The 56,823-nt window shown below is 71.6% G+C and carries 50 protein-coding genes and 2 tRNA genes (1 of these 52 only partly in view); 23 read left to right on the top strand and 29 right to left on the bottom strand.

Annotated features, from left to right (window positions below):
- Positions 1-820: the 3' portion of an FG-GAP-like repeat-containing protein gene (locus ACIPXM_RS29425; RefSeq protein WP_401661595.1), read on the top strand. It extends 908 nt beyond the left edge of the window; only the last 820 of its 1,728 coding nucleotides appear in the window; its start codon lies off the left edge, out of view; the stop codon is at positions 818-820.
- 87 nt (positions 821-907) lie between these two features.
- Here the strand turns inward: ACIPXM_RS29425 and pepN (ACIPXM_RS29420) are convergent, their stop codons facing one another.
- The 3 genes from pepN (ACIPXM_RS29420) to ACIPXM_RS29410 form a co-directional block, all read right to left on the bottom strand.
- Positions 908-3,487: an aminopeptidase N gene (gene pepN, locus ACIPXM_RS29420; protein ID WP_401661592.1), complete on the bottom strand. Its 2,580-nt coding sequence runs from the start codon at positions 3,485-3,487 to the stop codon at positions 908-910.
- A 144-nt stretch (positions 3,488-3,631) separates the two neighbouring features.
- A complete protein-coding gene (locus ACIPXM_RS29415; RefSeq protein ID WP_401661589.1) occupies positions 3,632-4,657 on the bottom strand; it encodes an aspartate-semialdehyde dehydrogenase in 1,026 nt (341 codons plus the stop codon).
- 168 nt (positions 4,658-4,825) lie between these two features.
- The gene (locus tag ACIPXM_RS29410; protein ID WP_401661586.1) at positions 4,826-5,377 is read right to left on the bottom strand and encodes a CGNR zinc finger domain-containing protein; all 552 of its coding nucleotides are present in this window, start codon (positions 5,375-5,377) and stop codon (positions 4,826-4,828) included.
- Positions 5,378-5,514: 137 nt separating this feature from the next.
- On the opposite strand from ACIPXM_RS29410, the gene ACIPXM_RS29405 reads away from it, so the two are divergent.
- Together ACIPXM_RS29405 and ACIPXM_RS29400 are read left to right on the top strand one after the other, a co-directional pair.
- Positions 5,515-5,982, top strand: coding sequence for an NUDIX hydrolase (locus ACIPXM_RS29405; RefSeq protein ID WP_401661584.1), 468 nt, complete (start codon positions 5,515-5,517; stop codon positions 5,980-5,982).
- 91 nt (positions 5,983-6,073) lie between these two features.
- Positions 6,074-7,291, top strand: a complete 1,218-nt coding sequence (locus ACIPXM_RS29400) for a serine hydrolase domain-containing protein (protein ID WP_401661581.1) — start codon at positions 6,074-6,076, stop codon at positions 7,289-7,291.
- 4 nt (positions 7,292-7,295) lie between these two features.
- Here ACIPXM_RS29400 and ACIPXM_RS29395 read toward each other — a convergent pair whose 3' ends face one another.
- Both ACIPXM_RS29395 and pepN (ACIPXM_RS29390) read right to left on the bottom strand, forming a co-directional pair.
- The gene (locus ACIPXM_RS29395) at positions 7,296-8,126 is read right to left on the bottom strand and encodes a hypothetical protein (RefSeq protein ID WP_401661579.1); all 831 of its coding nucleotides are present in this window, start codon (positions 8,124-8,126) and stop codon (positions 7,296-7,298) included.
- A gap of 202 nt (positions 8,127-8,328) precedes the next feature.
- Positions 8,329-10,917 (bottom strand): aminopeptidase N, encoded by a 2,589-nt coding sequence (gene pepN / locus ACIPXM_RS29390; protein WP_401661576.1) that lies wholly within the window; start codon positions 10,915-10,917, stop codon positions 8,329-8,331.
- Between the two features lie 156 nt (positions 10,918-11,073).
- On the opposite strand from pepN (ACIPXM_RS29390), the gene ACIPXM_RS29385 reads away from it, so the two are divergent.
- Positions 11,074-11,709, top strand: coding sequence for a DsbA family protein (locus tag ACIPXM_RS29385; RefSeq protein WP_401661573.1), 636 nt, complete (start codon positions 11,074-11,076; stop codon positions 11,707-11,709).
- Positions 11,710-11,882: 173 nt separating this feature from the next.
- Here the strand turns inward: ACIPXM_RS29385 and ACIPXM_RS29380 are convergent, their stop codons facing one another.
- The 3 genes from ACIPXM_RS29380 to ACIPXM_RS29370 all read right to left on the bottom strand — a co-directional run bounded on the left by ACIPXM_RS29380 (position 11,883) and on the right by ACIPXM_RS29370 (position 15,709).
- Positions 11,883-12,527: a superoxide dismutase gene (locus ACIPXM_RS29380; protein ID WP_401661570.1), complete on the bottom strand. Its 645-nt coding sequence runs from the start codon at positions 12,525-12,527 to the stop codon at positions 11,883-11,885.
- Between the two features lie 196 nt (positions 12,528-12,723).
- Positions 12,724-14,148 carry an amino acid permease gene (locus ACIPXM_RS29375; RefSeq protein ID WP_401661567.1) on the bottom strand — a complete coding sequence of 475 codons (1,425 nt, stop codon included), beginning with the start codon at positions 14,146-14,148 and terminating at the stop codon, positions 12,724-12,726.
- Positions 14,149-14,263: 115 nt separating this feature from the next.
- Positions 14,264-15,709 (bottom strand): amino acid permease, encoded by a 1,446-nt coding sequence (locus ACIPXM_RS29370; RefSeq protein WP_401661564.1) that lies wholly within the window; start codon positions 15,707-15,709, stop codon positions 14,264-14,266.
- A 275-nt stretch (positions 15,710-15,984) separates the two neighbouring features.
- Between ACIPXM_RS29370 and ACIPXM_RS29365 the strand changes: the two genes are divergently transcribed.
- Positions 15,985-16,587 (top strand): biotin transporter BioY, encoded by a 603-nt coding sequence (locus ACIPXM_RS29365; RefSeq protein ID WP_401661561.1) that lies wholly within the window; start codon positions 15,985-15,987, stop codon positions 16,585-16,587.
- Positions 16,588-16,703: 116 nt separating this feature from the next.
- On the opposite strand, the gene ACIPXM_RS29360 is transcribed toward ACIPXM_RS29365, so the two are convergent.
- Positions 16,704-18,173 carry an amino acid permease gene (locus ACIPXM_RS29360; RefSeq protein WP_401661559.1) on the bottom strand — a complete coding sequence of 490 codons (1,470 nt, stop codon included), beginning with the start codon at positions 18,171-18,173 and terminating at the stop codon, positions 16,704-16,706.
- A 206-nt stretch (positions 18,174-18,379) separates the two neighbouring features.
- Between ACIPXM_RS29360 and ACIPXM_RS29355 the strand changes: the two genes are divergently transcribed.
- Positions 18,380-18,874, top strand: a complete 495-nt coding sequence (locus tag ACIPXM_RS29355) for a ribose-5-phosphate isomerase (protein ID WP_401661556.1) — start codon at positions 18,380-18,382, stop codon at positions 18,872-18,874.
- Positions 18,874-19,692 (top strand): Fpg/Nei family DNA glycosylase, encoded by an 819-nt coding sequence (locus tag ACIPXM_RS29350; RefSeq protein ID WP_401661553.1) that lies wholly within the window; start codon positions 18,874-18,876, stop codon positions 19,690-19,692. The genes ACIPXM_RS29355 and ACIPXM_RS29350 overlap by 1 nt, the downstream gene beginning before the upstream one ends.
- A 91-nt stretch (positions 19,693-19,783) precedes the next feature.
- Here the strand turns inward: ACIPXM_RS29350 and ACIPXM_RS29345 are convergent, their stop codons facing one another.
- Entirely contained in the window at positions 19,784-21,013 is a 1,230-nt protein-coding gene (locus ACIPXM_RS29345) for a GNAT family N-acetyltransferase (protein WP_401661551.1), read from the bottom strand.
- Between the two features lie 108 nt (positions 21,014-21,121).
- On the opposite strand from ACIPXM_RS29345, the gene ACIPXM_RS29340 reads away from it, so the two are divergent.
- The 5 genes from ACIPXM_RS29340 (at position 21,122) to ACIPXM_RS29320 (ending at position 26,572) form a co-directional block, all read left to right on the top strand.
- Complete coding sequence (locus ACIPXM_RS29340; RefSeq protein ID WP_401661549.1) at positions 21,122-22,267, top strand: PP2C family protein-serine/threonine phosphatase; 1,146 nt, start codon at positions 21,122-21,124, stop codon at positions 22,265-22,267.
- Between the two features lie 153 nt (positions 22,268-22,420).
- A complete protein-coding gene (locus ACIPXM_RS29335; RefSeq protein ID WP_401661546.1) occupies positions 22,421-23,221 on the top strand; it encodes an ABC transporter ATP-binding protein in 801 nt (266 codons plus the stop codon).
- Positions 23,221-25,698 carry an FtsX-like permease family protein gene (locus tag ACIPXM_RS29330; protein WP_401661543.1) on the top strand — a complete coding sequence of 826 codons (2,478 nt, stop codon included), beginning with the start codon at positions 23,221-23,223 and terminating at the stop codon, positions 25,696-25,698. Before ACIPXM_RS29335 ends, ACIPXM_RS29330 begins: the two co-directional genes overlap by 1 nt.
- Positions 25,699-25,735: 37 nt before the next feature.
- Positions 25,736-26,218 (top strand): HD domain-containing protein, encoded by a 483-nt coding sequence (locus tag ACIPXM_RS29325; protein WP_401661540.1) that lies wholly within the window; start codon positions 25,736-25,738, stop codon positions 26,216-26,218.
- Positions 26,219-26,377: 159 nt separating this feature from the next.
- Complete coding sequence (locus ACIPXM_RS29320) at positions 26,378-26,572, top strand: hypothetical protein (RefSeq protein WP_401661537.1); 195 nt, start codon at positions 26,378-26,380, stop codon at positions 26,570-26,572.
- A gap of 278 nt (positions 26,573-26,850) precedes the next feature.
- Here the strand turns inward: ACIPXM_RS29320 and ACIPXM_RS29315 are convergent, their stop codons facing one another.
- The 5 genes from ACIPXM_RS29315 to ACIPXM_RS29295 form a co-directional block, all read right to left on the bottom strand.
- Positions 26,851-27,192 (bottom strand): hypothetical protein, encoded by a 342-nt coding sequence (locus ACIPXM_RS29315; RefSeq protein ID WP_401661534.1) that lies wholly within the window; start codon positions 27,190-27,192, stop codon positions 26,851-26,853.
- 555 nt (positions 27,193-27,747) lie between these two features.
- Entirely contained in the window at positions 27,748-27,915 is a 168-nt protein-coding gene (locus tag ACIPXM_RS29310) for a hypothetical protein (protein ID WP_401661531.1), read from the bottom strand.
- Between the two features lie 249 nt (positions 27,916-28,164).
- On the bottom strand, positions 28,165-28,770 hold the full coding sequence (locus ACIPXM_RS29305; protein WP_401661529.1) for a peptidase: 606 nt from the start codon (positions 28,768-28,770) through the stop codon (positions 28,165-28,167).
- Entirely contained in the window at positions 28,763-29,755 is a 993-nt protein-coding gene (locus tag ACIPXM_RS29300) for a threonine/serine dehydratase (protein ID WP_401661526.1), read from the bottom strand. Before ACIPXM_RS29300 ends, ACIPXM_RS29305 begins: the two co-directional genes overlap by 8 nt.
- Positions 29,752-30,702, bottom strand: coding sequence for a D-alanine--D-alanine ligase (locus ACIPXM_RS29295; protein ID WP_401661523.1), 951 nt, complete (start codon positions 30,700-30,702; stop codon positions 29,752-29,754). The genes ACIPXM_RS29300 and ACIPXM_RS29295 overlap by 4 nt, the downstream gene beginning before the upstream one ends.
- 119 nt (positions 30,703-30,821) lie before the next feature.
- On the opposite strand from ACIPXM_RS29295, the gene murF reads away from it, so the two are divergent.
- Complete coding sequence (gene murF / locus ACIPXM_RS29290) at positions 30,822-32,213, top strand: UDP-N-acetylmuramoyl-tripeptide--D-alanyl-D-alanine ligase (protein WP_401661520.1); 1,392 nt, start codon at positions 30,822-30,824, stop codon at positions 32,211-32,213.
- Between the two features lie 6 nt (positions 32,214-32,219).
- On the opposite strand, the gene murC is transcribed toward murF, so the two are convergent.
- The 3 genes from murC to ACIPXM_RS29275 all read right to left on the bottom strand — a co-directional run bounded on the left by murC (position 32,220) and on the right by ACIPXM_RS29275 (position 34,140).
- Positions 32,220-33,635 (bottom strand): UDP-N-acetylmuramate--L-alanine ligase, encoded by a 1,416-nt coding sequence (murC, locus tag ACIPXM_RS29285; protein ID WP_401661517.1) that lies wholly within the window; start codon positions 33,633-33,635, stop codon positions 32,220-32,222.
- Between the two features lie 128 nt (positions 33,636-33,763).
- Positions 33,764-33,970: a hypothetical protein gene (locus tag ACIPXM_RS29280; protein WP_401661515.1), complete on the bottom strand. Its 207-nt coding sequence runs from the start codon at positions 33,968-33,970 to the stop codon at positions 33,764-33,766.
- On the bottom strand, positions 33,967-34,140 hold the full coding sequence (locus ACIPXM_RS29275) for a hypothetical protein (RefSeq protein ID WP_401661512.1): 174 nt from the start codon (positions 34,138-34,140) through the stop codon (positions 33,967-33,969). Before ACIPXM_RS29275 ends, ACIPXM_RS29280 begins: the two co-directional genes overlap by 4 nt.
- Before the next feature lie 233 nt (positions 34,141-34,373).
- On the opposite strand from ACIPXM_RS29275, the gene ACIPXM_RS29270 reads away from it, so the two are divergent.
- Entirely contained in the window at positions 34,374-35,612 is a 1,239-nt protein-coding gene (locus ACIPXM_RS29270; RefSeq protein WP_401661509.1) for a helix-turn-helix domain-containing protein, read from the top strand.
- Between the two features lie 17 nt (positions 35,613-35,629).
- Positions 35,630-36,103, top strand: a complete 474-nt coding sequence (locus ACIPXM_RS29265) for a hypothetical protein (RefSeq protein ID WP_401661507.1) — start codon at positions 35,630-35,632, stop codon at positions 36,101-36,103.
- A gap of 823 nt (positions 36,104-36,926) precedes the next feature.
- On the opposite strand, the gene ACIPXM_RS29260 is transcribed toward ACIPXM_RS29265, so the two are convergent.
- The 6 genes from ACIPXM_RS29260 to ACIPXM_RS29235 all read right to left on the bottom strand — a co-directional run bounded on the left by ACIPXM_RS29260 (position 36,927) and on the right by ACIPXM_RS29235 (position 41,589).
- On the bottom strand, positions 36,927-37,571 hold the full coding sequence (locus ACIPXM_RS29260) for a hypothetical protein (protein WP_401661504.1): 645 nt from the start codon (positions 37,569-37,571) through the stop codon (positions 36,927-36,929).
- On the bottom strand, positions 37,568-38,629 hold the full coding sequence (locus ACIPXM_RS29255; RefSeq protein WP_401661502.1) for an HNH endonuclease: 1,062 nt from the start codon (positions 38,627-38,629) through the stop codon (positions 37,568-37,570). Before ACIPXM_RS29255 ends, ACIPXM_RS29260 begins: the two co-directional genes overlap by 4 nt.
- Before the next feature lie 72 nt (positions 38,630-38,701).
- Positions 38,702-38,938, bottom strand: coding sequence for a helix-turn-helix domain-containing protein (locus tag ACIPXM_RS29250; RefSeq protein ID WP_401661499.1), 237 nt, complete (start codon positions 38,936-38,938; stop codon positions 38,702-38,704).
- Positions 38,939-39,073: 135 nt separating this feature from the next.
- Positions 39,074-39,781, bottom strand: a complete 708-nt coding sequence (locus tag ACIPXM_RS29245) for a helicase associated domain-containing protein (protein WP_401661496.1) — start codon at positions 39,779-39,781, stop codon at positions 39,074-39,076.
- A gap of 114 nt (positions 39,782-39,895) precedes the next feature.
- Positions 39,896-41,350 (bottom strand): tyrosine-type recombinase/integrase, encoded by a 1,455-nt coding sequence (locus tag ACIPXM_RS29240; protein WP_401661494.1) that lies wholly within the window; start codon positions 41,348-41,350, stop codon positions 39,896-39,898.
- A gap of 165 nt (positions 41,351-41,515) precedes the next feature.
- A tRNA-Gly gene (locus ACIPXM_RS29235) sits at positions 41,516-41,589 on the bottom strand.
- Between the two features lie 130 nt (positions 41,590-41,719).
- On the opposite strand from ACIPXM_RS29235, the gene ACIPXM_RS29230 reads away from it, so the two are divergent.
- The 6 genes from ACIPXM_RS29230 (at position 41,720) to ACIPXM_RS29205 (ending at position 46,844) form a co-directional block, all read left to right on the top strand.
- Positions 41,720-41,796: transfer RNA gene (locus ACIPXM_RS29230), tRNA-Pro, on the top strand.
- A gap of 147 nt (positions 41,797-41,943) precedes the next feature.
- Positions 41,944-43,320 (top strand): trigger factor, encoded by a 1,377-nt coding sequence (tig, locus tag ACIPXM_RS29225; protein WP_401661492.1) that lies wholly within the window; start codon positions 41,944-41,946, stop codon positions 43,318-43,320.
- Between the two features lie 272 nt (positions 43,321-43,592).
- Positions 43,593-44,210 (top strand): ATP-dependent Clp protease proteolytic subunit, encoded by a 618-nt coding sequence (locus ACIPXM_RS29220; RefSeq protein WP_401661490.1) that lies wholly within the window; start codon positions 43,593-43,595, stop codon positions 44,208-44,210.
- A gap of 64 nt (positions 44,211-44,274) precedes the next feature.
- On the top strand, positions 44,275-44,937 hold the full coding sequence (locus tag ACIPXM_RS29215) for an ATP-dependent Clp protease proteolytic subunit (RefSeq protein ID WP_401661487.1): 663 nt from the start codon (positions 44,275-44,277) through the stop codon (positions 44,935-44,937).
- Between the two features lie 156 nt (positions 44,938-45,093).
- Complete coding sequence (gene clpX / locus ACIPXM_RS29210; protein ID WP_401661484.1) at positions 45,094-46,377, top strand: ATP-dependent Clp protease ATP-binding subunit ClpX; 1,284 nt, start codon at positions 45,094-45,096, stop codon at positions 46,375-46,377.
- Between the two features lie 194 nt (positions 46,378-46,571).
- Complete coding sequence (locus tag ACIPXM_RS29205) at positions 46,572-46,844, top strand: hypothetical protein (RefSeq protein ID WP_401661482.1); 273 nt, start codon at positions 46,572-46,574, stop codon at positions 46,842-46,844.
- Positions 46,845-46,899: 55 nt separating this feature from the next.
- Here ACIPXM_RS29205 and ACIPXM_RS29200 read toward each other — a convergent pair whose 3' ends face one another.
- On the bottom strand, positions 46,900-47,877 hold the full coding sequence (locus ACIPXM_RS29200; protein ID WP_401661479.1) for a hypothetical protein: 978 nt from the start codon (positions 47,875-47,877) through the stop codon (positions 46,900-46,902).
- 138 nt (positions 47,878-48,015) lie between these two features.
- Between ACIPXM_RS29200 and ACIPXM_RS29195 the strand changes: the two genes are divergently transcribed.
- Positions 48,016-50,637, top strand: a complete 2,622-nt coding sequence (locus ACIPXM_RS29195; RefSeq protein ID WP_401661476.1) for a valine--tRNA ligase — start codon at positions 48,016-48,018, stop codon at positions 50,635-50,637.
- Positions 50,638-50,711: 74 nt separating this feature from the next.
- Here ACIPXM_RS29195 and ACIPXM_RS29190 read toward each other — a convergent pair whose 3' ends face one another.
- The 4 genes from ACIPXM_RS29190 to ACIPXM_RS29175 all read right to left on the bottom strand — a co-directional run bounded on the left by ACIPXM_RS29190 (position 50,712) and on the right by ACIPXM_RS29175 (position 55,473).
- On the bottom strand, positions 50,712-52,064 hold the full coding sequence (locus tag ACIPXM_RS29190) for a glycosyltransferase family 2 protein (RefSeq protein ID WP_401661473.1): 1,353 nt from the start codon (positions 52,062-52,064) through the stop codon (positions 50,712-50,714).
- 153 nt (positions 52,065-52,217) lie between these two features.
- Positions 52,218-53,378, bottom strand: coding sequence for a non-hydrolyzing UDP-N-acetylglucosamine 2-epimerase (gene wecB / locus ACIPXM_RS29185; protein ID WP_401661471.1), 1,161 nt, complete (start codon positions 53,376-53,378; stop codon positions 52,218-52,220).
- A 155-nt stretch (positions 53,379-53,533) separates the two neighbouring features.
- Positions 53,534-54,241, bottom strand: coding sequence for a response regulator transcription factor (locus ACIPXM_RS29180; RefSeq protein WP_401661468.1), 708 nt, complete (start codon positions 54,239-54,241; stop codon positions 53,534-53,536).
- Positions 54,238-55,473 carry an ATP-binding protein gene (locus tag ACIPXM_RS29175; protein WP_401661465.1) on the bottom strand — a complete coding sequence of 412 codons (1,236 nt, stop codon included), beginning with the start codon at positions 55,471-55,473 and terminating at the stop codon, positions 54,238-54,240. The genes ACIPXM_RS29180 and ACIPXM_RS29175 overlap by 4 nt, the downstream gene beginning before the upstream one ends.
- A 102-nt stretch (positions 55,474-55,575) precedes the next feature.
- Here ACIPXM_RS29175 and ACIPXM_RS29170 point away from each other — a divergent pair, with 102 nt between their 5' ends.
- A complete protein-coding gene (locus ACIPXM_RS29170; RefSeq protein WP_401661462.1) occupies positions 55,576-56,733 on the top strand; it encodes a sensor histidine kinase in 1,158 nt (385 codons plus the stop codon).
- Positions 56,734-56,823 lie beyond the last annotated feature (90 nt).

Genomic DNA, 56,823 nt, shown 5'->3' with positions numbered 1-56,823 from the left:
CGCCGCCGCCCAGCCCGTGCTCACGCCCGGCGACCTCACCGGTGACGGCCGCCCCGACCTCCTCGCCGTGAAGGACGACGGCGACCTCCGGCTCTACCCGGGCACCGGCGGCGGATCCCTCGGCGCGATGCGCCGGATCGGCACCGGCGTGACCGGCGCCGCCGTCAGCCACCGCGGCGACTGGACCGGCGACGGCCGCGAGGACGTCATCGCCCGGATCGGCGACGACCTGTGGGTCTACCCGAACACCGGCGGCGGCGAGCTCGGCGCCCGGCTCCCGATGGGCGGCCGCCCCACCGGCTGGTCGAACGGCGGCGCCCTCCCGCTGGCCGCCGGGGACGTCGACGGCGACAAGCTGCCCGACGTCCTGGCCCGCAGCACCACCGGCCTGTGGCTGCACCGCGGCGGCCCGGCCGTCGACGGCCGCCCCACCTTCGCCGCGAAGGCCGCCGTCAGGATCGGCGGACCCGAATGGGCCGGGTACGACGTGATCCTGCCCGGCGACGTCGACGGCGACGGCAAGGCCGACGTCTGGGCCCGCGACCGGAGCACCGGCGAGATCCGGCCGTACCTGAGCCAGGGCGCCGCCCAGCTCGCCGCCGCGCCCGCCGCGCTCACCGGCGGCCCCTGGAACGTCGCCGACCGGCGCCTGGCCGTCGCGGCGGGCGATGTGACCGGGGACGGCCTGCCGGACCTGTGGACCACCCGTACCGTCGGCACCGCCGAGAACCTGGAGCTGCTGCCGGGCACCGCGACCGGCCTCGGCGCCCCGGCGACCGTCGGCACCGGCGGCTGGCAGTGGCTCACCCACCTCGGCTGACCCGCTGACCCGCCGACCCGCCGCCCCCGCGGCAGCGCGAAGGGCCCCGGACGGCGAACCGTCCGGGGCCCCTCACCATTCAGCAGGTCAGACGGCCGCGGCCGCGTCCGCCGCCCGCGCCTTCAGGGCGCGCTCGACGCCCGCGCGGGACTCCGTCACCATGCGGCGCAGCGCCGGGGACGGGTCGGCCGCCGTGAGCCACGCGTCGGTGGCGTCCAGGGTGGCCTGCGAGACCTGGAGGGTCGGGTAGAGGCCCACCACGATCTGCTGCACGATCTCGTGGCTGCGGGTCTCCGAGACACCCTTGATCGCCGCGAAGTAGCGCTCGGTGTACGGCGCGATCAGCTCACGCTGGTCGGCCTGCACGAAGCCCACGATCACGGCCTCCTGCACGGCGTTCGCCAGCGTGTCGCCCTCGACGACCGTCGCCCACGCCTCGGCCTTCGCGGCCTCGGTCGGCCGCGCGGCGCGGGCCGTGGCCGCGTGCCGCTCGCCCGCCGCCGTCGCGTCCCGGGTCAGCTCCGCCGCGATCTCCGGCTCGTCGAACCGGCCGGTCGCCGCGAGGCGCTGCACGAACGCCCAGCGCAGCTCGGCGTCGACGGCCAGACCGTCGATCACCTCGGAGCCGTCCAGGAGCGCGGCCAGCACATCGAGCTCGGCCGCCTCGCGCGCGGTCGCCGAGAACGCCCGCGCCCACGCCAGCTGGTGGTCGCCGCCCGGCGCCGCCGCCCGCAGCTGGGCCTGCGCGAACGCGCCCCAGCGGGCCTGGCCCTCGGCACGCCACTCCGGCGCCGCGTACAGCTCCAGGGCGGCCTTGACCTGGCCCTGCAGCGACTGCACCACGCCGATGTCGGACTCCTTGGTGATGCCGGAGAGCACCAGGTCCAGGTAGTCGCGGGTGGCCAGCTCGCCGTCGCGGGTCATGTCCCAGGCCGAGGCCCAGCACAGCGCGCGCGGCAGCGACTCGGCGAAGTCACCGAGGTGCGCGGTCACGTTCCGCAGCGACACCTCGTCCAGGCGGACCTTCGCGTACGACAGGTCGTCGTCGTTCAGGAGCACCACGGCCGGGCGCTGCTTGCCCACCAGCTGCGGCACCTCGGTGCGCCCGGCGGCCTCGATGTCCAGCTCCAGGCGCTCGCCGCGGACCAGCTTGCCGTCCGCGTCGAGGTCGTAGAAGCCGATCGCGATCCGGTGCGGACGCAGCACGGCCTCGCCCTTGGCGCCGGCCGGGAGCGCCGGGGCCTCCTGGCGGACGGTGAAGGCGGTGATCGAGCCGTTCTCGTCGGTCTCGATCTCGGGCCGCAGGATGTTGATGCCCGCGGTCTCCAGCCACGCCTTCGACCATGCCTTCAGGTCGCGCCCGGAGGTCTCCTCCAGGGCGCCGAGCAGGTCGGCGAGGCGGGTGTTGCCGAACGCGTGGCGCTTGAAGTACGCCTGCACGCCGTTGAAGAACTCGTCCTGGCCGACGTAGGCGACGAGCTGCTTCAGGACCGAGGCGCCCTTGGCGTAGGTGATGCCGTCGAAGTTGACGAGCACGTCCTCGAGATCGTTGATCTCGGCCATGATCGGGTGGGTCGACGGCAGCTGGTCCTGGCGGTAGGCCCAGGTCTTCTCCGCGTTGGCGAAGGTCGTCCAGGCGTTGGGCCAGCGGGTGCCCTCGACGGACGCCTGGCAGGCGACCGAGGTGAAGGTGGCGAACGACTCGTTCAGCCACAGGTCGTTCCACCACTCCATGGTGACGAGGTCGCCGAACCACATGTGGGCGAGCTCGTGCAGGATGGTCTCGGCGCGCCGCTCGTAGGCGGCGTCGGTGACCTTGGAGCGGAAGACGTACTGGTCACGGATGGTCACCGCGCCCGCGTTCTCCATCGCGCCCGCGTTGAACTCCGGCACGAAGAGCTGGTCGTACTTCGCGAACGGGTAGTCGTACGCGAACTTCTCCTGGAACCAGCCGAAGCCCTGCCGGGTCACGTCGAAGATGTGCTCCGCGTCGAGGTGCTCCGCGAGCGACGGGCGGCAGTAGATGCCGAGCGGGACGACCTGGCCGTCCTTGCCCTCGTACGTCGAGTGCACCGCGTGGTACGGGCCGACGATCAGGGCGGTGATGTACGAGGAGATCCGCGGCGTCGGCTCGAACGCCCAGACGCCGTCCTTGGGCTCCGGGGTCGGCGAGTTGGAGATCACGCTCCAGCCCTCGGGCGCCTTCACGGTGAACTGGAAGGTGGCCTTCAGGTCGGGCTGCTCGAAGGAGGCGAAGACGCGGCGGGCGTCCGGCACCTCGAACTGGGTGTAGAGGTACGCCTGCCCGTCGACCGGGTCGACGAAGCGGTGCAGGCCCTCGCCCGTGTTGGTGTAGGCGCAGTCCGCGACGACCTTCAGTTCGTTCTGGCCCTCCTTGAGGTGCGGCAGCGCGATCCGGGAGTCCCGGAACACGGCGGCCACGTCGAGGGCGTGCCCGTTGAGCACCGCCTCGTGCACGGCGGGGGCGACGAGATCGATGAAGGTCCCGGCCCCGGCCTCGGCGGAATCGAAGCGGACGGTGGTGACGGACCGGTAGGTGCCGCCCTCCTGCGCACCGGTGAGGTCCAGTTCGACCTCGTACGCGTCCACGGACAGCAGCTTCGCCCGCCGCTGTGCCTCTTCACGGGTCAGGTTCGTACCAGGCACCCGGTCAACTCCTCGGTTTCGTGACGTTTGGGCCATCCTTCCACGGGGCGTGTCGGCGGCGCACGGCACATTTCCCAGGGCGAACAAGCGAAAGGGCGGCCTCCCGGAAACGGAAGGCCGCCCTCGGCGCGTACGGGACGGGTGTCAGCCCCGCTGCCCGGCCAGCTCGGCCGCGACCAGCTCCGCGATCTGCACGGCGTTCAGGGCCGCGCCCTTGCGCAGGTTGTCGTTGGAGAGGAACAGCGCGAGGCCGTTCTCGACGGTCTCGTCGACCCGGATCCGGCCCACGTACGAGGCGTCCTTGCCGGCCGCCTGCAGCGGGGTCGGGATCTCGGACAGCTCGACGCCCTCGGCGTCCTTCAGCAGCTCGTAGGCGCGCTCGACGCTGATCGGGCGGTCGAAGCGGGCGTTGACCTGCAGCGAGTGGCCGGAGAAGACCGGGACGCGGACGCAGGTGCCGGACACCTTGAGCTCCGGGATCTCCAGGATCTTGCGGGACTCGTTGCGGAGCTTCTGCTCCTCGTCGGTCTCGAAGGTGCCGTCGTCGACGATCGAACCGGCGAGCGGGACGACGTTGAAGGCGATCGGGCGCTTGTAGACGCCGGGCTCGGGGAACTCGACGGCGTCGCCGTCGAACGCCAGCTGGTCGGCCTTCTCGGCCACCGCGCACGCCTGGGTGCGCAGCTCGGCGACGCCCGCGACGCCCGAACCGGAGACGGCCTGGTAGGTGGTGGCGATGAGCGCGGTGAGCCCGGCCTCCTGGTGGAGCGGCTTCAGCACCGGCATGGCGGCCATGGTGGTGCAGTTCGGGTTGGCGATGATGCCCTTGGGGCGGTCCTTGATCGCGTGCGGGTTGACCTCGGACACCACGAGCGGGACCTCGGGGTCACGGCGCCAGGCGGAGGAGTTGTCGATCACGACGGCGCCCTGCGAGGCGACCTTCTCGGCGAGCGCCTTGGAGGTGGTGCCACCGGCCGAGAACAGCACGATGTCGAGCCCGGTGTAGTCGGCGGTCGACGCGTCCTCGACGGTGACGTCGTCGAGCACGGTGCCCGCGGAGCGGGCGGAGGCGAACAGCCGCAGCTCGTCCACCGGGAAGTTCCGCTCGGCCAGGATCTTCCGCATGACTGTGCCGACCTGACCGGTGGCTCCGACGATTCCGACCTTCACGTGGACTCCTCCGAGAGTGTGTGCGGGTGCTGCCTGTGCTCCATCATGCGAGGTTAGGGGCCTGCCGTGTCCAATCCGTATCTCTCCTTGAGAGCGTCGGAGCGCACGGTGACGGCCCCGCGACGGCCCGCGATGGGCGGCGACGGGGGCTGTGCGAAGCGGTGGAGGTCAGCGTTCCCTGGTACGGGCGTAGTGCCGGGACGCCTTGGCGCGGTTGCCGCACAGGGCCATCGAGCACCAGCGGCGGGTGCCGTTGCGCGAGGTGTCGAAGAAATGCAGGAGGCACGCCTCGTGGGCGCAGGCCCTGATCCGGTCGGGGGCGGTGCGCAGCAGGTCCAGATGGTCCCGCGCGGCGCTCCAGCCGGGCCCCCAGGCCAGGTCGGCGAACTCGGACACCTCGCCGGGGCCCGCAGGGGTGAGGGTGGCCCGGATCCGCCCGTGCCCGAGCACCGCGTCCACCCGGGCGGCGCCCGCCGGGTCGCCGGGCGCGTCGACGAGCGCGGCGAGCGCGTCGCGGGCGGTGAGGGTGTGCCGCAGGGTCGCCGGGTCGGCGGCGAACCGGTCGTCGAGCCCGGTGGAGGCGAGCCAGACGGCGAGTCCTCCGGTGTCGGTGAGCAGGTCCTGGAGCTCGCCGTCCGCCCGCCACCGGGTGTTGAGCAGGTCGAGCGAGACGGGCTCGCCGATGAGCGGCCGGGGGTCGACGGCGGTCGCGACGGTCATGGCGGGCGGCCTCTCTCTCGGACCGGAGGTCTAACCCTTGAAGTGTACGTGAGAGGTTGTCCGGCCTGCTGCTGCCTGCGGTCCTGGGCCGCCCACGAGTTCCGGACAGGGCTGAGACCACGGCCTAACCTCGGTCCATGAAGACCGAGTTGCGGGTGGCGGCCTACGCCGTATGTGTCCGGGACGAGCGCATACTGCTCGCCCGCTGGGTCGCAAGGGACGGGGCGAAGCGGTGGACGCTGCCCGGCGGCGGGATGGATCACGGCGAGGAGCCGGTCGAGACCGTCGTACGGGAGGTCGAGGAGGAGACCGGGTACCGCGCCGAGCCCGTCGCGCTGCTCGGCATCGACTCCATCCGGCGCTCGTGGCTGCGCCGGCTGGGCGGGCCCGGGGACTTCCAGGGGCTGCGGATCCTGTACGAGGCACGGGTCGTCGGCGGTGAGCTGCGCAACGAGACCGGGGGGTCGACCGACCTCGCGGCCTGGCATCCGCTGGACGCCGTGACCGCGCTCGACCGGGTCGAGCTCGTCGACATCGGGCTCCAGCTGTGGCGGGACCGGCCGCCGTTGGGCCGTTCGTCGCTCACCGATCCGGCGAACGGCTGAAAACGGCTCAACCGTCGTGGGGCCGCTCAACCCGTCGGGCGCCACTCGCGGTCCCCTCCCGTGACCGCAGCAAACGATCAGGGGAGTACGCATGTCAGCCGCACCCGCCCGAACCGTCCGCACCCGGCGCACCCGCCGTACCGTCGTCGCCGCCACCGCGCTCGTCGCGGCCCTCGCCGTCGCCGTCACCCCGGCCGTCGCCGCCACCGCCACCGCGGCCCCCACCGCCGCACGCCCGCACGCCGCCACCCAGCAGGCCCTCGACGCGGCCGTCGCCGCCGGTGTCCCCGGGGCCGTCGCCCAGGCCCGCGACGGCAAGCGGAGCTGGACCGGCACCGCGGGCGAGCGCGGCGGGCAGGACCGGTTCCGGGTCGGCTCCATCACCAAGACCTTCACGGCCACCGTCCTGCTCCAGCTCCAGGCCGAGGGCCGGATCGACCTCGACGACCCGGTCGAGAAGTACCTGCCGGGCGTCGTCCGGGGCCACGGCCACGACGGCCGCGCGATCACCGTCCGCCAGCTCCTCAACCACACCAGCGGCATCTACAGCTACACCTCCGATCCCTCCTTCCAGGAGCGGGTGTTCGGCCCGGGCTTCCTCCAGCACCGCTACGACACCTGGACCTCGCGCGACCTGGTCGCCGTCGCCATGGCCCACGAGCCCGACTTCGCCCCCGGCACCTCCTGGAACTACTCGAACACCAACTTCGTGCTCGCCGGCATGGTCATCGAGAAGGTCACCGGACGCCCCTACGCCAAGGCGGTCGAGAACCGGATCCTCAAGCCGCTCGGGCTGCGCGCCACCAGCGTCCCCGGCACCCGGCCGACGATGCCGCGCCCGCACTCGCCCGCGTACTCCAAGCTCTCCCGCGAGACGACCGACGGTCCCTCCTACGACGTCACCGAGCTCAACCCCAGCATCGCGGGGGCGGCGGGCGAGATGATCTCCGACGCCAACGATCTGCAGACCTTCTACCGCGCCCTGCTCAAGGGCCGGCTGCTGCCGGCCGAGGAGATGCGGGAGATGACGGACACCGTCGCCGTCACGCCGGAACTCGGTTACGGGCTCGGGCTGATGCGGCAGAAGCTGAGCTGCGGCAAGGAGGTCTGGGGGCACGGCGGCGGCATCCACGGGTCCAACTCCGAGGCCCAGGCCACCCGGGACGGTGCGCACACCTTCGCCGCCAACGTCAACGCCGACTGGACGGGCGGCACCCAGTCCCTGATCGAGGCGGAGTTCTGCGGTACGGCTCCGAAGGCCGCCGCGAAGTCGGCTCCGGGGGGCGCGGCGCGGCTCGCCGCGCGCTGACGCGTCAGCGGGGCAGGACGACGACGTAGGCGGCCGGCTGCCGGTCCCCGGCCGCCATCAGGGCCGTACGGACCACGGTCGCCTGCTGGTCCATCGACTCGCGCAGCTTGCGCGGGGTGAGGTGCACGACCGTGATGCCGAGCCGCTCCAGGTGCTCGCGCTTGCGCGTGTACTCCGTCCACAGCGCGTCGTCGTCCTGCCGCGGCGCCCGGGTGTCCAGCTCGACCGCGACCGACTGGTCCGGCCAGAAGGCGTCGACGCCGCCCAGGTGCGGGCCGCCCGGGAGCCGCAGGTCCACGTTCCACAGCGGGTCCGGCAGCGCGAACTCGCGCACCATCGCGTACAGCCGGTCCTCGGCGATGGACCGGCCCTCGGCGAGCAGCGAGTCCACCGCGTCCACCACGTGCGGCCGGGTGAGCAGCCGGGCCCGGTTCAACTCCCGTACCACCGCGCCCGGTTCGCAGTGACCGCCGCTGACCGCCTCGGTGAGCAGGCGGCGGACCACGCCCGCGTCGTCGAGCGCGGAGACGGCGTCGGCGAGCGCCCGGGGGACCGGGGCGACCGGCAGCGCGTCGATCTCGACCGGGTGCGGCGGCTCGACCGCCCGCACCACCCGGATCTGGTGGGTGGAGCGCAGCCGCCGGGTGCGCGCCACCAGGACGTCGATCCGCTCGATCATCCCGGGCGGCGGGGCGGCGGCGAACCGGTAGAGGGAGAGCGCGGCGAGCCCGGTGATCATCGCCTCGGTGCGGGCGTAGCGGATGGCCTCCTGGAACCGGTCGAAGCCGGTGCGGGGGAGGGGGGAGAGCGGAGCGTCGGGGGTGTTGTGGTTCATGCCGACGGTCTTCCGCCGTCCGGAGCGGGATTAACCGCTGTTACACGTCCGTCGACATATGGGGACAACTCCGGGCTAAAGTACGCGCGTTCGACTGCCGATGTAGGGCGGCCCCCGGCCCCGGCGGAATTCCGCCGCGACCGGGGGCCGCCCCGCTGCCTTCCCACGCCCGTACGGGTACGGGCCCGGGTCCGGGTACGGGCTACGCCGACGCGGCCCGCCCGGCCCGCGCGTCGCACTCCTGCGCCCGCAGCGCCCGCGCCAGGTCGTCCCGCGCCTCCAGGACAAGGCGCCGCAGCGCCGGGGCCGCGTCCGCGTGCCCGGCCAGCCAGGCGTCGGTCGCGGCCAGCGTCTCCGGACGGTCCTGAAGACCCGGGAAGAGACCGCGCACCACGTCCATGCCGATCTGGATCGACCGGTCGGCCCACAGCTTCTCGATCGCCGCGAAGTACTTCTCCGCGTACGGCGCGATCAGCTCGCGCTGCGAGGGCCGCACGAAGCCCGCGATGGTCGCCTCCACCAGCGCGTTCGACAGCGCGTCGGACTCCACCACCTGCGCCCACGCCTGCGCCTTGACGGCGGCCGACGGCCGGGCCGCCAGGCAGCGCACCTGGTAGCGCTTGCCGGTCGCGGTGTCGTCCTGGGCCAGCTCCGCGCCGATCCGGGTCTCGTCCGCGCGGCCGTGGGTGGCCAGCGGCTCAAGGAACGCCCAGCGCAGCTCCCGGTCGACCACCAGGCCGTCGATCGCGGCCGAACCGTCGAGCAGCCCCTCCAGGAGCTGGAGGTCGGCGTCCGACGAGGCCACCGCGGCGAAGAAGCGCGCCCAGGTCAGCTGGTGCTCGCTGGCCGGCTCGGCGAGCCGCAGCTCGCGCAGCCCGCCCTCGGCGAGCAGCCGCCCGCCCTCGGCGCGGAACTCCGGCGCCGCGTAGTGGGTGATGGCGGTCTGGGCCCACGCGTGCACCATCTGGAGCACGCCGATCTCGGTCTCGCGGCCCGCGAAGTCGAGCGCCACCCGCACGAAGTCCCGGGCGGGCATCAGCCCGTCGCGGGTCAGGTGCCACAGCGCCGACCAGCACAGGGCGCGGGCCAGCGGGTCGGTGAGGTCGCCGAGGTGGGCCCGCAGGGTGGCGAGCGAACCCTCGTCGAAGCGCACCTTGGCGTAGGTGAGGTCGTCGTCGTTGACCAGGACCAGGTCGGGCCGCTCCTCGCCCGCGAGCTCGGCGACCACGGTGCGGGCGCCGGTGATGTCGGCCTCCACGCGCGCGTAGCGGGTGAGTTCACCGTCGGCCAGCCGGTACAGACCGACGGCCGCCCGGTGCGGACGCAGCTCGTCGCCCTCCTGGAGGACGGCGAGCTCGGTGATCCGGCCCTCGGCGTCACAGGTCACGACCGGGGTGAGGGTGTTCACGCCGGAGGTCTCCAGCCACGCCTTCGACCACGCCTTCATGTCCCGGCCCGAGGTCTCCGACAGCACGGCCAGCAGGTCGCCGAGGCGGGTGTTGCCGTAGGCGTGGCGCTTGAAGTAGCGGCGGGCGCCCTCCAGGAACGCCTCCCGGCCCGCGTACGCCACCAGCTGCTTCAGGACCGACGCGCCCTTGGCGTACGTGATGCCGTCGAAGTTCAGCTTGGCGTCCTCCAGGTCACGGATGTCGGCCGTGACCGGGTGGGTGGAGGGCAGCTGGTCGGCCCGGTACGCCCACATCTTGCGGCTGTTGGCGAAGGTCACCCAGCTGTTGTCGAAGCGGGTCGCCTCGGCGAGCGAGAACGAGCCCATGAAGTCCGCGAAGGACTCCTTCAGCCACAGGTCGTCCCACCAGGCCATGGTCACGAGGTCGCCGAACCACATGTGGGCCATCTCGTGCAGGATCGTGTTCGCCCGGCGCTCGTACGACGCCCGGGTCACCTTGCCGCGGTGGATGTACTCCTCGCGGAAGGTGACCAGGCCCGGGTTCTCCATCGCGCCGAGGTTGTACTCGGGCACGAACGCCTGGTCGTACTTCCCGAAGGGGTACGGGTAGTCGAAGTTGTCGTGGAAGAAGTCGAAGCCCTGCTTGGTGATCAGGAAGACGTCGTCCGCGTCGAAGTGCGGCGCGAGCGCCTTGCGGCACATCGCGCCGAGCGGGATCTCCAGCTCGCCGCCGTCGGCCAGCACGCGCGTGTACGAGTCGGTGACGTAGTGGTACGGGCCCGCCACCACACAGGTGATGTACGTGGAGATCGGCGCCGTCTCGGCGAACCGCCACACCCCTTCGGCGTCCCGCTCGCCCGCCCCGTTCGACCAGACCGTCCAGCCCTCGGGCGCGGTCACCGAGAAGCGGAACCGCGCCTTGAGGTCGGGCTGCTCGAAGTTCGCGTGGACCCGGCGGGCGTCGGCCGGCTCGTACTGCGTGTACAGGTAGACCTCGCCGTCCTCCGGGTCGACGAAGCGGTGCATGCCCTCGCCGGTGCGGCTGTAGGCGCACCGGGCGTCCACCACGAGCACGTTGTCGTCGGCGAGCCCGTCGAGCGCGATCCGGGTGCCGTCGAAGACGGTCTTCGGGTCGAGCGCGCGGCCGTTCAGGGTCACCGCGTCCACCGCGGGGGCCACCAGGTCGACGAACGTGGCGTCGCCGGTGCCGGTGCGGCGGAACCGGATCGTGGTCACCGAGCGGAAGGTGCGCACCCCGCCCACCTCGGCCTCCCCGGCCTCGCCGACCGCCGAGCGCAGGTCGAGCGCGACCTCGTAGCCGTCCACGGACAGCAGCTCGGCCCGCTCGCGGGCTTCGTCGCGGGACAGATTCTCTCCGGGCACGGGCACTCCTTCGTCACGCCGTCGGAAACAGCACCGATCCTCCCATGTGCCACTGTCACCGGGTGCCCGGGAATGCCACCAGGGCCCCAGGGCGTTGCCAGGGACGGCGCAACGCCTTACCGAGGCCATCTTCCGAGGCCCTTTCCGAGGAGTCACATGTCCGAGACCAGGACCACCGCCGAGTTCTACTTCGACCCCCTGTGCCCGTGGGCGTGGATGACCTCCCGCTGGATGCTGGAGGTGGAGAAGGTCCGTCCGGTCGACGTGACCTGGAAGGTGATGAGCCTCGCGGTCCTCAACGAGAACCGGATGGAGGAGCTCCCGGCCGAGTACCAGGAGATGATGCGGACCCAGGCGTGGGGCCCGGTGCGGGTGGTCGTCGCCGCCAAGGAGCTGCACGGCGAGGAGGTCGTCGGCAAGCTCTACACCGCGCTCGGCACCCGGATCCACAACGAGGGCATGGGCGTGAGCCGTGAGGCGATCGCCGGCGCGCTCGCCGAGGTCGGTCTGCCGGCCGAGCTGATCGAGTACGCCGACAAGGACACGTACGACACCGAGCTGCGCGCCTCCCACAAGGAGGGCATCGACAAGGTCGGCCAGGACGTCGGCACCCCGGTGATCGCGGTGCCCGGCGCCGACGGCGCGGAGGTCGCCTTCTTCGGCCCGGTCGTCACCCCGACCCCGCGCGGCGAGGACGCGGCCCGGCTGTGGGACGGCACCCTGCTGGTGGCGGCCACCCCCGGCTTCTTCGAGATCAAGCGCACCCGGACGGCGTCGCCCAGCTTCGAGTAGCCGCCTTCGGGCGCCGGTCCCGGTACCGGGACCGGCGCCCGGCATGGAAGAACCCCCGCGATTCATGTCATCGCGGGGGTTCTTCTTTCATCCGCCTGCCCGGTGAAGGTTGAGAAGACGATCACGAGCAGGAGCTGTGCGGACCGGCCGGGGCGCGGCCGGTCCGCGGCCCGTCAGAAGGAGATCAGCGGCACCGACGCCTTGGCGGCGTGGTAGCGCTTGCTGACGTCCTGCCAGTTGACGACCTGCCACATGGCCTCGATGAAGTCGACCTTCTGGTTCTTGTACTGCAGGTAGAAGGCGTGCTCCCAGGCGTCGAAGACCAGCACGGGCACCGAGCCCTGGCCGACGTTGCCCTGGTGGTCGTAGACCTGCTCGACGATCAGCCGGCCGCTGATCGGCTCGTACGCGAGGACGCCCCAGCCGGAGCCCTGGGTGGTCGCGGACGCCTTGGTCAGCTGCGCCTTGAACTTGGCGAAGGAGCCGAAGGACTCGGTGATCGCGTCGGCGAGCTCGCCCACCCCGTCGGCGGCCAGCGGCTCACCGCCGCCACCGTCCTTCGGGCTGTTCATGTTGTTCCAGTAGATGGAGTGCAGGATGTGACCGGAGAGGTGGAACGCCAGGTTCTTCTCCAGGCCGTTGATGGCCCCCCACTGGTCCTTGTCCCGCGCCTCCTCCAGCTGCTCCAGGGTGTCGTTCGCACCCTTCACGTACGCGGCGTGGTGCTTGTCGTGGTGCAGCTCGATGATCTGCGGATTGATCACCGGCTCCAGCGCCGCGTAGTCGTACGGCAGCTCCGGAAGTGTGTAGATCGCCATGGTGTGCCGAGCCCTTCGACTGACTGCTTATTGCAACCTATATGCAGGTGCAGGCTAACAGTAGGTGCACGTGATGTTGATCAGCCCTTGGCCCTAGGTCGCTGGAACGGGCCCCGCGCCCGGGCCCGCCCGGCGACGCGAAGGGCCCCGCACGAGCGGCTTGCTCGTACGGGGCCCTTCGCGTGTTCGGAGGGACTCAGGCGGACTCCGCCGCCCGGTTCCGCCGTGCGCGCTGGAGGCCGTAGCCGACCGCCGCGAGCACCAGGGTCAGCGCGCCCGTCGAGTAGAGCTGGATCCGGGTCTCCTCCTCGCGGGCCATCAGGACGAAGACCGTGGCCATCCCGGCCAGCGCCACCCAGGTCAGCACCGGGAACGCCCACATCCGCACGACCAGCGTCTCGGGCGCCTCGCGCTCGGTGCGGCGGCGCAGCACCAGCTGGGAGGCGGCGATGAAGAACCAGACGACGAGGATGATCGCGCCGATGGTGTTGAGCAGCCAGGTGAACGCCTTGTCCGGCGACCAGTAGCTGAGCAGCACACAGCCGAAGCCGACCGCCGAGGAGATCAGCACCGCCGGGCGCGGCACCCCGCCGAAGGTCCGGCCGAGGGCCTTCGGGCCCTGGTCTCGGGCGATCAGCGAGCAGGCCATCCGGGAGGCGCCGTAGATGTTGGCGTTCATCGCCGAGAGCAGGGCGATCAGGACGACCACGTTCATGATCTGTCCGGCGGCCGGGATACCCAGGTGGTCGAGGGTGGCGACGTACGGGCCCTTCTCGACGACCGTCTTGTCGTCCCACGGCACCAGCGTGACGATGACCGCCATCGAGCCGATGTAGAAGAGCGCGATCCGCCACATCGCGGTGCGGACCGCCTTGGCCACGCCCCGCACCGGGTGCTCGGACTCGGCCGCGGCGATGGTGACGGTCTCCAGACCGCCGTACGCGAAGACCGAGGCCAGCAGGCCGACGATCAGGCCCTCCGAGCCGTGCGGGAAGAAGCCGCCGTCGCCGGTCAGATTGGCGGTGCCGGGCGCGTCGGTGCCGGGCAGGGCGCCGACGATGGCGAGCACGCCGATGCCGAGGAAGAGCACGATCGCGCCCACCTTCAGGGCGGCGAACCAGAACTCGAACTCGCCGAAGTTCTTCACGGCCGCCAGGTTGGCGCCGCAGAACAGCAGCATGAACAGCGCCACCCAGGCCCACGCCGGGGTGCCGGGGAACCAGCCGACCATGATGTTCGCGGCGCCGATGCCCTCCAGGCCGACGGCCACGCACAGCAGGAACCAGAAGGCCCAGCCCGCGGTGAAACCGGCCCACGGGCCGAACGCCCGCTCGGCGTGCACCGAGAAGGAGCCGGAGGCCGGGTTGGCGGCCGACATCTCGCCGAGCATCCGCATCACCAGCATGACGAGCACGCCGGAGATCGTGTACGCGACGACGATGGAGGGTCCGGCGGCGGCGATACCGGCGCCGGAGCCGACGAAGAGCCCGGCGCCGATGACACCGCCGAGGGCGATCATCGACAGATGACGCTGCTTCAGTCCGTGGCCGAGGCCCCCGGGGCCGGGGTGGGCGGCGCCGTCCTCGCGGTCGGCCGGCGCGGGCGCGGTGGTCCGAGACATGGGCACACCTGTTCATGGAGTGAGACGGGGAGGTGCCCCACAGTCTGTGGGGCCGTACCGCTCACAGGGAACGGATGTCCGCTATACGGGCACGACCTTCACACAAGGTGAAGATTCAGTTCCGGATCGTGCGCCCGGTGTGCGGACCGTCCCCGCCGCCGCCCGGACCGTTGCCGCCCGGCTCGCCGCCGCCCCGGCGGGCCCGCAGCTCCCGCAGCCCCGCCACCGCCAGGACCACCGCCGTCGCCCCCGCCGACCACAGCAGCTGCGGCCGGGCGGAGTCGTCGAACAGCATCAGCACGAACACCACCGCCATCGCGCCGAGCGCCGTCCAGGTCAGCCACGGGAAGCCCCACATCCGCAGGGTCAGCGCCTCGGGCCTCTCCCGCTCGATCCGGCGCCGCAGCCGCAGCTGCGACACCGCGATCAGCGCCCACACGAAGAGCAGCACCGCGCCGACCGCGTTCAGCATGTAGAGGAAGACCGAATCCGGCCACTTCAGATTGAGCAGCACCGACACGAAGCCGAACGCCACCGACGCCAGCACCGCACGCCGCGGCACCCCGCCGCCCGACACCTTCAGCAGCCCGCGCGGCGCCTCACCGCGCTCGGCCAGCGAGAACACCATCCGGGACGAGCCGTACAGGTTGGCGTTCAGCGCCGAGAGCAGCGCCACGAACACCACGATGTTCATGATCTGCCCGGCCCCGGGCACCCCGATCGAGTCGAGCACCGCCACGTACGGCGACTCGCCCGGCTCCATCGACGTCCACGGCAGCAGGGTCACGATCACCAGCATCGAACCCACGTAGAAGAAGAGGATCCGCCACACCGCGCTGCGCACCGCGCGGGCCACATTGCGCGCCGGGTCGTCCGACTCGGCCGCCGCGATCGTCACGACCTCGAGGCCGCCGAACGCGAACACCACCGCGAGCACCCCGGACACCACGCCCGACCAGCCGTTCGGCAGGAAACCGCCCTGACCGGTGAGGTTGGTGAGACCGATCGGATCGGTGTCCGGCAGCCAGCCGACGATCGCCAGCGTGCCGAGCACCAGGAACAGCGTGATCGCGCCGACCTTCAGGGCCGCGAACCAGAACTCGAACTCACCGAAGTTCTTCACCGCCGCCAGGTTGGTCACGGTGAACACCACCATGAAGATCAGCACCCAGCCCCACTGCGGGACCCCCGGCACCCACCCGTTGGCGATCCGGGCCGCGCCGGTCGCCTCCACCGCGAGCACCACCACCAGCAGGAACCAGTACAGCCAGCCCACCGAGAAGCCCGCCCAGCGGCCCAGCGCCCGCTCCGCGTGCACCGAGAACGCGCCCGACGCAGGCATCGCCGCCGACATCTCGCCCAGCATCCGCATGACCAGCATCGCGAGCGCGCCCGCGATCAGATACGAGACGACGATCCCGGGACCGGCGACGGCGATGCCCGCCCCCGAGCCGACGAACAGGCCCGCGCCGATCACGCCGCCGAGCCCCAGCATCGTGAGATGACGCTGCTTCAGACCATGGGAGAGGGGCTCGGGTTCCGGAGCCAGGGAGTCGCGCATGTGGGGGCTCGTGCTCTCAGGGGATACGAAGACGTTTATGGAGACCCCACAGTGTCCCCGTTTCCGGTCTCCCGACGCAAAACGGACCTCTCGCCGCGAGTGGCCAGTGACAAGCGTCACGTGGCGCCCGACGGGATCACCGCCCTTTGTGCGGTCTCCACGAAGGGCTCAACCTCCGCTTTGTGGGCGGCTGATGGTGATCACCCGTACGCCCCTGGCATACGGTCGACGCTGTCCCACCGTCCCCACCCCTCCTCTCCCCGGAGCAGCCACCGATGAGCACCGCCGCCGCCCCCCTCTCCTCCCTCCGGTCCGGCCGCCCCGGCGTGGTCCTCGCCGACCTCGTCCCGGCCAGCCGCGCCCGCGACCTCGTGCTCGTCGTCGGCGGCGCCGCGCTCACCGGCCTGGCCGCCCAGCTGACCGTGCCGGTCCCCGGCTCCCCGGTCCCGGTCTCCGGCCAGACCTTCGCCGCGCTGCTCGTCGGCACCGCCCTCGGCGCCCGCCGCGGCTTCCTCTCCCTCGGCCTGTACGCCGTGGCCGGGATGGCGGGGCTGCCCTGGTTCGCCGAAGGCGCGTCCGGCTGGTCGATGGCCTCGTTCGGCTACATCCTCGGCATGCTGCTCGCCGCGACCGTGGTCGGCGGCCTCGCCCGGCGCGGCGCCGACCGCTCCGTGCTGCGGATGGCGGGCACGATGGTGCTGGGCTCCGCGATCATCTACGCGGTGGGCGTGCCGTACCTGGCCCTCGCCACCGGCATGAGCCTCGGCCAGGCCGTCGCCGCGGGCCTCACCCCGTTCCTCATCGGCGACGCCCTGAAGGCGGTCCTCGCGATGGGCGCGCTGCCCGCCTCCTGGAAGTTCCTCGGCCGCAAGGGCTGACGGCTCCGCACGCACCGACGGCGAAAAACGACGAAAGGCTCTCCGCACCCGGGACGACCGGGGTGCGGAGAGCCTTTTTTCGCGTCCGCCCGACGGCTACCGCCGGGCCGGGTGGATCAGTGCCGCTCCAGCTCAAGCTCCGGGCCCGCGCTCTTGCGCAGCCGGTCCTTCACCAGGCCGACCGCGAGCACGAGGGCCGCGACGAGCAGCGAGAGCACGACCTGCTCACGGTTGCTGCCGCCGTCGTAGACCATGTAGCCGAGCACGAAGGTGATCATGGCGATGGTGGCCCAGGTCAGGTACGGGAACAGCCACATCCGCACCACGAGCTTGTCCGGCGTCTCGCGCAGGATGATGCCGCGCATCCGCAGCTGGGTCACGCAGATGACCAGCCACACGAAGAGGGCGACGGCGCCGGAGGAGTTCAGCAGGAACGCGAAGACGGTGTCGGGCCACTTGTAGTTGAAGAAGACCGCGACGAAGCCGAAGGCGACCGAGGCGAGGATCGCCGGGGTCGGCACCCCGCGGCCGTTGGTGCGGGCGAACGCCTTGGGCGCGTCACCGCGCTGGCCGAGCGAGAACGCCATCCGGGACGCGGTGTAGAGGCCCGAGTTCAGGCAGGAGAGCACGGCGGTCAGCACGATCACGTTCATGACCTGCCCGGCGTGCGGGATGCCGATCGAGTCGAGGGCGGCGACGTACGAGCCCTTCTCGGTGATCGCCTTGTCGTTCCACGGCAGCAGGGTCAGGACCACGAAGATCGAGCCCAGGTAGAAGACGCCGATCCGCCAGATCACGCTGTTGGTGGCCTTGGTGACGGCCCGCTGCGGGTCCTCCGACTCACCGGCCGCCAGGGTGACGATCTCGGAGCCCATGAAGGAGAACACGACCATCAGCACACCGGTGAGGATCGCCCCCGCGCCCATCGGGAAGAAGCCCCCGGCGTCGGTGAGGTGCGCGAAGCCCGCGCCCGGGTTGTCCGAGCCCGGCAGCACACCGAACACGGCGAGCAGCCCGACCACCACGAACGCGCCGATGGCGACGACCTTGATGCCCGCGAACCAGAACTCGAACTCGCCGTACGAGGAGACCGAGGCCAGGTTGGTGGCGGTGAGCACCACCATCACGATCAGCGCCCAGCCCCACTGCGGGACGGCCGGGATCCAGCTCTCCAGGATCTTGGCGCCGGCCGTCGCCTCGACGGCGAGCACCACCACCCAGAAGAACCAGTACAGCCAGCCGATGGTGAAACCGGCCCAGCGGCCGAGCGCCTGGTCGGCGTAGGCCGAGAAGGAGCCGGAGGAGGGGCGGGCCGCGGCCATCTCGCCGAGCATCCGCATCACGAAGACGACCATGGCGCCGACGAGCGCGTAGGACAGCAGGATCGCGGGGCCCGCGGCGGCGATGCCGGAACCGGAACCGACGAACAGACCGGCGCCGATGACACCGCCGATGGCGATCATCGACAGATGGCGGTTCTTCAGTCCGGCCTTCAGGCCGCCGTTGTCGCCGGGAGCGGACGAGCCGGAGCCGCCGGGGTCACCGGAGACCTCGCCTTCCTTTGCCAGGGTCGGCTGCGTGTTCATGAACGCTTCCTTAGGTGTGGGGGTGGCCCGGGTCACGAGCCCGTGACATGTAACCCGCAGACCGCCGGGTACGGGAAGACTTGAATCCGGATCGTGATTCAGGACATAAGACCCGGAGGACCCGGGACCTTGGTCCCGAACCGGTGGTCCGAGGGTCCCGACCCCGCTGACGGCTACCCGGCATCGGCCGTGCCACACTCGGAACCATGCGCGTCTACCTCGGCTCCGACCATGCCGGCTACGAACTCAAGAACCACCTCGTCGAGTGGCTGAAGGCCCACGGCCACGAGCCCGTCGACTGCGGTCCCCACATCTACGACGCCCAGGACGACTACCCGCCGTTCTGCCTGCGCGCCGCCGAGCGGACCGCCGCCGACCCGGAGGCCCTCGGCATCGTCATCGGCGGCTCCGGCAACGGCGAGCAGATCGCCGCCAACAAGGTCAAGGGCGTCCGTGCCGCCCTCGCCTGGAGCGAGCAGACCGCCGCCCTCGGCCGCGAGCACAACAACGCCAACGTCGTCTCCGTCGGCGCCCGCATGCACAGCCAGGAAGAGGCGACCAAGTTCGTCGAGATCTTCCTCGCCACCCCCTACTCGGGCGACGCGCGGCACACCCGCCGCATCGAGATGCTCGCCGCGTACGAGACCACCGGCGAGCTCCCGGCGATCCCGGCCCACCACCCGCAGGAGCCGGCCGTCTGATGCCCGAAGGGCACACCATCCACCGACTGGCCGCCGACTACCGGGAACGGTTCGGCGGCCGGCCGGTCCGGGTCACCAGCCCGCAGGGCAAGTTCACCGACTCGGCCGCCCTGCTCGACGGCACCGTCCTTCAGACCACCGAGGCGCACGGCAAACACCTCTTCCTCGGCTTCCCCGGCGAGGAATGGGTCCACATCCACCTCGGCCTCTTCGGCAAGGTCGGCTTCGGCGCCACCACCGACGGCACCCCGCCGCCGCCCACCGACACCGTGCGGCTGCGGCTCGCCAACCCCGAGTCGTACGTCGACCTGCGCGGCCCCACCACCTGCGCGCTCGTCACGGACGCCGAGAAGCAGGCGATACACGACCGGCTCGGCCCCGACCCGCTGCGCCCCGCCGACGACCCCGCGCGCGCGTGGCGGCGGATCTCCGCCTCCCGCACCACCGTCGCCGCCCTCCTCATGGACCAGAAGATCGTCGCGGGCGTCGGCAACGTCTACCGCGCCGAGGTCCTCTTCCGCCACGGCATCGACCCGTACCGCACCGGGCGTGAGCTCACCGAGCGGGAATGGGACGCGATCTGGCGGGACCTGGTGGGGCTGATGCGCGAGGGCGTCCGCCTCAACCGCATCGACACCGTCCGCCCCGAACACACCCCCGAGGCCATGGGCCGCCCGCCGCGCGTCGACGACCACGGCGGCGAGGTCTACGTCTACCGCCGGGCCCACCAGCCCTGCCACATCTGCGGCACCGAGATCCGCACCGCGGACCTCGCGAACCGCAACCTGTTCTGGTGCCCGGGCTGCCAGACCCGCTGAAGCCGGTACGGAGCGGCGCCCGGCCCCGTACCGGACCCGGGCCCGGGCCCGGCCCCGTACCGCATCCGCCCGGGCCCCGCCACCGCCCCGCTCAGAACCCGTGCGGCAGCCACGGCGCGACCGGCGAACCGAACGCCACCGACGCCTCCGTCAGCGCGCCCTCACGCAGCTCCCGCACCCGCCCCGCCGCCGCGAGCGACAGCAGCGACACACCGCCCAGATAGGCCGCGCCCAGCTCCCGCACCGAAAGCGCCACGTCCGCCGCGTCCTCGGTGCGCACGCACCGCGCGCCCTTGGTGTCGCCGGTCAGCCGCCAACGCCCCTCGTTCCAGGGGCAGAACGGGTCCGCGACCTCGAACACCACGTCCACCGGCGTCTGGTACGCGCGGGCCGCGAGCGCCTCGCCCACCTCCACGAGCCGCACGAACAGGCCGTCCCGCGCGGTCGGTTCACAGCGCCGCACGTCCGACACCAGATGCTGCCAGGCGTCGTCCACCGGACGGCTGTTCACCTTCACCCGGACCGTCAGGTCCACCGAGCACAGGTACCGCCAGAGCGCCGCCTCCGCCGCCGGGTCGAGACCGGCGAGCCGGACCACGTTCACCGTGCCGTCCGGGCCCGCGGCCGTCCACTCCGGCTTCACCGAGTACAACGCGTAGCCGACCACCCGGCCGTCCCGCTCCGCCAGTACCGCGCGACGCGGCGACGCGCCCTCCCGCTCGCCCGGCGGATCGATCAGGTCCACCCGCTCCCAGCCGGGACGCCGCTCCAGCATCCCCGGCCGCGAGCCGACCAGTGCCGCGTACACCTCCTCGATCGCGCCGAGCGCCGCCTCCGGCGTCGCCGTGCGCAGCCGCACCGCGTCCGTGCCGTCCGGCACCGCGAGCCGCACCCGGGCCGTGTCGATCGTGGCCCGCACGGTGTGCGTCGCGAGGCCGTAGCCGAACCGGCCGTAGATCTCCGGCTCCGAGGCCGTCAGGACCGCCAGCGGCTCGCCCCAGCTCCGCACGTCCGCCAGCTGCCGCCGCATCATCGACGTGAGCACCCCGCGCCGCCGGTGCGTCCCGGCCACGCTCACCATCGTCACCCCGGCCGCCGGGACCACGTTCCCGCCCGGCACGGTCAGCCGGAACGTGAACGCGCCCGCCGTACCGACCCAGCGGTCCTCGTCCCACGCGCCGAGGAAACGCCCCGGCTCGGTCAGGGCCCGCCACAGCTCGCGCTCCTCGTCGGCCTCCGCCACACCACCGAACGCGAGCTCCAGGACCGCGTACCAGTCGTCCCATTCCGCCAGGTCCAGATCCCGCAGTCGAGTCGTCATGAGCCATCGATATCAGCGGCCCCGCACCCGACGCGACCCGATTTCGTATGCCATGTCACCCGGGTCCCCCCTGCACGAGCTCCGTTCGGGTGGATAGGGTCCAGGCCAATGGCACGTCGCGGAGCGGTGGACTCGTACGCGGCCCGGATGCGCAAGCGCGCCCACCGGGCCCGCGTCGCGCTGCGCCGCAGCGGCGTCGACTACTTCCGCGGCGACGGCTCCGACTGGCTCGCCCTCGCCGGACTCCTCCTCACCGTCCCCGCCATCGCCTGCGGCACCCTGCTCAACCCGGTCTGGTGCGCCCCGGTCGCGCTCGTCCTGCCGATCGTCGCGGGCGGCCTGCTGCTGCGGCCCGCCAGCCTGCTCGGCCTGTACGCCACGGCCGCGGGCGCCCTCATCGTCGAGTCCGTCGTGCTCGGCCCGTACACCGAGGGCCCCGCCCGGGTCACCCCCGGCACCGTCCTCGTGGTCGCCGCCTGCGGCCTGTTCGGCCTGCTCATCGCCCAGTTCCGGGCCCGCGTCGGAGTGCCCTGGCGGCGCGGCGGCACCATGCTCTTCGACCTGCGCGAACGCATCCGGGTGCAGAGCGCGCTGCCCCGGCTGCCGGCCGGCTGGCACCGCGAGATGGCGCTGCGCCCGGCCGGCGGCCAGTCCTTCTCCGGCGACTTCGTGGTCGCCGCCCGCACCCACGGCGGCCGCACCCTGGAGGTCGTCCTCACCGACGTCTCCGGTAAGGGCATGGACGCCGGATCCCGCGCGCTGCTGCTCTCCGGCGCCTTCGGCGGCCTGCTCGGCTCGCTGCCCCCGCACGGCTTCCTGCCCGCCGCCAACGGCTATCTGCTCCGCCAGGACTGGGACGAGGGCTTCGCCACCTCCATCCACCTGGTGCTCGACCTGGAGTCCGGCGACTACGAACTCCTCTCCGCCGGACACCCGCCCGCCCTCCAGCTGCACGCGGGCACCGGCCGCTGGGAGGAGAAGGCCGCCGAGGGCCCGCTGCTCGGCGTCTACGACGGCGCCGACTTCCACGCCGTCAAGGGCTCGCTGCGGCCCGGCGACGTCCTGATGCTGTTCACCGACGGCCTCGTCGAGAGCGCCGAACGGGACATCGCCGAAGGCATCGACCGGCTCACCGGCGAGGCCGACCGCTATGTGACGGCCGGTTTCGAGGGCGCCGCCTGGCACCTCATCGAGGCATGCGCCAAGGACGTCAACGACGACCGGGCGCTGCTCCTCATCAGCCGCAAGGGCTAGGCCATCACCGTGGGGTGGGGCTGTCCCCACCCCGGGCGGTCCTGGCAAACCCCACCCAAGATCCACCGGCCTCCGTCATCGCCCCCGACCTGCCCCGATCCATAGGTTCGAGACGACGCTTCCGCTCGTCGCCGACCTCTGGAGGAACCCGCCATGGCAGCCGTCGAACTCACCGGGGTGACCCGCACCTACGGCAAGGGTGCCGGGACCGTGCACGCCCTGCGCGGCATCGACCTCAGCCTCCCGCGCGGCAGCTTCACCGCCGTCATGGGCCCCTCGGGATCCGGCAAGTCGACCTTCCTGCAGTGCGCCGCCGGACTCGACCGCCCCACCGCCGGATCCGTCCGGCTCGGCGGCACCGAGATCACCAAGCTCCGCGAGAACAAGCTCACCGAGCTGCGCCGGGCCCGCCTCGGCTTCGTCTTCCAGGCGTTCAACCTGCTGCCCTCGCTGACCGTCGAGCAGAACGTGCTGCTCCCGCTGCGGCTCGCCGGCCGCCGCCCGGACCGCCGCCGGGCCGCCGAGGTGCTCGGCCAGGTCGGCCTCGGCGACAAGGCCGGCCGCCGCCCCGCCGAGCTGTCCGGCGGCCAGCAGCAGCGGGTCGCCATCGCCCGGGCGCTGATCACCGAACCCGACGTGATCTTCGCCGACGAACCGACCGGCGCCCTCGACACCACCACCGCCGCCGACGTCCTCGCGCTGCTGCGCGGCGCCGTCGACCGGCTCGGCGCCACCGTCGTCATGGTCACCCACGACCCGGTCGCCGCCGCCCACGCCGACCACGTGCTGTTCCTCGCCGCCGGGCGGCTCGCGGACACCCTGCCGCGCAGCACCCCGCAGCGGATCGCCGCCCGGATGGCCGACCTCACCCACCCGGCCGCCCGCACCGCCACCGCCCCGCTGTCCGCCGCCGCGCCGCACACCACCGCCCCGCTCGCCGGAGTGACCGCCTGATGTCCCTGCTCCGCCCCAACGGGCTCGCCCGCTCGGCCGTCCGCTTCAAGCCGGCCTCCTTCGTCGGCACCTTCGTCGCGCTGCTGCTCGCCGCCGCCATCGCCTCCGGCTGCGGACTGCTCCTGCAGACCGGCATCACCGCCTCCCTCGCCCCCGACCGCTACGCCGGTGCCCCGGTCGTCGCCGCCGCCGACCAGGAGGTGCACACCACCGTCAAGCGCGGCGAGGACACCGAGACCGAGTCCGCCGCCCTGCCCGGCCGGGCCAGGCTCGACGCCGCCCTGGTCGCCCGCGCCGCCACGGCCCAGGGCGCCGCCCGGGCGGTCGGCGACGTCAGCTACCCGGTCGGCACCCCCTGGGGCGGCTCCCTGACCGCCGCGGGCTGGGGCTCCAGCGCCTTCACCGCCGTCCGTACGAGCACGGGCACCGCCCCCGCCACCGGCCAGGCCGTCGTCGGCGACCCCCGCGCGCGCGTGGGGGAGCGGATCACCCTCGCCACCCCCGCGGGACCCCGCACCCTCACCGTCTCCGGCACCACCACGACCCCCGGTGTCTGGCTCACCGACGCCGAGGCCCTCGCGCTCTCCGGGCACCCGCGCCAGGTCGACGCCATCGCCGTGCTGCCCGCCCCCGGCACCACGCCCGCCGCCCTCGCCGCCGAGGTCACCCGGGTGCTGCACGCGGGGCAGGCCGACGGCGCGGCCAAGGACCGGATCCTGGTCCACACGGGCGACGACCGGGCCCGCGCCGAGGGCGCCGCACTGCCCGCCGCCAAGGAACTCCTCATCGCCCTCGGCGGCTCCTTCGGCGGCACCGCGACCCTCGTCGCCGTCTTCACCGCCGCCGGCACCGTCGCGCTCTCCGTCGGCCAGCGCTCCCGCGAGTTCGCCCTGCTGCGCGCCATCGGCGCCACCCCGCGCCAGATCCGCCGCTCCATCGCCACCGAGGCCCTGCTGCTCGCCCCGCTCGCCGGAGCCCTCGGCTGCCTGCCCGGCCTGGCCCTCGCCCACTGGTGGTTCGGCCAGCTCCGCGACCGCGGCGCCGTCCCCCAGGGCATCACCCTCGACACCGGCCCCCTGCCGTTCGCCATCGCGGTCGCCGTCGTCGCCGTCACCGCGCTCGCCGCCGGACTCGCCGCCGCCCGCCGCCCCGCCCGGATCCCGCCGGGCAGCGCGCTCGCCGAGGCCCAGGTGGAACGCCGCGCCGTCGGCCCGGTCCGCGCCGTGCTCGGAGTCGTCGCCGTCGCGGGCGGCATCGTGCTCGCCGGGATCGCCGCCGGGGAGTCCGGCGAGGACGCCGCCAACGCCGCACTCGGCGTGGTCATGCTCTTCATGCTGGCCGTCGCCCTGCTCGGCCCGCTGATCGCCCGGCTCTGCGCCACCCTGGCCGCCGGGCCGCTGCGCGCCGCCGCCGCCCCGGGACACCTGGCCGCCGCCAACTCCCGGACCAACGCCCGCCGCCTCGCCTCCGCGCTCACCCCGATCGTGCTCGCCCTGTCCTTCGCCTCCACCCTGGTCTTCCTGCACACCAGCGTCGACCGGGCCACCGAGCACCAGCAGCGCGCCGGAGTGACCGCCGACCACGTCGTCACCGCGCCGGCCGGCGCCGGACTGCCCACCGGCGCTCTCGCCCGCGCCGCCGCCACCCCCGGCGTCACCGCCGCCGTCGCCGTCCAGCACACCGGCGTCCTCCTCCCCGACGACCTCACCGGCTACCGGAGCGCCACCGCGCAGGGCGTCTCCGCCGACCCCCGCCCCGTGCTCGACCTCGACGTCCGCACCGGCTCGCTCGCCGCGCTGCGCCCCGGCACGGTCGCCGTCGACGCCAACCTCGCCGACGCCGCCGACGTCCGCACGGGGGACCGGCTGCCGCTGCTGCTGCCCGACGGCACCCTCGTACGCCCCCAGGTGATCGCCACCTACGGGCGCGGCCTCGGCCTCGGCGAGGTCACCCTGCCCGCCGCCGACCTGGCCGGCCACGCGGCGACGCCGTACGCCGACGAGCTCCTGGTACGCGGCGGCCGGGCCGCCGACCTCACCGCGCTCGGCGCGGTCACCGACGCGGCGGGCCGGGCGGCCGGACAGAGCTCCGAACGCGCCCTCAACGCCTGGGCCAACACCACCATGGCCGCCGTCCTCGGCGGATTCGCGGCGGTCGCCGCCGCCAACACCCTGGTGATGACCGTCCTCGACCGCCGCCGCGAACTGCGCACCCTGCGCCTGATCGGCACCACCCGCCGCCAGGTCCTGCGGATGATCCGCTGGGAGGCCCTCCTCGTCACCCTCGCGGGTATCGCGCTCGGCAGCCTGGTCGCCCTGCTCACCCTGGTCCCGATGACCCGCGGCATCACCGGCGAGAACCCGTACGTCCCCCCGCTGGTGTACGGCTCCTTCGTCGCGGCCGTCCTGCTCCTCGGCCACGCCGCGACCACCCTCCCGGCCCGCGCCGCCCTCCGCCGCAAGACCGCCGCCCTCTAGACCGCCGCCCTCTAGACCGCCGTCTAGGCTCCCGGCCATGACCGAGCCCCGTACGCCCGAGACCCCCGCCCCCGACCTCACCCTCGCCGAGATCGAGGCCCTCGCCGTCGCCGCCCACGCCGGGCAGACCGACAAGGCGGGCCGCCCGTACGCGGAACACCTGCGGGCGGTGGCGGAGGGGGTACGGGCCCGGGGCGGCAGCGAGGAGCAGATCGCCGCAGGCTGGCTGCACGACGCCGTCGAGGACGACGCCCTGTCCGAAACCTGGCTTGCGGACGCGGCCCTGCCCCCGGCGGTCAAGGCGATGGTCCGGGCCCTCACCAAACGCCCCGGCGAACCCGTCGAGGACTACACCGCCCGGATCCTCGCCACCCCCGGCGCCCTCCTGGTCAAGCGCGCCGACCTCGCCCACAACGCCGACCCGGCCCGGCTCGCCGTCCTCGACCCGGCCACCCGCGACCGGCTGACCGCCAAGTACGCGCGCGCACGGGCCCTGTTGGGGCTCCCGGAAGCGGAATGATCAAGGCGATATTCGTCACGTCGGCTCGATTTCACCGGCGACGATTCGTCACCCGCCCCTACGGGGCAGGAAGTTGGTGGCACGATAGATGCGGCGGGGGTGTTCTGTGATGTGCGCTCCCCGGCGGCAAGGTGGGACCGACCGAGGGTGTGATCAGTTGTGGCCATTTCACTGTCCATGGTGCTGCTGTTGGCGATCATCCTGGTGGTGCTGATCCGCGGCGGAAACCTCAAGGGCGGCCCTGCCGTCGTCGCGGTGCTCTTCGGCTTCTTCCTCGCCTCCACGGGCATGGCCGACGACATCCAGCGCTTCCTGGACTCCATAACCCAGACGATCAGCTCCATAAAGTTCTGAACGTTCTGAGCGCACGACCGGGCGCACGAGCCAGGCGCACGGGCCGGGCGTACGACAGAGGCCCCGCGGACGATGTCCGCGGGGCCTCTGTCGTATGGAGCGGGCGACGGGAATCGAACCCGCGTAGCTAGTTTGGAAGGCTCCCCATCGGGGATTCGGCCGGTGGTCGGCTGACCTGGTTTGTGGCCTGCTGACCTGCAACAACGTACCAGCGGGCCGAGCTGATCGCGACCGTTCGAGCCCTTTGGTGACCGCTGATGACCGGTCGTTATCCCGCGTTATCCTGCGCTATCCCGCGCGGAGTCAGCTTCCCAGGGGAGTGGCGGAGGGGTGCCGAGAGGGGTCACCACCTCGGGATTCTTCAGTTCTTCAAGCCACTCGGTCAGTGCGTCGATCCCGCCAGCGGGGCGGTCGGCAGTCGTCGGCGTGAGCCGCAGTTCCTTGAGGATGTCCATCAGGCATCTGGCCAGCCGGGACACGTTCAGTGCGTCGCCCTCCGCCGCAGCGACGTCGACGCTCCGGCCGGTGACCAGAGCCAGCGCGTCGAGCGGCCTGAAACGAGGGTCCGCCTTGTCACCCTGGCGTACGGCGCGCAGAGCCTCTCCGACGCGACGCTCCACGCGCCCGGGGGCACGCCGGGGGCTGGCCCCCTGGTCGGTTCGTGAGCGCTTAGTAGCCGCCATGCTTCCGATTTTCCCTGGTCAGGGGATTTTGGGCACCTGATGGAGTGAAAACTCCTGATTGTCGGGGAGGGAGAACAGGGGGCGCGGGGTGTCCCTGAGGTCGTCCTGCCCAAAAAAGCTGGAGGGTTGCCGTCCGATCCTCCGAGTTAATGCCAGCTCGCGTTAGGCGCGTTGAACTTGCCGCGCCTCGCCGTAGCCCACCAGCCGAGCGACGACGGCGGGGTGTGGCGACCTACTCGCGACCCAGGCCGCACGGCGAGCACGCGCCCCTCAGGTTTTCGGGGCGGCCGCCGTCGCCACGCTTCCTCGGGACGATGCCGTCGACCGTGTCGGTCGCACCGGTCTCGGCTGTGGCAGGGGTTCTCACCGGGACCTTCACCGGACGACGATGAGCACCAACGCAATGGCGAACACGCAGCGCAGCGCGTAGAGCTGGAGGCGTTCGCACTCGTCAGTAGTCGCGGGGTGGGTGGTTGGCGAAACCCGAAGCCCTCACTGCCGTGCTGCCCACAGCCGATAGGTGCAGTGCTGCCCGTGGCGCTGCTCGGCGACGTCGGCGGTGTACCGCTCCGCGAGGGTCGGGAAGGCCAAGACGATGACCACGGCCCCAGGGGGCGACACGCTCATGGTCATGACGAGGGTGGCTGCTCCAGAGTCCATGACCCTGAGCGGCAGGCTGCGCTGAGAGAGGCCCCAGGGTTACCCGACGGCCTTAGCTTAGGGAGCCAACGCCGCCGTCCACGAGCGCGTACGGGGCCGTCAGGGGCCCGGACGGGGTTACCCGGAGCCATTCTTCCCACCCGGCGGCGCTACCGACCCTCGAAGCCGGAGCGCTGCTTCCACTCGCTTCAGTGAACGCACGGCGCCCGGCTCTCAGCACAACCGAGCCGGGCGCCGTGTGCGTGGAGGTCACCCCCGCGCGATGACGATTCCTCGACCGGCGTAGAAGCCGTCGAAGGTGGCTACGGGCAGTTCCGCACTCTGGGCGTCCTCGGTGTGGCCCGAAGGGTTGCGGAAGGCGAGGGTGCCGTCGTTGTGGCCGGTGACGAGGACCAGGTGGCCGCCCTGCCCCGGTGCGGGACGATCGGGGCGCCGGATCTCCTTGTGGACCGACACGATCGCCTGGTGGCCCTCGTCGAGGAGTTCGACGAGGTGCCCCGTGGGAAGCACCGGGTGGACCCGGGCGGCGAGCCCGTGGACCTCTTGGGCGTAGGTGACGGCGGGGGCGTAGATCAGACCCCGGATCTTCCCGCCTTGGTCGGTGTAGGCGCCGTAGCGGAGGGCGCCGTCCCGCAGGGCGAACAGACTGGGCGCGTGCCCGTCGCGGTGGTGGAGGGCCATGCGCAGGCAGGCCATGCCGCACAGGTGCCCGCACCAGCGCGCGTAGTCCTCCCGGTCGGGCGCTCCCGACTCGTGCCAGCGCGGGTCGTCGGCCGGGTCGTGGCCGTCGTACACGATGGAGGCGATGAGGTCGGGGCTCGCGTACTGCGTGGTGGTGGGGAACGGGTCAGGCACGGGCGGGTTCCTTCCGCTGGGGCGTGGCGGTGATCAGACGGTGGAAGGTGGGGAGGTCCACACCCCCGCCGGAGATCACCACGCCGATCGTGCCGGATTCGTGGGGGACGAGCCCGGAGAGGATCGCGGCCAGCGCGCACGCTCCGCTCGGCTCGACCACCAACTTGAGGTGGCGGAACGCGAAGGCCATGGCGGCTGTGATGTCCCGGTCGGTGACCGTCACCACGCCGTCGAGGAGCCGGGAATTCACCGCCCACGTGAGCGGCGCGGGGCAGCTGTGTCCGAGACCGTCGGCGATCGTGACCGGCGGCTCGGGCAAGGCGATGCGCTGTCCGCACCGCAGGGACAGCAGGGTGTCGGCGCCTCCCTCGGGCTCGACCCCGTACACCCGGATGCCGGGGGAGACGTGCTTGGCGATGACCGCGCTCCCCGCCGCGAGCCCTCCGCCGCCGACGGGTACGACCAGGGTCTCGATCTCGGGATGGTCGGCGAGCAGCTCCAGAGCGGCTGTTCCGGCCCCGGCCATGATGCGGCGCGAGTTCGCGGAGGGGACCACGGCCAGGCCCTCGCGGTCGGCCCGCTCGGCGACCAGGCCATCCCGGTCGTCGATGCCCCGCCGGTACGTGACGACCTTCCCGCCGAGCGCGCGTACGCCCTCCAACTTGGGGACCGGTGCGTCGTCCGGGATGACGACGGTGGCGGGCACTTCCAGGAGCCGGCCCGCGAGGGCGAGAGCCTGGGCGTGGTTTCCCGAGGATGCGCCGATCAGGCCGTTCGCCCGCTCGCGGGCCGTGAGGGAGGCGGCATGGTGGTAGGCCCCGCGGAACTTGAATGAGCCGGTGCGCTGGAGGTTCTCGGCCTTGCAGACCACTGGCCATCCGGCTGCCTGGTCGAGGGAGAGCGCGGTCAGGGCGGGGGTGCGCGTGGCCACCGGTTCCAGCCTCGCCGCCGCTTCCTCGATGTCGCGCGCGTCGAGCCCGGTCACGGCCGGTATCCGCTGCGCTCGGCGGTGGCGAGGATCGTCCGTACGAGCGTGTCGTAGTCGATCCCGGCGGCCTCGGCCATTGTCGCCAGGTTCCCGGTACGGGACAGGCCGGGCAGGGTGTTGACCTCCAGCCATACCACCGTGCCGTCGGCGTCCACCATGAAGTCGGAGCGGGAGTAGCCGGTGCACCCGAGCGCCCGGTGAGCCGTGAGCGTGGCCGCCGCGATCTGCGCGGTGACCTCGGCGGGCAGCTCGGCCGGGCACCGGTAGCGGTGCAGGTTCTTGTCCCGCTTGGTGGTGTAGTCGTAGAACTCGGCCTCGGTCGGCAGCGTCTCAAGCACGGGCAGGGCCCTGGGGCCGCCGTCGACGTCCAGAACGGCGGCGGTGACGGCCGTACCGGTGATGAACGGCTCGACCAGCCAGGCGCCACCCCGGTCGATGCCCGCGACCGTCTCGACGAGTTCCCCGATCTCGTGGCACACGGTCATGCCGACCGAGCCGCCTTCCGACTGGGGCTTGAGGATGACGGGGAAGGCGATGGCGTCCGCGATGGCCTTGGCCACGGTGTCGGACGCTCCCTGGGCAGGGATCAGGGCCTGGGGGAGGACGGGGACACCAGCGGCGGAGACGACGTTCTTGGCCATGGTCTTGTTCATGCCGATCGCCGACGCCATGACGCCCGATCCGGTGTACGGCACGCCGAGCGTCTCCAGGAGCCCCTGGAGCTTCCCGTCCTCGGCGTACTGACCGGCGATGGCCAGGAACGCCACATCGGCGGTGTGGACACGGGCGATGAAGTCGGGGGCCGAGGCGTCGAGGAACCGCGTGTCGTAGCCCTGGCGCTCCAGGGAGGCCAGGACGGTGTTCCCGGACAACAGGGAGCGGTCCCGCTCGGCGGAGTGTCCGCCGGAGACGACGGCGACGAGGCCGGGCTTCTGCTGATGCACGATCTACTCCACTTCGGTGGTGACAACCGGATCTGGGGCGGGTGAGGCGCTAGCGTCGGAGGCGTGCCTCCCGGGGGCGGTCGGACGCGCCCTGGGCAAGATCTGAGACGGAGCCGCCGGTGATCCCCCTCACGCTGGAAGAAATCGCAGCCCTCACCGGAGGCCGGCTGAGCGACGTGGCCGACCCCTCCGCCGTGGTGTCGGCCCCGGCGGCGAGCGACTCGCGTGAGGTCGAGCCGGGCGGTCTGTTCGTCGCGCTGCCCGGTGAGCACGCGGACGGTCACGACTTCGCCGAACGCGCGGTCAAGGCGGGAGCGGTCGCGGTGCTGGCCGCGCGCCCGGTCGGCGTCCCGGCCGTGGTCGTCGACGACGTCCTGGACGCGCTCGCGGCCCTTGCGCGCGAGCTCCTCGCGCGCATCCCCGGCCACACCGTGGTCGGGCTGACCGGCTCGGCCGGGAAGACCTCGACCAAGGACCTGATCGCGCAGGTGCTGCCCGAGCTCGGTCCGACGACCGCCACCCTGCGGTCCTTCAACGGCGAGATCGGGATGCCCCTGGCCATCAGCCACGCGGACGCCGCCGCCCGGTACCTCGTCCTGGAGATGGGCGCCCGGAGGATCGGACACATCGCCCACCTGACGACGATCGCCCGCCCGGCGGTCGGTCTGGTCCTCAACGTCGGCACCGCGCACGTGGGCGAGTTCGGCGGGCGGGACGCCATCGCGCGGGCGAAGGGGGAACTCGTCGAGGCGCTGCCCGCCGACGGCCTGGCCGTCCTCAACGCCGACGATCCGTTGGTGGCCGCCATGGCTCCCCGTACCCAGGCACGCGTTCTTACCTTCGGCACCGCCGCCAGTGCCGACGTCCGAGCCGAGGACATCCGGCTCGACCCCTTCGGCCGCCCTTCGTTCACGCTCCTCGCGGACGGCATCTCGGCCCCCGTCACCCTGGACCTGCACGGCGAGCACCACGTCTCCAACGCGCTCGCGGCGGCGGCGGTGGCCATCGGGCTCGGGATGGACGTGGGCAAGACGGCAGCCGCGCTCAGCTGCGCCGTGCTGCTCACCCCCGGCCGGATGCAGGTCACCGAGCGCCCGGACGGCGTGGTGGTCATCAACGACGCGTTCAACGCGAACCCCGATTCGATGCGTGCGGCCTTGCGGGCCCTGGCGGCGATGGCCGAAGGGCATCGCACGGTCGCGGTACTGGGCGAGATGCGGGAACTGGGCGAGGACTCCCGGGACGGCCACGCCGAGGTAGGACGGATGGCGGCCGAAAGCGGCGCGGCCGTACTCATCGCGGTCGGCCGGGAAGAAGCTGACGTTCTGGCCGACGCTGCTCACGCCGCCAACCCGGCCCTGGAGGTGCTCCGAGCGGCCGACCGCGACGACGCCCTTGCCGTGTTGCGGGGCCTGATCAGGCCCGGAGACGTGGTGCTCGTGAAGGGCTCCCACAGTGTCGGGCTCGAAGAGACGGCCGAGCGCCTCGCCGAGCCCGACACCGTCGTCTAGCCCTCCCTACGCGGTGACGACGCCCGCGCGGGTGCGCGCGAGGATCACCGTCCCCAGCGCGGTCACGTCACCCGTGCCCATGGTGAGTACCAGATCACCGGGGCCCGTGAGGGAGGCCACGACGTCGGCGGCCTGCTCGTGGCCGTGCACGCGGTGCAGCCGGCCGCCGTGCTCGACGACCGCCTTCTCCAGCCCCTCGGTGGTCATGCCGCTGAAGGGCGGCGTCACCGTCGAGTGGACGTCCAGGAGCACGACCTCGTCGGCGACGGCCAGAGCCCGGCCCAGGTCCGGCCCCTGCGCCATCGTGCGCGTCCACCCGCACGGCTGGAACGCCACGATCAGCCGCTCCGACGTCAACGCCCGCCCGGCGGCCAAGTCCGCCTCGATCGCGCGCGCGTGGTGGGCGAAGGAGTCCCGCACGATCACACCGGACGCCTCGCCGACCATGCTCATGCGCCGCTGAATCCCCTGGAAGCGCCCGAGACCGTCGGCGAGCTCGCTCGCGTCCACCCCCAGCACGCGACCGGCCACGAACGCGGCGGCGGCGTTGAGCGCCATCTCCCCGCCCGGCACGCGCACCGTGAACGAGGTGGTCGCGCCGTCCGGCTCCCGGACCACCACGCGGCTGCGGGCGGCCTGCTGCTCGATCGCCACGACGCGGAAGTCCGCACCCTCGGACTCTCCGACCGTCGTCACGTCCACGCAGGACGAACGGACCCGCTCCACCAGGGCGCGGGTGCCCTCGTCGTCGGCGGAGGCCACCAAGTGGCGGCTGCCCCGCGCGAACGTCTCGAACACGCCGAGGACGTCGTCACGGTCGACGTATGTCTCCGGGTGGTCGTCGTCCACGTTCAGCACCACCGCCACGTCCGGCCGGTACGCGGCGATGCTCCGGTCGCTCTCATCGCCCTCGGCGACGAACACGCCCCCGCTCCCGTGAGCGGCGTTCACGCCGCCGATCAGCGCGCCGCCACCGGCCCACGACGGGGAGAGGCTGCGGAGCGCCGTGGCGAGCATCGCCGTCGTGGACGACTTGCCGTGCGTACCGCCGACGACCACCGACCGGTGCGCCTCGCTGAGGAGCTGGGCGAGGACGTGACTGCGGTGCACCACGGGGACACCCGCCGCTCGGGCGGCGACCAGCTCGGGGGTGTCCTGCTCGACGCCGCTCGACCACACGACCACGCTCGGGTCGTCGACGTGGGCGGCGTCGTGCCCGAGGTGGACGTGGCAGCCGACGGCGGCCAGGGCGCGGGTGACGTCCGTCGTACGGATGTCCGAGCCGCTGACGTGGGCGCCGCGCCGCACCAGCAGGTGCGCGAGGGCGGACATGCCCGCGCCGCCGATGGCGACGAGGTGCGGACGGCTCAGGTCGATGCCGCCGACGTACGCCGGGATGTGGATGTTCCGGGTTTCACACATGACGGTCACTCCTTCTTGATCGTGAAGGTGCGATTGCGGGCGCCGGGGCTCTTGGGGAGGACCCCGGCGCCGTTCTCCCGTACGCGCCGGCTCCGTGGGCCGGGCGCGGACGGAAACCTGTGGGTGGTTCAGCGGACGATCTGGACGTTGTCCGCATGGGTCGTCCACTCGACGCCGGACGCCGGGCGGATATGGGCGACGCGGACCGTCCGGCCGCCGTCGTGGAGTTCGTGGGTGACGGCCGTCAGCACGCCCTGCCCGCTCGACGCGATGTCGCGCACCGGTTTGTTCAGGAGCGGATGGTCCTCGTACCCGTCAGGACCGACGCCGTTCACGTCTCGCCCTCCTGCCGGGTGGTGATCTCCACACGCCGCATGAACTTGACCCAGCCATGGGCCGCCCGCATACGCAGAGCCCGGCTCGGCGCGCCCGGCGGGGGCTCGGACTGCGACAACGTACGGCCGTTGGCGTCGGGGTTCCGGCGGTGCGGTTCGGGGGTCGTCACGCGGTCGCTCCTCTCGTGCGGGGCGGCGGTAGTGGGCCGCATTTCGAGACACGATGCGGTCCGCCGCCTTGGGGGAGCCGCCCGAAGCGTTCGGCATCTCCGGGGGCGTGAGACCAGTCAAGGAGGAAGCGCACTCGTGGAACCATCGGCGACGCGATACGCGCATACGGCTATGCGCAAAGCGGGTACGAGTAGGTGCCTGATGGGGTCGAAACCCATGATGAGGGGGGACGTTGAGCATTTCGCCCAAGGTCAGAGAGGCGTCCCGGGTAAGGGACTTCGGCAGGGTCATCGAGTTGATGCGCACCGATGCGCGGATGACACAGACCCAGTTAGGCCAGGCGTGCGGACTGTCCCAGTCGGCGGTCTCCCGCCTGGAGGGGCGTGGGGTGCGTTCGTACGCCACTGATGTGCTGGCGATGGTGGCCGCACACCTGAACATCCCGAGGTCGTTGCTGGGCCTCGCGGAGATCGCACAAGCACGAGATGGGTCCGAGCACGTGGAACGACGCAACTTCCTCGGTGGGGCGGTGGCCGCTGCCGTCGCCCCGGCTCTCTCCGCCGTGCCCGGTACGGTCGGTGAAGCCTCCGGCCAAGCCGCCACCCTGAGACTTGGGACGGCCTCGTACCGCCGCCTGGACGCATCGACCCCGTCCCGTGAGCTCGCCGACGCCGTGCGCTCGCATCTCCGGCTCGTCGAGAGCCTCGCCGTGGCCGCGCCGGACGACGTACACCGGACTCGCCTGGCGGCGGTCAGGAGCGAGGCGGCGAGTCTGCTGGGGTGGCTCTCCTGGGACATGGGGGATCACGGCTCGGCGCGGAACCGGTACGGGCTGGCGATCACGGCCGCACGAGTCGCGGGCGACCCGCTGCTGGCCGCGTACCAGGCCGGGAGCCTGGCCCAGTTCGAGGCGGACGCGGGCAACGGTGTCCAGGCCCTGAACCTGACCCAAAGGGCCCGCAGGCTCCTCGACGAACGCAGGCCGGCGGTGGCGGACGCGTGGCTCACATCGGTGGAGGCACTGGCTCACGCGGCGGCCGGGAACGAGCGTGAGGCCGACCGCGCGCTGACGACGAGCCGGGCCTTGGCGAACAGACTCGGCTCGGCGGAGCCGCCGCCATGGCCCTGGGTCTTCACGTTCAACGAAGCCAAGGTGGCGGCGGCCCGGGTGACCTGCGGTGCCCGGCTGGGACTGCCGGGCTGGGTGCTGGACGCCGACACGGAAGCCCTCGCCACCGGTCACGCGAAGCAGCGGGCCCTGCTCGTCCTCGACATCGCGGCCGGTCATCTGGCGGCGGGGCGGGTCGAGGCCGCTTTCGCGCTGGCGGCCCGGGCCTTGGAGACCGGACTCCAGTACCGTTCCGGTCGGATCGTGGACCGGGCCAGAGCGGTCCGCCGCTCCTACCGAACGGGATCACCGCCCAAGGTGGTCAGGGATTTCGACGAACGTCTTCACGACGTCTACTTGTAGTCAGGGGAGAGCACGCGATGCGCGTAGGAGTCACTGGTCACCGCGGGTTGGGCGTCGAGGCTGAGAGCCGCGTCCGCGAGCTCCTGCAAGCCACCGTGGGGACGTACGACCCGGATGAACTGATCGGCGTCTCCTGCATCGCGGACGGCCCTGACGCGTGGTTCGCCGAATATGTCCTCGCGCACGGCGGGCGCCTGGAGGTGGTCGTCCCGGCCGACGAGTACCGGGAGAGCCTCCCTGAGGAGCACTGGCCGACGTACGACCGGCTCATGGACAACGCGGCCGAGGTCCACCTGACTGGCATGGCGGACTCGAATTCGGCCTCGCACATGGCTGGTAGCGAAATCCTCGTGGGCCTGGTCGACGAACTGCTGGCTGTATGGGACGGGAAGCCCGCCTGGGGCTTCGGCGGAACCGCCGACGTGGTGAGCTACGCGGAGCGCACGGGCGTACAGGTCCGGATCTTGTGGCCGGAGGGCGCGAGCCGCTAGCGGGCGGGGCGGCATACGGAGCGAAGCGCACTCGTGTACTCGCCGGGGTGCGCCTTGACGACCGGCCATCCTGGATTCGCTGGGACCTGACACGCTTGACGAGCACTGCTGCTGAAGGGGGAACGATGGGGCGGACGGAGAGGGGTTCTACCGCCGAGGGGGTAGGCCGGATGCCGTTGAGGATCGAATGGGTCACCGCGCAGGACCTACGGAACCACGGCTGGACCCGGGAGATGATCAAACTCGTCGGGGCCCCGGAGTACGCGCTAACGGGCCCCCATGGCAGTGATGCCCCGGGCGTCTACGCATGGCACTGGACAACGATAGCCATCGCCCGCACGGCTCCTTGGTTCGATCGCCACCTCGCGCGCGAGGCGGAACGGCTGCAACGCGACGCCGTTCCTCGGCAGCGCGCCCAGCGAGCTGCCGAGGAACGGAAGGCCATCACGCAGGAGCGCCGCAAGGCTCGGCGAGCTGACCGTTCCGCCTCCGCTGTAACGACAGCCGCCCCGAAGGCAGCCAAACCAACCCTTGTGAAGCGGCCGACCAAACTCGACCGCAAGCGGCGCTGTGCGGTCTGTCTGGGCACGGGCCTGGAGCCGGGGCGCTCGATGCACAGGGGCTGTGCCCGAAACCGGGAGTACGTACGCGGTCGAATGCGTACACCGCGCCGCCCCGACTGGGTCTGACGGTGTCCACGCGGTCAGGACTCCGCGCCATTGCGCTCCATCTGTCGTCCGCGAGACGGCGCGAGGCGTGAGTGCCTGCACAAGCACGATCAGTGCCTCGCCCGCCTGCGGCATACGTTGGTGACGTCGCCTGCCTAGCGGCCGCCTCGGCCCCTGGAGGTCTTCGGCTTGGCGCGGAGGGGGAAGTCGTCCAAGAAGGTGAGCAGGGTCGCCAATGCGGCGATCAGGCGCCCCAGGTCATAGGCGACGTCCATCTCGTTGGTGCGAGCTCTGGTCTCAACCTCCGCCAGCACCAAGCGCGCTTGAGCGATGGGGTGCCGGGCTGCCCGTGCCGGTGCTCGGCCGGTGTCCGGCTGCCCCGAGACGGATGCGACGTTCGACCGCCGTCCGGTTGTTTCGGCGAGGTAGGTGAACGCATCCACGAAGGCGAGCAGACCGGCCAGAGCAGAGATTGTGCGGGTCAGGTGGTACGCGAAGTTCAGCTCGACCCCCGCCGTTCCCTTCTCGACTTCAGTAAGCACCATGCGCCCGAAGAGAACCGGGTGTCGGTTGAACGCTGGCTTCGTGGCTTCTCCGGCCCGGACAGGGCCCGACCCGAAGGATCGTTGTCCGGAGATCGCGGAGTACTGGGCGAGGGTTTCCCCCGCAATAAGCATCCGAGCCACGGTGGCCGTTACGCGGGCCGAGAGCTGGCCACCTTCCAACTCGTCGGCGTGGTCGCCTCGCTCGATCTCGGCGAGCAGTGCGCGGGCGGGCGCCAGGAGATCCGGACTGTTCATGGGCGTGCTCCTTCACTCGGAGTCGGCGGCTTACAGCTGTACGAGACGGGGACGGAGGGGGTGAAGGGCAGGCCGGGTCCGCAGGGCTCAGGCAATGCGGGGGCAGAACGAACGACGGGCTGCCCGACCCGACCCGACCCAGACAGCGACAGGAGTCCGATTCGGGGGTGAGCAGCGCGATATTCGTCTCGGAAGTCGTCTGCCGGATCCATCTGAGGGTCGCGCCGGTCACCCGAACTTCCAGCGGGATCGCTGATCGAATCATTGATGGGGCCCGGTGATTGATCAGCCGATTCATCGTCGATTCGACGTTGATTGAAAGGGTGATCCAGTGCTTCGCTCGGGAGTCCGAGGACGGTGTACTTGCCCCGGAAATTCACGGGCAGCGCTGCGACATCCTCGGCGCGGACAGCGGGGAGGACCGGCATCCCGGCGACGTCCGGGGTACACCTTCCCTTGGCCTGGTTGCAGCGCTGGCAGCTCACGACGAGATTCGACCCGTCGGGTTGCGCCGGGGCCTCCGGATCGACGTGGTCGTACGTCACCCTGAGTTGAGCGGCCTCGGAGAACTTGGCAGCTCCTAGCTTGTTGCTGAGCGGTCCTGACCAGCAGTACCGACAGTACGGCCCGTCTCGGTGCAGCACGAGGGCCTTTAGGTCGGAGTCCGCGAGATCACTTCGCTTGGCGTCACGGAGATGCTTCTCCTTCCGGGACGGGTTGCGCTTCAGGAACTCATGGATGTAGAAGTCCCAGCCGTCGTCCCAACCTCGCGGGATACATGCACACTCGTCGTCCGGACGGTGGAGCTTGGGCGGCAGGCCGAGCACGGATTCGCTGAGCGTGATCGGCAGACTGCGGCGGTCGGCGGCCGAGTGCTCGGCCAAGGCCGCGGTGACCATGGCGGCCGTGAGATAGCCGTCAGTCATGTGGGAGGCGGCGGCCGTCATCAGGCAGACGTAGGCGTCGCGGACGACGACGATTCGGCTGGCCTTCCCCTCGGCCAGTTGTGACCACACAGGGTCAGTGGTGTGACGGTCATCGAGCAGCGCGTAGGGCACGCTCCCCACCTCCCGTCACGGGACGGAGGGCGGCCGGGCGCGATACCGCGCCCGGCGCCACCGGCGCGCACATTAGCCGCGCGCCGGGTCGGTCTGCTCGGCCAGATACGCCTCCAGCACGGAGACGCGGAAGCGGACATGCTTGCCCACCTTCACGGCCGCGATGCGGCGTTGAGCCCTCAGCCTGCGCACCATGCGCACAGGGACCGAGAGGTATTCCGCCGCTTCGCTGATCGCGAGCAGCGGATCCGGGTTCTTGAAGACCTGCTCGGGGATTGTCGCCGAAGCTGGGGTGATGACCTCAGACATGCGAGTTCCAGTCCGGGCACGCTTTTCCGAATTCCTGCTGTCCTTCCGACGGACAGTGGTGGGTTCGAATGGGGCGTTCAGCGCGGGACGCGTCGGGGCAGCGTGCCCTTTCGCGTGCCCCCTCCTCCGAGGGAGCTAGGCAGCACGAACCGCGCCGAGCCCATTGCTCGGCGGCGCGGTCGTCTGAATGCTGCTCCTCAGCGCGCGATGTTCGAGAGGGCACGCGAAATCAGGTGGTCGGTCGTACGCTCGCCAGGAGTGGCGAGCTGCTTCTACGGCATCAGCCAGTGCGAGTCGCCGGATCAGGCGAGGGCTCACGATCATGTCAGGGGGCCGGTTGGCGCCATCGATGAGGTCAGGCTGTACACGGACCACGGCACAGACCGCGACGGGCAGTCCTGTGGCCTCGGATAGCTGCTCCGCCTCGACCCGATGCGCCATTGCCGCGTCGTCGGTCGCGATTCGGCGAATCTCCGAGAGTTCACGCCGGATCGCCCGTTGCTCCCGCGCGACGAGAACACGCAGCGGCCAGTACGCGCGACGGGCGCGCCAGCCGGGCGGAGCGCTTTCCTCGATGGCCTCCAGACGGGCGATGCGCTCGCTGAGTCTGGCGAGCCTCCGCTGGTAGTTCTCCCACGTCCCCAGCGGGGTGAACGGTTCGACGGAGGGATCCGGGCCGCCGACTCTCTGGGCGTGCACAGCGATGGTGTGCAACACGTCCACCCTGCCGGGGCACGGGCAATGCTCGGTGGTGCCCAGCGCAGCCTCGGAGGCGCGAAGCACCACAGCGCCGAGCGTAGCCCCGACCGGGGGCGCGCTCGGCGCTGTGGTGATCTTGCTCATGAGCACATCGTGCGGTACATCCATGGCTCTCGCGAGTCGAGCACGGTCAAGCGGGGGACGCAGCGGTCACGCTGCCCGCTCTCTGGAGCGCGATCACCTTGCCGGAATGGGGTGCTACTCGTCCCCAGCGGTGGTGCTCGCCACAACGGCGGGGCCCGGAAGCAGCCCCAGCATCGCCCCGAAACCGCTCATCAGGTCCCGCCGCCGCTGCTCGCTCGTCCGCTCGTACTTCGCGGCGGCGGCGTCGGTCCTGTGGTTGAGATGCCGTTTCACATCGGAGCGGGTCGCGCCCTGCCCGTACATGAACATCGCGGACGCCGACCGCAGGTCGTACCAGCGCAGATCCTCGCGGTTGATCCTCCGCTTCGCCCGAGTGAAGAACGTCGAACGATGGGAGCTGGCAAGGACGTTGCCGTGTGTGGTGGAGAACAGCAGGGCATCAGGTTCGGAGTCGACGTACTCGTCGATGTGTGCGGCGAGGATCACGGCCAGTTCCTCGGGGATGCGCTTCCAGCGGTCCGTCTCGGCGGTCTTCGGCGTGCTGAAATGGTGGCCTTTGCGGCCGTGGACCTTGCCGACCGCGCGGGCGACGTGCACGAGACGGTTGTTCAGGTCGACGTCCCGGCGCCGCAGGGCGAAGACCTGGCCGGGGCGGAGAGCGGTGAAGACCGCGAACCAGACGGCGGCGCGGTAGCGGGCCGGATAGTTCTGGGCGATGGCCGTCACCTCGTCCGTGGAGACCGGCGCGCGGTCGACCTCGGGGGCCTGGCCCGCGCCCTTGATTCTGCACGGGTTGTCCTTGATCAGCTCATCCGTGACGGCGGCGGCCATGACCGCGTGCAGTAGCCGGTACACCCGGGCCGCCACCTCCTCGCCCGCGTTCGGTTTCGCCTCGGGCGCCGGCTGGACCGGGCTGCCCGCCTCGGCCCACGAGGCGAGGAGCAGCGGGCTCAGTCGCCCCGAGGACTTCACAGCGCGGCCCGTCTCGCGCGCCCACCAGCGAGCCGGGTGCTCGCGCGGCTTCACGGCCCTCGCCCTGGCGACGGCGCTTGCCTTGACGGCCGTGCGCATGGCCAGGTACCAGCGGCGCACGGTCGCCGGGTCGATCTCCCGCAGCGTCATCGCGCCGAGTTCCACGCAGCCGCCCGGAGTCGCGGGGTCGGGCAGCTTCGTGAAGATCCAGCGCTTCGCCTCGTCCCGGTTCAGCTCCCGCGTCGAGTCCTTCTTGATCTTGGGATTGGTTTCCAGCCACAGAGCCACGTAGTCGGTCAGAAGTCGGTCGCCCCTGCCGTGGTCGAACCAGTCGCCCCGGTCGATCGCGGCGAGGTGCTGCCGGTTCCACGCCTGAGCCTCCGCCTTGGTGGCGAACGTCGCCGGGGCATAGTGCCGCTCGCCGGTAGCCGGGTGCAGGTAGCTGGCGCGGTACCGGCCGGACTTCTGTCGCTCGGCGGAGCCGCTGCCGGACGAGCGGACGCGCTTGCGAGGCCGGCCGCTCCTCGGGGCGGACGCCTGCGCGTCGGCGGGGGCATCGGGATAGAGGGACAGGGACGACGATGACGACGGGGACACGGAACGCGCGCCTTTCGGGTGCCGGTGCTTGATCACCAGCCATCCCCGGCGAGGAGACTTCCTGACGCGCTATCCCGCGTTATCCCGCGCACGGCGGTACGGGAACGGAAAGAGCCGGTCTCCGTCGTTCACGGAAAACCGGCTCTGACCAGGCAACTCGCCACATGGAGCGGGCGACGGGAATCGAACCCGCGTAGCTAGTTTGGAAGACTAGGGCTCTACCATTGAGCTACGCCCGCACAGCAGTGCGCCGCAGGCCAGGGCCGCGGCACGGACGCCATCGTAGCGGGTTCCCACGGGTGGTCGCACGCCGCTGGAAACAAGGGGCGTCGGACCGTCTCCGTCCATGTACCCTACGTGTCGCACCGACGGGGTGTGGCGCAGCTTGGTAGCGCGTCCGCTTTGGGAGCGGAAGGCCGTGGGTTCAAATCCCGCCACCCCGACCACCAGGCAAGATCACGTTGTGGGGGGCAAGCCGCTTGCGGTTACTATGCAAGCTGCGTGCCCGTGTGTCTCTCTGACCGGGCCGATCGGCCGGAACCGCCTCAGGCGGTGCCGCCGGAAACCGAATCAGCCACCAAGGAGACCGAACCGTGAAGAGCGCCGTGGAGACCCTGAACCCGACCCGGGTTCGGCTCACTGTCGAGGTGCCCTTCGAGGAGCTCAAGGACAGCCTCGACGCGGCGTACAAGAAGATCAACCAGCAGGTCACGGTCAAGGGCTTCCGCAAGGGCAAGATCCCCGCGCGCGTCATCGACCAGCGCTTCGGCCGCGGTGCGGTCCTCGAAGAGGCCGTCAACGACGCCCTCCCGAAGTTCTACAACGAGGCCGTCAACGAGGCCGAGGTGAACCCGCTGGGTCAGCCGGAGGTCGACATCAAGGAGCTGAAGGACGGCGAGCTGCTGTCCTTCACCGCCGAGGTCGACGTCCGTCCGACGATCGAGATCCCGGACTACTCCGGCATCGAGGTCGAGGTCGACGCCGTCGAGGTCACCGACGAGGACATCGAGAAGTCCGTGGAGCAGCTGCGCGAGCGGTTCGCCTCCACCAACCCGGTCGAGCGCGCCGCCGCCGAGGGCGACGTCATCACCATCGACCTTGAGGCCAAGGTCGACGGCGAGGTGCTGCCCGACGGCGTCGCCGACGGTGTCTCGTACACCATCGGATCCGGTGAGCTCCTCGACGGCATCGACGAGGCCGTGACCGGCCTGGAGGCCGGTGGCGAGGCCACCTTCACCTCCGAGCTGAAGGGCGGCTCCGCCGCGGGCAAGGCCGCCGAGGTGACCGTCAAGGTCATCACCGTCGCCGCCCGTGAGCTGCCCGAGCTGGACGACGAGTTCGCGCAGATGGCGTCGGAGTTCGACACCCTCGACGAGCTCAAGGCCGACAGCCGCAAGCGCCTCGAGAACATGAAGCAGTTCGACCAGGCCACCCAGGCCCAGGAGCGCGTCCTGGAGAAGTTCCTGGAGCTCGCGGAGATCCCCGTTCCCGAGAAGCTGCTCGAGGACGAGATCAACACCCGCAAGCACAACCTGGAGCACCACCAGCTCGGCCAGATGGGCCTGTCGCTCGAGAAGTACCTCGAGTTCCAGGGCAAGACGGTCGAGGAGTTCGACGCCGAGACCAAGGAGCAGGCGGTCAAGGGCATCAAGACCCAGTTCCTGCTCGACGAGCTGGTCTCCCAGGAGAAGCTGAACGTGGAGCAGGAGGAGCTCACCGAGCACCTCATGCGTCGCGCCGCCTCCTCCGGCATGTCCCCCGACCAGTTCGCCCAGGCCGTCGTCCAGGGCGGCCAGGTGCCGATGCTGGTCGGCGAGGTCGCCCGCGGCAAGGCCCTCGCGGTCGTCGTCGAGGCCGCCAAGGTCGTCGACACCAACGGCGAGGTCGTCGACCTCTCCGACGAGGACGAGCAGGCCACCGAGACGGTCGAGGCCGTCACCGGCGAGGCCGAGGTCGCCGAGGACAAGTAAGTCCCCGGAAGCACCCTGCCACGGGCCCGGACGCACCACGCGGTGCGCCCGGGCCCGTGGGCATAGGGGCCCGCCCCGAGGCCCGCGGAGGCCCGCCCGGGCGGCCCCCGGCGCGTTCATGCGCCCCCAACTACCTTGCGCTCCCAGCGAACAGTTCGGGAACCGGGATGGCGTTGTCCTACCTGCGCGTTAGGGTCCATGAATACGGGGGCACTGCCCTCGGAACGAGACGCGAGACGGCCCGGGGCCGTCGGAGACGAGCAGGTGGATACGTGACGAATCTGAAGCCTTACGCCGCGGGTGAGCCGTCCATCGGTGGCGGCCTCGGCGACCATGTCTACAACCGGCTGCTCGGCGAGCGCATCATCTTCCTCGGCCAGCAGGTCGACGACGAGATCGCCAACAAGATCACCGCCCAGATGCTCCTCCTCGCCGCTGACCCGAGCAAGGACATCTACCTGTACATCAACAGCCCCGGTGGCTCGGTGACGGCCGGCATGGCCGTCTACGACACCATGCAGTACATCCCCAACGACGTCGTCACCATCGGTATGGGCATGGCGGCCTCCATGGGGCAGTTCCTGCTCACCGGCGGCACCCCCGGCAAGCGCTTCGCGCTGCCGAACACCGACATCCTGATGCACCAGGGCTCCGCCGGCATCGGCGGCACCGCCTCCGACATCAAGATCCAGGCCGAGTACCTGCTGCGCACCAAGAAGCGCATGGCCGAGATCACCGCGCACCACTCCGGCCAGACTGTCGAGGCGATCATCCGCGACGGCGACCGCGACCGCTGGTTCACCGCGGAGGAGGCCAAGGACTACGGCCTCATCGACGACATCATCACGCACGCCGCGGGTGTTCCGGGCGGCGGCGGCACGGGCGCCTAGCCCCGGCAGCCCGCAGCCACGCCCCAGCCCCCCGCCGAACGCCACCAGGACGGTGAACACCCAGATGCAGAACAATTTCTCCGCGAGCGGCCTCTACACCGGCGCGCCGATGGACAACCGCTACGTCGTGCCGCGCTTCGTGGAGCGCACCTCGCAGGGCGTGCGTGAGTACGACCCGTACGCGAAGCTCTTCGAGGAGCGCGTGATCTTCCTCGGCGTGCAGATCGACGACGCCTCCGCCAACGACGTCATGGCGCAGCTGCTGTGCCTGGAGTCGATGGACCCGGACCGCGACATCTCGATCTACATCAACAGCCCCGGTGGCTCCTTCACCGCGCTGACCGCCATCTACGACACGATGCAGTTCGTGAAGCCGGACATCCAGACGGTCTGCATGGGCCAGGCGGCGTCCGCCGCGGCCGTGCTGCTCGCCGCCGGCACCCCCGGCAAGCGGATGGCCCTGCCGAACGCCCGCGTGCTGATCCACCAGCCGTCCGGCGGCACCGGCCGTGAGCAGCTCTCCGACCTGGAGATCGCGGCCAAGGAGATCCTGCGCATGCGTGACCAGCTGGAGACCATGCTGGCCAAGCACTCGACCACGCCGATCGAGAAGATCCGCGAGGACATCGAGCGCGACAAGATCCTGACGGCCGAGGACGCCCTGGCCTACGGTCTGATCGACCAGATCATCTCCACCCGTAAGAGCACGGCGGGCGCGTCGGTCTGACGCCCGACCTTCCCTTGGCACGGCAGGTGTGGCCGAATCCGGTCCATGTGAACCGTGCCAAGGGGGGCCCGAACGGGGGGCCCGGCAAGGTACCGTCGAATATGAGGCACCAGGAGTCGCTGAACCAAGCACTCCCAGGCGAAGGGGAAGCACCTCGTGGCACGCATCGGTGATGGCGGCGATCTGCTCAAGTGCTCGTTCTGCGGAAAGAGCCAGAAGCAGGTGAAGAAGCTCATCGCGGGACCCGGTGTGTACATCTGCGACGAGTGCATCGACCTCTGCAACGAGATCATCGAAGAGGAACTCGCCGAGACGAGCGAGGTGCGCTGGGAGGAACTTCCCAAGCCCCGCGAGATCTACGAGTTCCTGGAGGGGTACGTCGTCGGGCAGGAGCCCGCGAAGAAGGCCCTCTCGGTGGCGGTCTACAACCACTACAAGCGCGTCCAGGCCGGTGAGAACGGCGGCGGGCAGAGCCGGGAAGACGCCATCGAGCTGGCGAAGTCCAACATCCTGCTGCTCGGCCCGACCGGCTCCGGCAAGACGCTGCTCGCGCAGACCCTGGCCCGGATGCTGAACGTGCCGTTCGCCATCGCCGACGCCACCGCGCTGACGGAGGCGGGCTATGTCGGCGAGGACGTCGAGAACATCCTGCTCAAGCTGATCCAGGCCGCGGACTACGACGTCAAGAAGGCCGAGACCGGCATCATCTACATCGACGAGATCGACAAGGTCGCCCGTAAGAGCGAAAACCCGTCGATCACGCGCGACGTCTCCGGCGAGGGCGTGCAGCAGGCCCTGCTGAAGATCCTGGAGGGCACCACCGCCTCCGTCCCGCCGCAGGGCGGCCGGAAGCACCCCCACCAGGAGTTCATCCAGATCGACACGACGAACGTGCTCTTCATCGTGGGCGGCGCCTTCGCCGGCCTGGAGAAGATCATCGAGTCGCGGGCGGGCGCCAAGGGCATCGGCTTCGGGGCGACCATCCGCTCCAAGCGCGAGATCGAGGCGAGCGACCAGTTCCAGGAGGTCATGCCGGAGGACCTGGTGAAGTTCGGGATGATCCCCGAGTTCATCGGCCGGCTGCCCGTCATCACCTCGGTGCACAACCTGGACCGCGAGGCGCTCCTCAAGATCCTGGTCGAGCCGCGCAACGCGCTGGTGAAGCAGTACCAGCGCCTGTTCGAACTCGACGGCGTCGAGCTGGACTTCGACCGCCCGGCCCTGGAGGCCATCGCCGACCAGGCCATCCTCCGCGGCACCGGCGCGCGCGGGCTGCGCGCGATCATGGAGGAGGTCCTCCAGTCGGTGATGTACGAGGTGCCGTCCCGCAAGGACGTGGCGCGCGTGGTGATCACGGCGGACGTGGTCCGGGACAACGTGAACCCGACGCTGGTGCCGAGGATCGTGAAGAACGACGGCAGGCACGAGAAGTCGGCCTGAGCGAAGGCCCGTAGCCGGGCCACCCCTTCACACGCGAGTGCCCCGCCGGGAGACCCGGCGGGGCACTGCTGTGTGGCCAGACTTCGTTCGAATCCGGACGGAGCCGTCGACAACCCTTGGTCCGTGACCACCGCGATGATCTCGTTCGAGGCACGGGCGACACGTTCGCATCACGGACAGCGAAGGGGACCACAATGACAACGAAGATCCAGAGGCTGCTCGCGGCGGCATTTCTCACCACGACCGCCGCCGTGATTCCGATGGTGACCGCGACATCCGCCCAGGCGACACCTGCGCAGTGCGAGAGCTACTTGCGCAGCGTGGGATACCTGGTGGGCCCGAAGGTGAAGGCCGCCTGCCAGAAGGGTGCGGACGTGCCGACCGGGCACACCGTGTGTCTCGGAAGCCTCATGGCCATCGGCGTCAATCCCAACCACGCCAGTACGGCCTGCACGCGGGCCCCCTAGCGGGTCGAGGCCGCCCGCCCGACGCGGCGGGCGGCCAATCCTTCGGCCCGCGGGATCAGGCCTTGACGCGGACTTCCTTGCGGAGCTTGGCGGTGATGGCCGCCGCGTCGTCCATCGAACTGCCCTTGCCGGTCAGCATGGACGCCATGTCGAGCGGAAGCGTGAAGCCGAGGGTGCTGTGGTCGCCCCACACGCACACCGACATGGTGAACTCCTTCGGGCCGGGGCTCGTGTCACCGGTCTCCGGCTTGCTCTTCATCTGCTGGCACTTCAGGATCGCGCCGTCGAGGCCGGCCGGGGTGAACGCCTGCGGGCTGCCGATGAGTTCGGTCTCGCCGTCCTTGCTCTTCGCGGCCTCGGCCTTCATCGTCGCGAAGACGCCGTCCACGACCGCCTCCGGGTCGTCGATCTGGCCGTAGACGCCGCCGAACTGGAGCAGCTTCCCGCCGAGCGGGTTGGCCGCGTCCTTCACCTGGTATCCGGCGTCGACCTTCTTGGCGTTCTTGACGCCGTTCTTCTCGGCGTCCTTGAGGAAGTCGTCGTCCTCCGACTGCTTCTTGGTGTCCGGGCTCTTCTTGTACTCGCCGAGCACGGTCTCCGGGGTGATCAGCTTGTGCGGGCCGTCGTCCGCGACGCTCGCACCGCCGCCCCCGCCGAGCACGAAGTACGCGCCCACCGCGACCGCCGCCACCACCGCGACACCACCGATGATCCAGCCCGCCTTCGACTTCTTCGGCGCGGGCGGCGGCGGCAGGTAGCCGCCCGGGCCCTGCGGGGCGCCGTACGGGGGCTGCTGCGGGGGCTGGCCGTAGGGGTTCGGCTGCTGGGGGGCCTGCTGGGGGTAGCCGTACGGGCCGGGCTGCTGGGGGGCCTGCGGCGGGACGCCCTGCGGGGCCTGCTGCGGGTAGCCGTAGCCCGGCTGCGGGGCCTGCGGCTGGCCGTAGGGGTTCGGCTGGCCGTAGGGCCCGGGCTGCTGCGGCTGGCCGTACGGATTCGGCTGGCCGCCGTACGGGCCCGGCTGGTTGTAGCTCATCGACAGGTTCCCCTCACAAGATGTTTATGCCTGCCGAACATCCTGTCGGAAGCCCCGACCGCCCGGGGCGGTGGGGGGCACACCGTTACCGAACAATCGCGTTTCAGGACAGGACCCGGACACCCCTAAACTGGGCCCGTGACCGAGAACACTCAGCAGCAGACAGCGCCCACCACCGAACTGCCGACCCAGTACGTCCCGGCCGAGGTAGAGGGGCCGCTGTACGAGCGCTGGGTGGAGCGGGGTTACTTCGAGGCGGACGAGAACAGCGAGAAGCCTCCGTACACCATCGTCATCCCGCCGCCGAACGTCACCGGCTCGCTCCACCTGGGCCACGCCTTCGAGCACACCCTCATCGACGCCCTGACCCGCCGCAAGCGCATGCAGGGCTTCGAGACGCTGTGGCAGCCGGGCATGGACCACGCCGGTATCGCCACCCAGAACGTCGTCGAGCGCGAGCTCGCCAAGGAGGGCAAGTCCCGCCACGACCTGGGCCGCGAGGCGTTCGTCGAGCGCGTCTGGAAGTGGAAGGCCGAGTCCGGCGGCCAGATCTCCGGCCAGATGCGCCGGCTCGGCGACGGCGTCGCCTGGTCCCGTGAGCGCTTCACCATGGACGAGGGCCTGTCGCAGGCTGTCCAGACCATCTTCAAGAAGCTCTACGACGACGAGTTGATCTACCGCGCAGAGCGCATCATCAACTGGTGCCCGCGCTGCCTGACCGCGATCTCCGACATCGAGGTCGAGTACCAGGACGACGACGGTGAGCTCGTCTCCATCCGCTACGGCGAGGGGGACGCACAGATCGTCGTCGCCACCACCCGCGCCGAGACGATGCTCGGCGACACCGCGGTCGCCGTCCACCCGGACGACGAGCGCTACCGCCACCTCGTCGGCACCGAGATCGAGCTGCCGCTCACCGGCCGCCGCATCCCGGTCGTCGCCGACACGCACGTCGACCCGTCGTTCGGCACCGGCGCCGTCAAGGTGACCCCCGCCCACGACCCGAACGACTTCGAGATCGGCCAGCGGCACGACCTCCCGTCGATCGCCGTCATGGACGAGCACGCGGTCATCACCGTCCACGGCCCCTTCCAGGGTCTGGACCGTCTTGAGGCCCGCTCCGCGATCGTCGCCGCGCTGCGCGCCGACGGCCGGATCGTCGCCGAGAAGCGGCCGTACACCCACTCCGTCGGCCACTGCTCGCGCTGCAAGACCACGATCGAGCCCCGCCTCTCCATGCAGTGGTGGGTCAAGGTCGCCCCGCTCGCGAAGGCCGCCGGTGACGCGGTCCGCGACGGCAAGGTCAAGATTCACCCGCAGGAGATGGAGAAGCGGTACTTCGACTGGGTCGACAACCTGCACGACTGGTGCATCTCGCGGCAGCTGTGGTGGGGTCACCGGATCCCGGTCTGGTACGGCCCGAACGGCGAGGTCGTCTGCGTCGGACCGGACGAGCAGCCCCCGGCCGGCGAGGGCTGGTACCAGGACACCGACGTCCTCGACACCTGGTTCTCCTCCGGCCTGTGGCCGTTCTCCACGCTCGGCTGGCCGGAGCAGACCGACAGCCTCGCGAAGTTCTACCCGAACTCCGTCCTGGTCACCGGCTACGACATCCTCTTCTTCTGGGTCGCCCGGATGATGATGTTCGGCCTCTACGCGATGGACGGCACCCCGCCGTTCCACACCATCGCGCTGCACGGCATGGTCCGTGACCAGAACGGCAAGAAGATGTCGAAGTCGTTCGGCAACGTGGTCAACCCGCTGGACTGGATGGACCAGTACGGCTCGGACGCCGTCCGCTTCACCCTGGCCAACGGTGCCAACCCGGGCGTCGACGTCCCGATCGGCGAGGACTGGGTCAAGGCGTCCCGCAACTTCGCCAACAAGATCTGGAACGCGACCCGCTTCGCGCTGATGAACGGTGCCACGATCGAGGGCGAACTGCCCCCGGCCGAGGAGCTGTCGGCGACGGACCGATGGATCCTGTCGCGCCTCAACACGACCGTCGCGCAGGTCGACGCGCTCTACGAGGACTACCAGTTCGCCAAGCTCAGCGACACCCTCTACCACTTCGCGTGGGACGAGGTCTTCGACTGGTACGTCGAGCTGTCGAAGACGACGTTCTTCGCGGGCGGCGAGCAGGCCAAGGTCTCCGGCCGGGTCCTCGGCGAGGTCCTGGACGTGATGCTGCGCCTGCTGCACCCGATCGTCCCGTTCGTCACGGACACCCTGTGGACCACGCTGACGGGCCGCGAGTCGGTCGTCATCGCCGAGTGGCCGAAGGACTCCGGGTTCCGCGACGAAGCCGCGGAGAAGGAGATCGAGCTCGTCCAGCGGGTCGTCACCGAAGTCCGCCGGTTCCGCTCGGACCAGGGTCTCCAGCCCGGCCAGAAGGTCCCGGCCCGCCTCAGCCTCGACGGCACCGCGCTCGCCCCGCACGAGGCGGCCATCCGTCAGCTGCTCCGCCTCCAGCCGGAGGGCGAGGCGTTCGCCGCCACCGCCTCCCTGCCGGTCGCCGGGGCGACGGTCGCGCTCGACCTGTCCGGCACCATCGACGTGGCCGCCGAGCGCAAGCGGCTCGCCAAGGACCTGGCCGCCGCCGAGAAGGAGAAGGCGCAGGCCGAGGCCAAGCTCGGCAACGAGGCGTTCCTGGCGAAGGCCCCCGACAACGTCGTGGACAAGATCAAGGGCCGCCTGGCCAAGGCGGACGAGGACATCGCCCGCATCCAGGCCCAGCTCGACGGCCTGCCGCAGGCGTAGCCGCGTACGACGAAGGGGCCCGGTACCGCAGCTGCGGTACCGGGCCCCTCCGCATGTGCCCACGCGGGTCCGGGTCAGGACTCCGTGGCGATCGGGCCGACGCCCGCCGTCTCCGCGTTGCGGCGGGTCTTCGCCCAGCCGGTGCGGCCGCGCAGCAGCCGGACGAAGCCGCGCGCCGACACCCAGAACAGGTGGTACGCGTACAGCCACAGGGCGAAGCCCCACGCAAGGCCGGTCAGCCGGGAGCGGTCGGGCGCGAACTCCTTGCGGTAGACCGGGCCCCACAGCAGGAACGGCAGGATCGACACCACGGCGAGCCCGAGCACCAGCGGCCACGCGGTGAACAGCACCTCGCGCACGCCGCCGCCGAACACCAGCGACCCCAGCATGACGGCGGTCAGGAGCAGCGTCGCCAGGTGGGCGATCGGCTGGAAGAACGTGTACAGCGACTCCAGGACCCCGCGCGCCTTGTAGTGGCGCGAGCCGACGATCCGGCCGGTGTAGCGGACGCAGGCGATGTTGCCCTGCGCCCAGCGGGTGCGCTGGGTGAGGAAGCGGCGGGTGTACGGCAGCGCCTCCTGGGAGACCCAGGTGTCGGCGATGTGGGTGACGTCGTATCCGGCGAGCCGCATGTGCAGGCCGAGTTCGTAGTCCTCCAGGAGCGCGTCCTGCTGCCACGGCCGCCGTTCGGCGGCGGCGATCCGGTCCAGCGCGGTGAGCCGGGTGAACTGCCCGTTGCCGCCGAGGCCGACCGAGCCGGTGCGGCGGCGCAGCAGCTGCATGGCGGTGTTGGAGACGGCGAACTCGGCGTCCTGCATCCGGATCAGGAGCCGGGCGTACGCGTTGGCGAGGCGGCCGCGGTCGGGCAGCGGGCGCTCGTCGTCGACGTTGCGCATCCGGACGCCGATCTGCACGCCGCCCATCTCGGGGTCGCCGAAGCCGTCGGGGCCGCTGACGTGGCCGAGCGCGTCGGGCCCGACCTGGCCGTCGGCGTCGACGACGCAGACGACGACGCGGGCGCGGTCGACGTCCGGGCGCTCGCCGAGGTGGGTGTTCAGTGCCTCGTACGCGGAGTTGAGCGCGGCGCCCTTGCCGATCCGGGCGTCGGGGCGGCGCCGCGAGACCAGGTGGACGTGCGGGTCGCGCCCGGCGAGGGCGGTGACGATCGGAGCGGTCAGGTCGTCGCTCGCGTCGTCGATGACCCAGACGTGGGACCGCTCGAAGTCGGACCGCAGCCGGGTCACGGTCGTCGCGATCACGGCCTCCTCGTCCCGGCACGGCACGAAGAAGTGCCAGTCGAACGCGCCGGGGTCGCCGGGGCGGGCGGGCTCGCGGCGCGCGTAGGAGTGGCGGGCACCGGCCCAGTACACGAGGAATCCGGCGAGGAGGAGGAACGGGAAGACGTAGAGGAGGAGGTGGAGGTCCATCGAATCTCCGTGGGGGGTTCGCCGCGGGGGCGGAGCGGGAGGGGACGTTCAGGGGCGCGCGGGCAGGGCGCGAGCGCTGCGGGGGCGGCGCGGGGGCGGGCCGCCAGGCCGTGGGGGGCCGTCAGACGGCCAGGTCATCAGGCGGCCAGGCGGTCACGCGGCGAGCTGCTGGGCCGGTGCGGTCCGCACCGTCCCGCCGTCCACCGCTCCGCCGTACGCCAGGCCCGCGATCAGCTCGGCGATCCGGCGGGACGCGGTGCCGTCGCCGTACGGGCTGGGCAGCGCGGCCAGCTGGCGCAGACCGCCGGGGCCCTCGGCGAGGCGGCGGCGGGCGGCGGTGCCGATGGCCGGGCCGGGATCGACGAGCTCGGCGAAGTCGGCGAGGGACTCGGGGCGTTCGGTGGAGTTGCGGACGACCACCAGCGGGCGGCCGAGCACCGTGGTCTCCTCCTGGATGCCGCCGGAGTCGGAGACGAGCAGGGCCGCGTGCCGGGCGAGCGCCAGGAAGGTGCCGTAACCGGCCGGGGGCAGCACGGTGAGGCCGTCGAGCAGGTGGGCGAGGCCCGCCGACTCGATCCGGGCCCGGGTGCGCGGGTGCAGCGGGACGACGACGGGGAGTTCGCGGGCGAGCCCGGCGAGCTCGGTGAGGACGGCGGTGAGCGCGGTCTCGTCGTCGGTGTTCTCCGGGCGGTGCACGGTCGCCAGGACGTAGCCGTCGGCGGTGAGGCCGTGCGCGTCGAGCAGCGCGGCGCGGGTGGCGGCGGCCGGCAGGTGGTCGCGGACCGCCTCGACGACCGGGTTGCCGGTGACGACGATCCGCTCGGCGGCGACGCCCTCGGCGAGCAGCAGCTCCCGGTTGTCCGGGGTGGCCGCGCACAGCACGTCGGCGAGCCGGTCGATGAGCACCCGGTTGTGCTCCTCGGGCATGGCCCGGTCGTGGCTGCGCAGCCCCGCCTCGACGTGCACGAGCGGCAGGTCGCGGGCGTTGGCGGCGAGCGCGCCGGACAGGGCCGCGTTGGTGTCGCCCTGGACGACGACGGCGAGCGGCGGCTCGGCGGCGAACAGCTCGTCGAGGCCGTGCAGCGCGGCGGCGATCTGGACGGCGCGGGGCTGTCCGCCGACGCCGGTCAGGTATTCGGGATCGGGCAGTCCGAGCTCGGCCAGGAAGCCACCGGAGAGTTCCTCGTCGTAGTGCTGGCCGGTGTGGACGACCCGGGCGGCCGGACCGAGCACCCGGATCAGCTCGGCGAGCTTGACGAGTTCGGGGCGGGTACCGAGGACGACGGCGACACTGCGGGCGGGGAGGCTGTTCATGCTTCGAAGGTGCCGGGCCTCGGTCGCCCGCTCCGGTGGTGCTCGGTTGCGGAACGGTTGCTTTGTCCGATTTCGGGACCTGATGGGTGGATGGCCGGGACTTTGGTCCCGGCGGCGGGGTGTTCCCCGTCACCCCGGTCGCTCACCCGGCCCCGTCACCCGGCTCCGTTTCCGGCGGCGGGGCCGTTGTCGTAGCGGTAGCCCAGGCCCCGTACCGCGTCGATCGGGTCGGGCGCGTGCGGGCCGCCCGCGTACCGCAGCTTACGGCGCAGCCGGAGCACCGCGAACTTCACCCGGTCGCGGCCGATCGCCGTGGAGTCGTCCCACACCTGGTCGAGCAGCTGTTCGGTGGTGACCACCCGGCCCCGGTTGCGGACCAGGAGCTGGAGCAGCCGGTACTCGATGTCGCTGAGCCGGATCTCGGTGCCGTGCCAGAGGGCGGAGCGGCGTTCGGGGACCAGCCGCATGTCCTCCTCGACGGCCTCGCCCGCCCAGTGGCCCGGCCCGGTCCTGCGCAGCAGCGCTTCGACCCGGGCGAGCAGCTCGGCCTGCGCGAAGGGTTTCACCAGGTAGTCGTCGGCGCCGGAGCGCAGCCCGCGGACCCGGTCGTCGACGCCGCCGAGGCCGGACAGGACCAGGACGGGCAGGTCGCTCATGTCCCGGGTGCGGTCGAGCACCTCCCAGCCGTCGAGCCCGGGCAGCAGCAGGTCGAGCACCATCAGGGCGGGCCGCTCGGCGAAGAGGCGGCGCAGGGCCTCGCGGCCGTCGGCGGCGAGGGTGATCTCGTAGCCGCTGCGGGTGAGCAGGACGCGCAGGGCGAGCGAGAGGTCGGGGTCGTCCTCGACGACCAGCAGCCGGGTCATCCGGGCCCGCCGCCCTCCGCACCCGCACCCGCACCGGCCCCCTCGCCGTCCTCCGGCCCGGTTCCGTCGTCGGCCGCGCCCTCCGCCGTGGTCTCCGGCCGCGCGCCGCCGGGGCCCGCCACCGGCAGCCGTACGGTGAACACCGTGCCCTGGTTGTTCTCGCGGTCCCGGACGGTGATCGTGCCGCCGTGCAGCCGGACCGCGTCCAGGGCGTTGGCGAGGCCGAGGCCGGTGCCGGGGAAGCCGCCGCGGCGGGCGTTGGGGGCGCGGACGAAGGCGTCGAAGATCTCGTCCTGGTAGGCGAGCGGCACGCCGATGCCGGTGTCGCGCACCTGGAGGGTCCAGTGGTCGCCGTCCGGCCGGCCGATGATCTCGACCCGGCCGTCGTCGGGGGTGAACCGCATCGCGTTGGCGACCAGCTCCTCCAGGGCGCCGGTGAGCAGCACCCCGTCCGCGACCAGCGGCGGGCCGCCGGTCGGGCATTCGGCGGCGATGTACGGGCCGGAGTCGCCGGACCGCTGGAGCGCCTCCAGGGCCACCTGGTCGATCAGCTCGTGGACCAGGATCTCGCCGAAGCGGGGTTCGACGCGGTACGGCCCGGCGGCGGCGGTCGGCAGGTTCTCGGTCAGCACCCGCATCCGGTGGGCGTTGCGGCGGATGGCGAGGACGAAGTCGGCCTGTTCCTCGGTGAGCGAGCCGCCCGCCGGGTCGAGCAGCAGTTCGGCGAGGCTCAGCACGGTGGCGAGCGGGGTGCGCAGTTCGTGCAGGGCGCGGGCGGCGAAGGCGGCCCGGTCGTCGGCGAGTGCGGCGAGGGTGCGGACCTCCTCGTACAGGGTCTCCTCGGCCTCCCGCTCCCGGGTGATGTCCTCGACCAGCCACAGATGGCCGACGAACCGCTCGCCCTCCAGGACCCGGGTGCGGCGGCGGCGCAGGGTGCGGCCGTCGTGCAGGTGGTAGTCGGCGATCCGGGTGATGGGGGCGCCGGTGGCGCTCTCCGTCAGGAAGCGCTGTCGCTGCTCGGGGCTGTCGATCATCCCGGTGAGGTGTTCGCGCAGCCGGTCGCGGCTGGCGCCGAGCGAGACGTCGAGGTCGGCGGGGAGCCGCATCAGGGTGATGAAGCGCCGGTTCACCCGGACGATCCGCTGGTCGGCGTCGACGAGCATGGCGGCCTGGGGGAGCGCGTCGAGGACGGCGGCGGTGAGGGTCAGCTGCTCCTGGGGGACTTCTCGCACATGTCCGAGTGAAACAGTAATAAGGACAAAGTGCCCGATGTCACATCAGACGGGACTTCAGGTCCTCGGCGTAGGGACGAAAGACCCGGGATGATGGACTCCATGATTCCGCTTCCCACCGCCTCCACCGCCGCCGCACTGCGCCGCTGCGTGGACCGGTGGGCGGTGTCGCCCCGGGCCATGGACGTGGTGACCGCGCTCAGCGCGTTCGGCCTGATGGTCCTGGACGTGCCGGGACTCGCCCGCGAGGACAACTCGCTGAGCGGGATCACCGCCACCCTGGTCCTCGCCGCCGGTGCCGCGACCCTGGTGCTGCGCCGCAGGCTGCCCTGGGTGCCGTTCGTCGTGGCGATCGTCCTGATGGGCTGGCTGCACGAACTGACCATGGTCCAGTTCGCGCTCTACTCGCTCGGCCGGTTCCGGGGCCGCCGGGTCGCCGTGCTCGCCACCCTGCTGTACGTCGCCGCCGCGTACGGCTACTTCAACACGCCCGGCTGGCCCGCCCGGCACGGCGAGACCCTCAGCGACTTCCTCAGCCTGGTGCTGCCGATCGGCTTCCTCGCGGCCGGTGTCGGCATCGCCGCCCACCGCCACGACCTGGTGCACGCCCTGGAGGTGCAGCGCCGCGAGGCCGCCGCCCGGCAGGCCGTCCAGGACGAGCGGATCTCGGTCGGCCGGGACGTCCACGACCTGGTCGGCCGGGAACTGACCGTGCTCGCGGTCCGGGCCGAGGTGCTCGCCGTCCGGGCCAGGGGAGAGGCGCACCAGCAGGAGTTCGAGGAGCTCGCCGACACCGCGAGACGCGCCCACCACATGCTGAACGAGACCATCGTGCGACGCGGCGACGCGTCCGCCACCCCCGGCCTCGAAGGGCTCGCCGCGCTCGCCGAGGAGACCGAGCGGATGGGCAGCCCGGTCGACCTCACCGTCGCCGAGGAGACGAAGGCGCTGTCACCGCTGCGCCAGACGGCGGTGCACCGGGTGGTCCAGGAGTGCCTGACGAACGCCGCCAAGCACGCCCCCGGCCTGCCGGTCACCGTCACCATCGGCCTCGCCGACGGCTGTCTGCGCGTCGAGGTCCGCAACCCGCTCGCCCAGACCCCGCCCGACCGCGCCCCGGTCTCCACCGGCACCGGCCTGTTCTCCATGGCCGAGCGCGTCACCAGCATGGGCGGCACCCTGCACGCCCGCGAGGAGCACGGCGCGTACGTGGTGACGGCGACCCTGCCGTCGGGCCTGCCCGCCCGGACCCGGTCCTAGGGCGTGTTGCGAAAGTCCCGCCTGCCCCGCGACGCCTGGCACGCGCGCTCGCCGCGTTGTCGGGATCGTCCGAGTACGCCCGGTACGAGG

The sequence above is a fragment of the Streptomyces sp. NPDC090025 genome, assembly GCF_044748125.1.
Taxonomy (GTDB): Bacteria; Actinomycetota; Actinomycetes; order Streptomycetales; family Streptomycetaceae; genus Streptomyces.
This window is presented reverse-complemented; position numbering and strand designations above follow the sequence as displayed.

What these genes read in the sequence shown, in the direction of transcription:
- ACIPXM_RS29410 (WP_401661586.1), bottom strand. Translation starts at nt 5,377, where the DNA reads ATGACCGTCGCGACCGCCGTCGACCCCCGGCCGCTCATCGGCGAGCCC.
- ACIPXM_RS29405 (WP_401661584.1), top strand. Translation starts at nt 5,515, where the DNA reads ATGAAGACCGAGTTGCGGGTGGCGGCCTACGCCGTATGTGTCCGGGAC.
- ACIPXM_RS29400 (WP_401661581.1), top strand. Translation starts at nt 6,074, where the DNA reads ATGTCAGCCGCACCCGCCCGAACCGTCCGCACCCGGCGCACCCGCCGT.
- ACIPXM_RS29395 (WP_401661579.1), bottom strand. Translation starts at nt 8,126, where the DNA reads ATGAACCACAACACCCCCGACGCTCCGCTCTCCCCCCTCCCCCGCACC.
- ACIPXM_RS29385 (WP_401661573.1), top strand. Translation starts at nt 11,074, where the DNA reads ATGTCCGAGACCAGGACCACCGCCGAGTTCTACTTCGACCCCCTGTGC.
- ACIPXM_RS29380 (WP_401661570.1), bottom strand. Translation starts at nt 12,527, where the DNA reads ATGGCGATCTACACACTTCCGGAGCTGCCGTACGACTACGCGGCGCTG.
- ACIPXM_RS29375 (WP_401661567.1), bottom strand. Translation starts at nt 14,148, where the DNA reads ATGTCTCGGACCACCGCGCCCGCGCCGGCCGACCGCGAGGACGGCGCC.
- ACIPXM_RS29370 (WP_401661564.1), bottom strand. Translation starts at nt 15,709, where the DNA reads ATGCGCGACTCCCTGGCTCCGGAACCCGAGCCCCTCTCCCATGGTCTG.
- ACIPXM_RS29365 (WP_401661561.1), top strand. Translation starts at nt 15,985, where the DNA reads ATGAGCACCGCCGCCGCCCCCCTCTCCTCCCTCCGGTCCGGCCGCCCC.
- ACIPXM_RS29360 (WP_401661559.1), bottom strand. Translation starts at nt 18,173, where the DNA reads ATGAACACGCAGCCGACCCTGGCAAAGGAAGGCGAGGTCTCCGGTGAC.
- ACIPXM_RS29355 (WP_401661556.1), top strand. Translation starts at nt 18,380, where the DNA reads ATGCGCGTCTACCTCGGCTCCGACCATGCCGGCTACGAACTCAAGAAC.
- ACIPXM_RS29350 (WP_401661553.1), top strand. Translation starts at nt 18,874, where the DNA reads ATGCCCGAAGGGCACACCATCCACCGACTGGCCGCCGACTACCGGGAA.
- ACIPXM_RS29345 (WP_401661551.1), bottom strand. Translation starts at nt 21,013, where the DNA reads ATGACGACTCGACTGCGGGATCTGGACCTGGCGGAATGGGACGACTGG.
- ACIPXM_RS29340 (WP_401661549.1), top strand. Translation starts at nt 21,122, where the DNA reads ATGGCACGTCGCGGAGCGGTGGACTCGTACGCGGCCCGGATGCGCAAG.
- ACIPXM_RS29335 (WP_401661546.1), top strand. Translation starts at nt 22,421, where the DNA reads ATGGCAGCCGTCGAACTCACCGGGGTGACCCGCACCTACGGCAAGGGT.
- ACIPXM_RS29330 (WP_401661543.1), top strand. Translation starts at nt 23,221, where the DNA reads ATGTCCCTGCTCCGCCCCAACGGGCTCGCCCGCTCGGCCGTCCGCTTC.
- ACIPXM_RS29325 (WP_401661540.1), top strand. Translation starts at nt 25,736, where the DNA reads ATGACCGAGCCCCGTACGCCCGAGACCCCCGCCCCCGACCTCACCCTC.
- ACIPXM_RS29310 (WP_401661531.1), bottom strand. Translation starts at nt 27,915, where the DNA reads ATGGACTCTGGAGCAGCCACCCTCGTCATGACCATGAGCGTGTCGCCC.
- murC (WP_401661517.1), bottom strand. Translation starts at nt 33,635, where the DNA reads ATGTGTGAAACCCGGAACATCCACATCCCGGCGTACGTCGGCGGCATC.
- ACIPXM_RS29265 (WP_401661507.1), top strand. Translation starts at nt 35,630, where the DNA reads ATGCGCGTAGGAGTCACTGGTCACCGCGGGTTGGGCGTCGAGGCTGAG.
- ACIPXM_RS29260 (WP_401661504.1), bottom strand. Translation starts at nt 37,571, where the DNA reads ATGAACAGTCCGGATCTCCTGGCGCCCGCCCGCGCACTGCTCGCCGAG.
- ACIPXM_RS29250 (WP_401661499.1), bottom strand. Translation starts at nt 38,938, where the DNA reads ATGTCTGAGGTCATCACCCCAGCTTCGGCGACAATCCCCGAGCAGGTC.
- ACIPXM_RS29245 (WP_401661496.1), bottom strand. Translation starts at nt 39,781, where the DNA reads ATGAGCAAGATCACCACAGCGCCGAGCGCGCCCCCGGTCGGGGCTACG.
- ACIPXM_RS29215 (WP_401661487.1), top strand. Translation starts at nt 44,275, where the DNA reads ATGCAGAACAATTTCTCCGCGAGCGGCCTCTACACCGGCGCGCCGATG.
- ACIPXM_RS29205 (WP_401661482.1), top strand. Translation starts at nt 46,572, where the DNA reads ATGACAACGAAGATCCAGAGGCTGCTCGCGGCGGCATTTCTCACCACG.
- ACIPXM_RS29200 (WP_401661479.1), bottom strand. Translation starts at nt 47,877, where the DNA reads ATGAGCTACAACCAGCCGGGCCCGTACGGCGGCCAGCCGAATCCGTAC.
- ACIPXM_RS29190 (WP_401661473.1), bottom strand. Translation starts at nt 52,064, where the DNA reads ATGGACCTCCACCTCCTCCTCTACGTCTTCCCGTTCCTCCTCCTCGCC.
- wecB (WP_401661471.1), bottom strand. Translation starts at nt 53,378, where the DNA reads ATGAACAGCCTCCCCGCCCGCAGTGTCGCCGTCGTCCTCGGTACCCGC.
- ACIPXM_RS29180 (WP_401661468.1), bottom strand. Translation starts at nt 54,241, where the DNA reads ATGACCCGGCTGCTGGTCGTCGAGGACGACCCCGACCTCTCGCTCGCC.
- ACIPXM_RS29170 (WP_401661462.1), top strand. Translation starts at nt 55,576, where the DNA reads ATGATTCCGCTTCCCACCGCCTCCACCGCCGCCGCACTGCGCCGCTGC.